At 66.3% G+C, this 56609-nt stretch carries 52 protein-coding genes and 1 tRNA gene; 33 read left to right on the forward strand and 20 right to left on the reverse strand.

Annotated elements, in window-relative coordinates; all coding sequences use genetic code 11:
• A partial coding sequence (locus MBTS_RS00870) for a hypothetical protein (protein WP_192214905.1) occupies positions 1 to 314 on the reverse strand: 314 nt, incomplete at its 3' end.
• A complete protein-coding gene (treZ, locus tag MBTS_RS00875; RefSeq protein WP_192214906.1) occupies positions 311 to 2116 on the reverse strand; it encodes a malto-oligosyltrehalose trehalohydrolase in 1806 nt (601 codons plus the stop codon). The genes MBTS_RS00870 and treZ, both read right to left, overlap by 4 nt.
• Before the next feature lie 286 nt (positions 2117 to 2402).
• Between treZ and MBTS_RS00880 the strand changes: the two genes are divergently transcribed.
• The gene (locus MBTS_RS00880) at positions 2403 to 2873 is read left to right on the forward strand and encodes a YidB family protein (protein ID WP_192214907.1); all 471 of its coding nucleotides are present in this window, start codon (positions 2403 to 2405) and stop codon (positions 2871 to 2873) included.
• Positions 2874 to 2921: 48 nt separating this feature from the next.
• Here MBTS_RS00880 and mgtE read toward each other — a convergent pair whose 3' ends face one another.
• On the reverse strand, positions 2922 to 4292 hold the full coding sequence (gene mgtE, locus MBTS_RS00885) for a magnesium transporter (protein ID WP_018042172.1): 1371 nt from the start codon (positions 4290 to 4292) through the stop codon (positions 2922 to 2924).
• A 528-nt stretch (positions 4293 to 4820) separates the two neighbouring features.
• Here mgtE and pqqA (MBTS_RS00890) point away from each other — a divergent pair.
• The 6 genes from pqqA (MBTS_RS00890) to MBTS_RS00915 all read left to right on the forward strand — a co-directional run bounded on the left by pqqA (MBTS_RS00890) (position 4821) and on the right by MBTS_RS00915 (position 6725).
• Positions 4821 to 4910 carry a pyrroloquinoline quinone precursor peptide PqqA gene (gene pqqA, locus MBTS_RS00890; protein ID WP_081612606.1) on the forward strand — a complete coding sequence of 30 codons (90 nt, stop codon included), beginning with the start codon at positions 4821 to 4823 and terminating at the stop codon, positions 4908 to 4910.
• Positions 4911 to 4973: 63 nt separating this feature from the next.
• Positions 4974 to 5063 carry a pyrroloquinoline quinone precursor peptide PqqA gene (pqqA, locus tag MBTS_RS00895; RefSeq protein WP_018042171.1) on the forward strand — a complete coding sequence of 30 codons (90 nt, stop codon included), beginning with the start codon at positions 4974 to 4976 and terminating at the stop codon, positions 5061 to 5063.
• A gap of 206 nt (positions 5064 to 5269) precedes the next feature.
• The gene (locus tag MBTS_RS00900; RefSeq protein ID WP_026175651.1) at positions 5270 to 5533 is read left to right on the forward strand and encodes a hypothetical protein; all 264 of its coding nucleotides are present in this window, start codon (positions 5270 to 5272) and stop codon (positions 5531 to 5533) included.
• A gap of 221 nt (positions 5534 to 5754) precedes the next feature.
• Positions 5755 to 6105: a hypothetical protein gene (locus MBTS_RS00905; protein WP_238254130.1), complete on the forward strand. Its 351-nt coding sequence runs from the start codon at positions 5755 to 5757 to the stop codon at positions 6103 to 6105.
• 7 nt (positions 6106 to 6112) lie between these two features.
• Positions 6113 to 6463 carry a 4-fold beta flower protein gene (locus MBTS_RS00910; RefSeq protein ID WP_056150079.1) on the forward strand — a complete coding sequence of 117 codons (351 nt, stop codon included), beginning with the start codon at positions 6113 to 6115 and terminating at the stop codon, positions 6461 to 6463.
• Between the two features lie 37 nt (positions 6464 to 6500).
• Positions 6501 to 6725: a hypothetical protein gene (locus MBTS_RS00915; protein ID WP_018042166.1), complete on the forward strand. Its 225-nt coding sequence runs from the start codon at positions 6501 to 6503 to the stop codon at positions 6723 to 6725.
• Positions 6726 to 7049: 324 nt separating this feature from the next.
• Here the strand turns inward: MBTS_RS00915 and ldtR are convergent, their stop codons facing one another.
• The 3 genes from ldtR to MBTS_RS00930 form a co-directional block, all read right to left on the reverse strand.
• A complete protein-coding gene (ldtR, locus tag MBTS_RS00920; protein ID WP_018042165.1) occupies positions 7050 to 7562 on the reverse strand; it encodes a transcriptional regulator LdtR in 513 nt (170 codons plus the stop codon).
• Positions 7563 to 7726: 164 nt separating this feature from the next.
• A complete protein-coding gene (locus MBTS_RS00925) occupies positions 7727 to 8194 on the reverse strand; it encodes a DUF6163 family protein (RefSeq protein ID WP_056150082.1) in 468 nt (155 codons plus the stop codon).
• Entirely contained in the window at positions 8191 to 9285 is a 1095-nt protein-coding gene (locus MBTS_RS00930; RefSeq protein ID WP_192214908.1) for an enoyl-CoA hydratase/isomerase family protein, read from the reverse strand. The genes MBTS_RS00925 and MBTS_RS00930 overlap by 4 nt, the downstream gene beginning before the upstream one ends.
• 235 nt (positions 9286 to 9520) lie before the next feature.
• Here MBTS_RS00930 and hemB point away from each other — a divergent pair, with 235 nt between their 5' ends.
• The 4 genes from hemB (at position 9521) to MBTS_RS00950 (ending at position 12784) form a co-directional block, all read left to right on the forward strand.
• Entirely contained in the window at positions 9521 to 10576 is a 1056-nt protein-coding gene (gene hemB / locus MBTS_RS00935) for a porphobilinogen synthase (RefSeq protein ID WP_056150087.1), read from the forward strand.
• A 1-nt stretch (position 10577) separates the two neighbouring features.
• Positions 10578 to 10952: a hypothetical protein gene (locus MBTS_RS00940; RefSeq protein ID WP_192214909.1), complete on the forward strand. Its 375-nt coding sequence runs from the start codon at positions 10578 to 10580 to the stop codon at positions 10950 to 10952.
• A 173-nt stretch (positions 10953 to 11125) separates the two neighbouring features.
• Positions 11126 to 12184, forward strand: coding sequence for a methyl-accepting chemotaxis protein (locus MBTS_RS00945; protein WP_280136347.1), 1059 nt, complete (start codon positions 11126 to 11128; stop codon positions 12182 to 12184).
• A gap of 102 nt (positions 12185 to 12286) precedes the next feature.
• A complete protein-coding gene (locus MBTS_RS00950; protein ID WP_048437773.1) occupies positions 12287 to 12784 on the forward strand; it encodes an RDD family protein in 498 nt (165 codons plus the stop codon).
• A 34-nt stretch (positions 12785 to 12818) separates the two neighbouring features.
• Here MBTS_RS00950 and MBTS_RS00955 read toward each other — a convergent pair whose 3' ends face one another.
• Both MBTS_RS00955 and MBTS_RS00960 read right to left on the reverse strand, forming a co-directional pair.
• Positions 12819 to 14048 carry a glycosyltransferase gene (locus MBTS_RS00955; protein ID WP_056252144.1) on the reverse strand — a complete coding sequence of 410 codons (1230 nt, stop codon included), beginning with the start codon at positions 14046 to 14048 and terminating at the stop codon, positions 12819 to 12821.
• Positions 14045 to 15640 carry a glycosyltransferase family 39 protein gene (locus MBTS_RS00960; protein WP_147829931.1) on the reverse strand — a complete coding sequence of 532 codons (1596 nt, stop codon included), beginning with the start codon at positions 15638 to 15640 and terminating at the stop codon, positions 14045 to 14047. Before MBTS_RS00960 ends, MBTS_RS00955 begins: the two co-directional genes overlap by 4 nt.
• Positions 15641 to 16041: 401 nt before the next feature.
• Between MBTS_RS00960 and MBTS_RS00965 the strand changes: the two genes are divergently transcribed.
• Positions 16042 to 16788, forward strand: coding sequence for an arginyltransferase (locus MBTS_RS00965; RefSeq protein ID WP_018042156.1), 747 nt, complete (start codon positions 16042 to 16044; stop codon positions 16786 to 16788).
• 48 nt (positions 16789 to 16836) lie between these two features.
• Here MBTS_RS00965 and MBTS_RS00970 read toward each other — a convergent pair whose 3' ends face one another.
• Positions 16837 to 18933: a TonB-dependent receptor gene (locus MBTS_RS00970; protein WP_373321316.1), complete on the reverse strand. Its 2097-nt coding sequence runs from the start codon at positions 18931 to 18933 to the stop codon at positions 16837 to 16839.
• Between the two features lie 432 nt (positions 18934 to 19365).
• On the opposite strand from MBTS_RS00970, the gene purB reads away from it, so the two are divergent.
• From purB to MBTS_RS00995, 5 genes are all read left to right on the forward strand, one after another.
• The gene (purB, locus tag MBTS_RS00975) at positions 19366 to 20673 is read left to right on the forward strand and encodes an adenylosuccinate lyase (RefSeq protein WP_192214911.1); all 1308 of its coding nucleotides are present in this window, start codon (positions 19366 to 19368) and stop codon (positions 20671 to 20673) included.
• A 102-nt stretch (positions 20674 to 20775) separates the two neighbouring features.
• Positions 20776 to 21621, forward strand: coding sequence for a D-amino-acid transaminase (locus tag MBTS_RS00980; protein ID WP_192214912.1), 846 nt, complete (start codon positions 20776 to 20778; stop codon positions 21619 to 21621).
• 90 nt (positions 21622 to 21711) lie between these two features.
• Entirely contained in the window at positions 21712 to 22050 is a 339-nt protein-coding gene (locus MBTS_RS00985; protein ID WP_018042152.1) for a hypothetical protein, read from the forward strand.
• Positions 22051 to 22187: 137 nt separating this feature from the next.
• The gene (locus MBTS_RS00990; protein ID WP_056150105.1) at positions 22188 to 23480 is read left to right on the forward strand and encodes an adenylosuccinate synthase; all 1293 of its coding nucleotides are present in this window, start codon (positions 22188 to 22190) and stop codon (positions 23478 to 23480) included.
• Between the two features lie 250 nt (positions 23481 to 23730).
• The gene (locus MBTS_RS00995; RefSeq protein WP_425324814.1) at positions 23731 to 25260 is read left to right on the forward strand and encodes a histidine kinase; all 1530 of its coding nucleotides are present in this window, start codon (positions 23731 to 23733) and stop codon (positions 25258 to 25260) included.
• Between the two features lie 189 nt (positions 25261 to 25449).
• Here the strand turns inward: MBTS_RS00995 and rpoH are convergent, their stop codons facing one another.
• Both rpoH and MBTS_RS01005 read right to left on the reverse strand, forming a co-directional pair.
• Positions 25450 to 26340 carry an RNA polymerase sigma factor RpoH gene (gene rpoH / locus MBTS_RS01000; protein ID WP_026175648.1) on the reverse strand — a complete coding sequence of 297 codons (891 nt, stop codon included), beginning with the start codon at positions 26338 to 26340 and terminating at the stop codon, positions 25450 to 25452.
• Between the two features lie 308 nt (positions 26341 to 26648).
• Positions 26649 to 27650, reverse strand: coding sequence for an RluA family pseudouridine synthase (locus MBTS_RS01005; RefSeq protein ID WP_192214913.1), 1002 nt, complete (start codon positions 27648 to 27650; stop codon positions 26649 to 26651).
• Between the two features lie 95 nt (positions 27651 to 27745).
• On the opposite strand from MBTS_RS01005, the gene MBTS_RS01010 reads away from it, so the two are divergent.
• Together MBTS_RS01010 and MBTS_RS01015 are read left to right on the forward strand one after the other, a co-directional pair.
• Positions 27746 to 27821, forward strand: a tRNA-Glu gene (locus MBTS_RS01010).
• A 902-nt stretch (positions 27822 to 28723) separates the two neighbouring features.
• Positions 28724 to 28885: a hypothetical protein gene (locus tag MBTS_RS01015; RefSeq protein ID WP_187273386.1), complete on the forward strand. Its 162-nt coding sequence runs from the start codon at positions 28724 to 28726 to the stop codon at positions 28883 to 28885.
• Positions 28886 to 28910: 25 nt separating this feature from the next.
• On the opposite strand, the gene MBTS_RS01020 is transcribed toward MBTS_RS01015, so the two are convergent.
• Positions 28911 to 29816 carry a metallophosphoesterase family protein gene (locus MBTS_RS01020; RefSeq protein WP_056150117.1) on the reverse strand — a complete coding sequence of 302 codons (906 nt, stop codon included), beginning with the start codon at positions 29814 to 29816 and terminating at the stop codon, positions 28911 to 28913.
• A gap of 591 nt (positions 29817 to 30407) precedes the next feature.
• Between MBTS_RS01020 and MBTS_RS01025 the strand changes: the two genes are divergently transcribed.
• Genes MBTS_RS01025 through lpxK form a run of 3 tightly spaced genes read left to right on the forward strand, consistent with a single transcriptional unit; the run spans position 30408 to position 33492 of the window.
• Positions 30408 to 31160 carry a lysophospholipid acyltransferase family protein gene (locus MBTS_RS01025; RefSeq protein WP_192214914.1) on the forward strand — a complete coding sequence of 251 codons (753 nt, stop codon included), beginning with the start codon at positions 30408 to 30410 and terminating at the stop codon, positions 31158 to 31160.
• Entirely contained in the window at positions 31157 to 32461 is a 1305-nt protein-coding gene (locus tag MBTS_RS01030) for a 3-deoxy-D-manno-octulosonic acid transferase (RefSeq protein WP_192214915.1), read from the forward strand. The genes MBTS_RS01025 and MBTS_RS01030 overlap by 4 nt, the downstream gene beginning before the upstream one ends.
• Positions 32461 to 33492: a tetraacyldisaccharide 4'-kinase gene (lpxK, locus tag MBTS_RS01035; protein WP_056150124.1), complete on the forward strand. Its 1032-nt coding sequence runs from the start codon at positions 32461 to 32463 to the stop codon at positions 33490 to 33492. The genes MBTS_RS01030 and lpxK overlap by 1 nt, the downstream gene beginning before the upstream one ends.
• On the opposite strand, the gene MBTS_RS01040 is transcribed toward lpxK, so the two are convergent.
• A complete protein-coding gene (locus MBTS_RS01040; RefSeq protein WP_018042140.1) occupies positions 33437 to 33661 on the reverse strand; it encodes a DUF2093 domain-containing protein in 225 nt (74 codons plus the stop codon). The two genes, lpxK and MBTS_RS01040, sit on opposite strands and share 56 nt — an antisense overlap.
• Before the next feature lie 189 nt (positions 33662 to 33850).
• Here MBTS_RS01040 and MBTS_RS01045 point away from each other — a divergent pair, with 189 nt between their 5' ends.
• From MBTS_RS01045 to MBTS_RS01065, 5 genes are all read left to right on the forward strand, one after another.
• A complete protein-coding gene (locus tag MBTS_RS01045; RefSeq protein WP_018042139.1) occupies positions 33851 to 34288 on the forward strand; it encodes a cytidine deaminase in 438 nt (145 codons plus the stop codon).
• Positions 34281 to 35090: a purine-nucleoside phosphorylase gene (locus MBTS_RS01050; protein WP_147831301.1), complete on the forward strand. Its 810-nt coding sequence runs from the start codon at positions 34281 to 34283 to the stop codon at positions 35088 to 35090. Before MBTS_RS01045 ends, MBTS_RS01050 begins: the two co-directional genes overlap by 8 nt.
• A 9-nt stretch (positions 35091 to 35099) precedes the next feature.
• Positions 35100 to 35846, forward strand: a complete 747-nt coding sequence (deoC, locus tag MBTS_RS01055) for a deoxyribose-phosphate aldolase (RefSeq protein WP_192214916.1) — start codon at positions 35100 to 35102, stop codon at positions 35844 to 35846.
• Positions 35843 to 37144, forward strand: a complete 1302-nt coding sequence (gene deoA, locus MBTS_RS01060) for a thymidine phosphorylase (RefSeq protein ID WP_147831305.1) — start codon at positions 35843 to 35845, stop codon at positions 37142 to 37144. The genes deoC and deoA overlap by 4 nt, the downstream gene beginning before the upstream one ends.
• A gap of 207 nt (positions 37145 to 37351) precedes the next feature.
• On the forward strand, positions 37352 to 37759 hold the full coding sequence (locus MBTS_RS01065; protein WP_187273387.1) for a hypothetical protein: 408 nt from the start codon (positions 37352 to 37354) through the stop codon (positions 37757 to 37759).
• 59 nt (positions 37760 to 37818) lie between these two features.
• Here the strand turns inward: MBTS_RS01065 and MBTS_RS01070 are convergent, their stop codons facing one another.
• The 3 genes from MBTS_RS01070 to dnaK form a co-directional block, all read right to left on the reverse strand.
• Positions 37819 to 38454, reverse strand: a complete 636-nt coding sequence (locus MBTS_RS01070; protein ID WP_192214917.1) for a class I SAM-dependent methyltransferase — start codon at positions 38452 to 38454, stop codon at positions 37819 to 37821.
• 184 nt (positions 38455 to 38638) lie between these two features.
• Positions 38639 to 39802: a molecular chaperone DnaJ gene (gene dnaJ, locus MBTS_RS01075; protein WP_018042133.1), complete on the reverse strand. Its 1164-nt coding sequence runs from the start codon at positions 39800 to 39802 to the stop codon at positions 38639 to 38641.
• A gap of 115 nt (positions 39803 to 39917) precedes the next feature.
• Positions 39918 to 41837, reverse strand: coding sequence for a molecular chaperone DnaK (dnaK, locus tag MBTS_RS01080; protein WP_147831309.1), 1920 nt, complete (start codon positions 41835 to 41837; stop codon positions 39918 to 39920).
• 509 nt (positions 41838 to 42346) lie between these two features.
• Here dnaK and MBTS_RS01085 point away from each other — a divergent pair.
• The gene (locus MBTS_RS01085) at positions 42347 to 43333 is read left to right on the forward strand and encodes a hypothetical protein (RefSeq protein WP_147831311.1); all 987 of its coding nucleotides are present in this window, start codon (positions 42347 to 42349) and stop codon (positions 43331 to 43333) included.
• 18 nt (positions 43334 to 43351) lie between these two features.
• Here the strand turns inward: MBTS_RS01085 and MBTS_RS01090 are convergent, their stop codons facing one another.
• Complete coding sequence (locus MBTS_RS01090) at positions 43352 to 43948, reverse strand: YqgE/AlgH family protein (protein WP_018042130.1); 597 nt, start codon at positions 43946 to 43948, stop codon at positions 43352 to 43354.
• 285 nt (positions 43949 to 44233) lie between these two features.
• On the opposite strand from MBTS_RS01090, the gene MBTS_RS01095 reads away from it, so the two are divergent.
• Positions 44234 to 44716, forward strand: coding sequence for a peroxiredoxin (locus MBTS_RS01095; protein WP_018042128.1), 483 nt, complete (start codon positions 44234 to 44236; stop codon positions 44714 to 44716).
• Positions 44717 to 44720: 4 nt separating this feature from the next.
• Here MBTS_RS01095 and MBTS_RS01100 read toward each other — a convergent pair whose 3' ends face one another.
• Both MBTS_RS01100 and ligA read right to left on the reverse strand, forming a co-directional pair.
• On the reverse strand, positions 44721 to 45572 hold the full coding sequence (locus tag MBTS_RS01100; RefSeq protein WP_147831313.1) for a 3'-5' exonuclease: 852 nt from the start codon (positions 45570 to 45572) through the stop codon (positions 44721 to 44723).
• Entirely contained in the window at positions 45569 to 47992 is a 2424-nt protein-coding gene (ligA, locus tag MBTS_RS01105; RefSeq protein WP_192214918.1) for an NAD-dependent DNA ligase LigA, read from the reverse strand. The genes MBTS_RS01100 and ligA overlap by 4 nt, the downstream gene beginning before the upstream one ends.
• A 226-nt stretch (positions 47993 to 48218) precedes the next feature.
• Between ligA and MBTS_RS01110 the strand changes: the two genes are divergently transcribed.
• The 3 genes from MBTS_RS01110 to MBTS_RS01120 all read left to right on the forward strand — a co-directional run bounded on the left by MBTS_RS01110 (position 48219) and on the right by MBTS_RS01120 (position 50629).
• Positions 48219 to 49112 carry a protein-methionine-sulfoxide reductase heme-binding subunit MsrQ gene (locus tag MBTS_RS01110; protein WP_192214919.1) on the forward strand — a complete coding sequence of 298 codons (894 nt, stop codon included), beginning with the start codon at positions 48219 to 48221 and terminating at the stop codon, positions 49110 to 49112.
• 84 nt (positions 49113 to 49196) lie between these two features.
• Positions 49197 to 49517, forward strand: a complete 321-nt coding sequence (locus MBTS_RS01115) for a hypothetical protein (protein WP_018042124.1) — start codon at positions 49197 to 49199, stop codon at positions 49515 to 49517.
• Positions 49518 to 49615: 98 nt separating this feature from the next.
• Positions 49616 to 50629, forward strand: a complete 1014-nt coding sequence (locus MBTS_RS01120) for an adenosine kinase (protein WP_192214920.1) — start codon at positions 49616 to 49618, stop codon at positions 50627 to 50629.
• A 111-nt stretch (positions 50630 to 50740) separates the two neighbouring features.
• On the opposite strand, the gene MBTS_RS01125 is transcribed toward MBTS_RS01120, so the two are convergent.
• Positions 50741 to 53599: a bifunctional [glutamine synthetase] adenylyltransferase/[glutamine synthetase]-adenylyl-L-tyrosine phosphorylase gene (locus MBTS_RS01125; RefSeq protein WP_238254138.1), complete on the reverse strand. Its 2859-nt coding sequence runs from the start codon at positions 53597 to 53599 to the stop codon at positions 50741 to 50743.
• Positions 53600 to 54120: 521 nt separating this feature from the next.
• On the opposite strand from MBTS_RS01125, the gene MBTS_RS01130 reads away from it, so the two are divergent.
• Complete coding sequence (locus tag MBTS_RS01130; protein ID WP_238254129.1) at positions 54121 to 56367, forward strand: calcium-binding protein; 2247 nt, start codon at positions 54121 to 54123, stop codon at positions 56365 to 56367.
• The last annotated feature ends 242 nt before the right edge of the window (positions 56368 to 56609 follow it).

Consider the following 56609-nt stretch of genomic DNA (forward strand, 5'->3'; position numbering starts at 1 on the left):
CTCCCCTCCCGCGCGAGGCCGCGCTCGTCGACGAGGCGCCACGACACGGCGCCATGCGCGTCCACGGCCTGAACGGGGATCGTCGAGGCGCGCCGCGCCTCCACGGGAATCAGCGACGGGACGAGCCCGAGCCGCACGGATTCCACCTCCGCGAGGCTGCTGGCGATCTCGTCGTCGTTGCCCGCCGGGAAACCCAGGGCGGCGACCATGCCGCGCCGGGTCTCGATGTCGGTCGCCACGGGCTGGCCGAACGCGTCGGTATAGCCGGATGCGATGCCGAGGAGATCGGCCAGCCGTTCGAGGTCGCGGCTCATCGGGCGGCTCCCGTCAGCACGATACCCGTCCAGGTGGGAAGCTCGATCTCGCTGCCCGTATGACCGTTCGACCAGATCACCTGACCTCCATGGGAATCGACGGCGAGGGGATCCTCGCCGAAATTGGCGACGAAGCGCAGGGTGCCGCCCGCATAGCGCCATGTCACGTCGAGGGAATCCGGGGACGGCCGGGTCACGTCGGCCCCGAGATAGCGGGTCTTCGTCAGGGGCACGACGGATTGGTGCCGGATCTGGAGCAGGTTGCGGGTGTCGGCCCAGACACCGCGATGGGGCTGCCGCTCCGGCTCCGCCCAGTCGAGCTTCGAATCGACGAAGGTCTGCTCGGCGGTCGGATCGGGGATGACCGAGGTGTCGTCGGCGAAAGCCGCGAAGCTCTTGAATTCACGCCGGCGCCCCTCGCGCACCGCTTTGTTCAACTCCTCGTCCGGCGCGAAATCGACGAAGAACAGGAACGGCGCAGTGGCCGACCATTCCTCGCCCATCCACAGCATCGGGATCTGCGGAGCAAGGAGCAGGCCGGCTCGCGCAAGGCTGAGCTTGTCCGGGTCGCTGAGCGCGCTCAGGCGCTCACCGAGGGCACGGTTTCCGACCTGATCGTGGTTCTGGAGGAAGGTGACGAAGGCCGAGGGCGGCAGATGGGCGGAGGGCTCGCCGCGCGGGTGGTTGTCGAGGCTCGGGAACGGCTCGCCCTGATAGGCGAAGCCTTCCGCGAGGCAGCGGGCGAGATGATCCACCGGCTTGTCGGCGAAGCTGACGTAATAGCCCGCGTCCTCGCCGGTCAGCAGCACGTGCCAGCAATGGTGGAGATCGTCGGCCCATTGCGCCGTGTGCTGGAGCGGCTGGGCCTGATCGTCGCGCTCGAGCCAGCGGGCCTGGTTGGCCTCGTTCTCGAGGACGAGGTGGATGTGCCGTCCGGGCAGGCGCGTGCGGATCGTCTCCGCGAGCTCGCCGATGAAGTGCTTGGGCGAATCGTCCAGGATGGCGTGGACCGCGTCGAAGCGGAGGCCGTCGAAATGGTATTCCTCGAGCCAGTAGAGCGCGTTCTCGATGAAATAGTCGCGCACGACCTTGCCGCTGGTCTCGCCGTCGAAGTTGATGCCGGCGCCCCAGGGCGTCTGGTGACGCTCGGTGAAGAAGGTCTTGGCATAGGCGTGGAGGTAATTCCCGGCCGGGCCGAAATGGTTGTAGACCGCGTCGAGGAACACCATCAGCCCGAGCGAATGGGCTGTGTCGATCAGATGCTTGAGCTCGTCCGGGCGTCCATAGGCGGCATCGGGCGCGTAGGGCAGCACGCCGTCATAGCCCCAGTTGCGGGTGCCCTTGAAGTCGGCGAGCGGCAGGAGCTCGATGGCGGTGACCCCGAGATGGGTCAGGTCTTCGAGCTTGGCCTCCAGGGCGGCATAGGTCCCCTCCGGCGTGGCGGTGCCCACATGCAGCTCGTAGAGGACGGCCTCTTCCCACGGGCGACCCGTCCATTCGCCGTCGCTCCAGTCGAATGCCTTCGGGTCGATGACCTCGCTGAGGCCCGACACGTCGTCGGGCTGGAAGCGCGAGGCGGGATCCGGCACGACGAGGTCGCCGTCGATGCGAAAACCGTAGCGGGCGCCGGGGCGAACATCCGGCACGGTGGTGCGGCGCCAGCCTTCGCCGGCCTCTGGGATGGGATGCTCGGCCCCGTCGACCACGAGGGCCACGTCCTTGGCCGTGGGTGCCCAGAGGGCGAAGCGCACGCCGTCCGCCGCGATCGCGGCACCGAAGTTCATGTCGTGTGTGCGCCGCATCAGACCGCCATCTCGCTCATTGGAAAACCTCGCGGCCGGGTCGCACCGGCCACGGGGGAGAAGGCCGTCCGCGAGGGTCTGGTTCCCTCGCCATACGGCTTCGCTTGCGACGTAATGCGCGGGTCACGGTCGACAACCGCCGGGCGGACAAGTTTTGTGTGCGGCGCGCCATGGCGCCTCGATCGTGGGCATTCCGGCGGCCCGATGCATCCCGCCGCGTCATAGGCACGTTGAGTGAGCGTCGCCTCGCCGATGAGCCGGCGGCGAACCTCAAGGGAGACAGCGCATGAGCCGCGGATATCCGTCCATGACCGCCTTGCTGGGTCTGCTCGCCGTGGCGGGCTACCAGAACAGGGACAAGATCGCCGAATTCCTGGGCGGTGCTACGAACAAGACGGCGGCTCCGGGAACGCCGGGAGCCGCGACCGACAACCAGGGCGGTCTCGGCGGCATCCTCGGCCAGCTGGGAGGCGCCCTCGGGGGTGCCGGGGCCGGCGGCCTCCTCGGCGGGGGCTTGAGCGAGCTCGTGGAGCGTTTCACCCAGAACGGCCACGGCGAGACGGCGTCCTCCTGGGTCAACCAGGGTCCGAACCAAGAGATCGCGCCGCAGAACCTCGAAAAGGCGATCGGCCCGGAGATCCTGGCGACCCTCGCGCAGCAGACGGGACTGACCCGCGAGGAATTGCTGTCCCGCCTGTCGCGGGAATTGCCGCAGGCCATCGACCGCTACACGCCCGACGGCCGCGTGCCGGCGTAAGCCGTCGTCTCCTCCCGGGCTCACTCCGCCCGGGAGGATCGATAAGGGTCAGAGCAGCGTGCCGCGCAGGATCAGCATCGCCACCGAGAAGTAGATGACGAGGCCGGTCACATCGACGAGGGTGGCCACGAAGGGCGCCGAGGCCGTCGCCGGATCGAAGCCGAGGCGCTGGAGCACGAAGGGCAGCATCGATCCCGTCAGCGAGCCGAAGGTGACGATGCCGACCAGGGCGGCCCCCACCGTCGCCGCCACCAGCATCCAGTGCTCGCCGTAATCGTAGAGCCCCGCCTTCTGCCAGACCACGATGCGGACGATGCCGATCGTCCCCAGGATCGCGCCCAGCAGCAACCCGGTGGGCACCTCGCGCAGGGCCACGCGCCACCAGTCGCGCAGGCGGACCTCGTGGAGCGCGAGCGCGCGGATGAGGAGCGAGGTCGCCTGACTGCCCGAATTGCCACCCGAACTCATGATGAGCGGGATGAACAGGGTGAGGACGATGGCCTTCTCCAGCTGCCCCTCGAACCCCTGCATCGCCGTGGCGGTCATCATCTCGCCGAGGAACAGGGCGCAGAGCCAGCCGGCGCGCTTCCGGATCATCGTGCCGAAGCCGATATCCATATAGGGCTCGGGCAGGGCCTCCATGCCGCCGAAGCGCTGCACGTCCTGCGTCTGCTTCTCCACCATGGCGTCGATCATGTCGTCCACCGTGACGATGCCGATGAGGTGGCCCACCGCATCCACCACCGGCAGGGCCAGCAGATCGTATTTCGAGATCAGCCGCGCCGCCTCCTCGCGGCTGGCGGTGGGCGAGACGGCGAGCGGCCGCCGGCCGGCGGCGACGCTGAGGACGTTGTCGTCGGGATTGCCGGAGATCAGCCGGCGCAGGGGCACGGCCTTCGTCAGCGCCTGGGTGCGCGGGTCGAGGACGAAGATCGCGTAGATCGTCTCGCGGGTCTTCTCGACGGTGCGGACATGGTCGAGGGTCTGCTGCACCGTCCAGTTGCCCGGCACCGTGACGAATTCCGTGGTCATCAGCGAGCCCACGCTCTCCTCGCCATAGGCGCTGAGCCGGTCGATCGTGCCGCGCGTCTCCGCATCGAGCCGCGCCCTCAGATCGGAGCGGCCCGGCTCCTCGATCTCGCGGAACACGTCCGTCACCCGGTCCGCCGACATGCCCGACAGGTAGGACGCCACCCGGTCGCGCGGCAGCATCTCGATGATGTCGGCGGCGAGGTCGAGCTCGGGCTGGTCGAGCACCTCCACCGCCCGGTCGTGGGGCAGCCCCAGCAGAATCGCGGCGGCGACCTCGGGCGCCTCCTCGTTCAGCGCCTCGACGATGTCGGGCGCGCGTTCGTCCGACAACCGGGCGGCCAGCACGGAGGGATCGATCTTGGTCGGGAAGGGGGCGATCTGGTTCATGGGCTCACCTCGGGGGAGGAGTGCGATCGGGCCGTGTTCGGCCGGATCGCGGTGAGCCGCGCGTGAACCCGTCAGGGCCTCAGGCGGTCAGAACGATAGCGGCCGGGCGGGCTGGATCGACGGGACTGTCGCTGGGCATGGATGGGGAATTCGGGCTCCAAGGCGTCCACCTGCGATCCGCACATGCGGATCGCCGAGGGGAAGCCGTCGGCGGCGCCCCCATGCGCTCCGCCACGGGGCGCGTCAAGATGAATTTCCTCCTGTCTTTCGGACCTGCCGGCGGGACGCGCGGGACGGCCGTGGGAGCCGCCGCTTCCGCCTTCGGAACGGGCAGCGACGCGACCGGGATCGCGCGCCGACGGAGCACAATCCTGCAACATATTTCTCTATGGGAGGAAGATCGTCCGCTTATCGGGGAAAATCCGGCCACGACGAGCCATCATATGAAAAATATAAGTCTCGCGCCCGCTTGTATTGCGCCCAATGTATCGCCTATCTTGAGGGCGTCGGACACGAAGGAGTTTCGCCATGAGTTGGTCTGCCCCCGTTGTTCAAGAAGTTTGCGTCGGCATGGAAGTCACCAGCTACGAGTCGGCGGAAATCGATCCCTTCAACTGAGGGATCGGCGCCCTCACGGGCCCGTGTCACCAAGCCCCATCATCACCAGCCAGGAGAAACGTCATGACGTGGTCTGCCCCCATCGTTCAGGAAGTGTGCGTCGGCATGGAAGTCACCAGCTACGAGTCGGCTGAGATCGACACCTTCAACTAAGTCGATCGCTTTTAAGAGCGGTATGAAAGGGCGGCGTTCCAGCAGGGATGCCGCCTTTTTCGTGCTCGCCTGGGCTCGATGCCCGGCCGTTTCAAAGTTTTCGGAACCGTTCCGGCAAGAACTCTGCTAGAACTGGCACTTCGGCTCATGAGATAGGGACACGTTCGGGTCCCTGCGGTGAACTCGTCATTCGAGAGAAACACCCCATGACCCAAGAGATGCCAACTATGGAATTCTCGGACCTGACCGGACGGGCGACCCAGAACGGCATCACGGTGACGGTGAACGTCTATCGCTTCGCCGGCACGCAGGATCCGTGGACGCTCGAAGTCATCGATCAGACCGGCTGGTCCACCGTCTGGGATACGACCTTCGCCTCCGACGAAGACGCCCTCGACGCCTTCATGGAGGCCATCGAGGACGGTGACGGCATGCGCGCGTTCCTCGAACCGCCGCCGACCTTGCACTGACACGATCCGGATCGGCCCTCCGCCGCCCCACGCAGCAAGCGATGTGGTGGATGGCGGTGGTGTCGTCCCCCTCTCGCCGGCCTCAGAGGGCGAACACGCCGACGATGGCCCGGCCCATACCCGACACCGCTCCGGTCGCCGCATGGAACATCGCAGGTCGATGCGCCCTGTCTATGCGAGTGGCCCGCGCCCCATCACATCCACCAGAAAGCAGATCCTTCATGAACAAGCCCGACATGCTCGCCGAGAACGTCTCGATCGCGGATCTCGCCGGACGGAAAGCGGACCGCCTCGAATATCTGAAGGGCGTCTATCTCAACATGGTCCCCGACCAGACCCGCAATCCGACCCTGCGCGTTCGCCTGAGCCGGCTCGGATCGGGCACCCAGCCGGCCTACCGGATCGAGGCCGAGGATACCGACGGCCAGACCGTCATCATGGGGTTCTATCAGGGCGACAAGCACAAGCCGCTCGCAAAGCGCCTGCACGATTCCGACGGACCGACCTGGAGCAGCGAGACCATGAGCTATGTCGAGCTCCGCACGCTGCACAACAGCCAGATCGGGGCTTGAATCGTCCATGATCGAGTTCTTCGACAGACAGGGCGGCGAGGCGGCGTACTGCCACGACGGGCACTCCCTCTACCTCTGGAACGGCCGAGCCGCGGCCTTCATCCATGACGACAAGGTCTACGCCTATGACGGCCGCTTCATCGGCTGGGCGGACCGAGGCTGGATCTCGGACGAGCACGGAGCCTGCCTCCTCTTCGAACACGACGCCGTGGGCGGCCCTCACAAGCCCGCGCGGCAGGCGAAGACGACGCCCGGCCCGAGGCGCACGAAGCCCGCGCGCGCCGAACCGGGGCAAGCCCCGCCCCGCCCCGCCGCCTCCACGGCCTGGTCCGATCGCGTCTTTTCCGACCTGATCTGATCCCTAACCGAACCCGTTCGCACGAGAGGGAAACCGCATGACACCGACGAAGAAGCTGGCTCGCGTCCTCACCGACGAGACGGACGGAGGCTATCGCCTGACCATCGAAACCGTGGACGGCGAGATCTTCCGCATCCTCGCCACGGAAGATCAGGTGAACGACCTCATCGACGAACTCGATGAGCTGGTCGGAGACGATGCCGACGAAAAGCCCCCTCTCACGGAGGAGGAAGAACATGTCGGCGAGGAGCAGCCCTCATAGGGCTGGGTCGATACGAGGAATGGCCCGAGACGGATCCGGGACGTTCCGGGACGTCGATGACGAGCGGGTTGGCGGTGCGCGCTCGTCTCGGAGCGGTTCTCAAAACCCGCTCGATGAGATTTCTCAGCGGATGCTCGCGCCAGCGCCGAACAGCTGCCAAAGTCGATCGTCCAAACCAACCACCTCATCCTGAGGTGCCGGAGCGTAGCGGAGGCCTCGAGGGAGCCCTCCAGTCGTCGCGCGATCCCTGGAAGCCTCCTTCGAGGCCGCTCCGCGGCATCTCAGGATGAGGTGAAACCTTGGACGAACCGCTCGAACAGGTACTTAGAGCCGGTAGCGGATCTGGTCGGTCCAGAAGCGCTCGAGGCGGCCGAGGGCGACGTTGAGGCGCCCGAAATCGTCGTCGGAGATGCCGCCGATCGGCTGGATGGTGCGGGCGTGCTTGTCGTAGAGGCCCTGGATGATGTCGTGGATCGTGCGGCCCTTGTCGGTGAGGCTGATGCGCACCGAGCGGCGGTCGGTCTTCGACCGGGCGTGGTGGAGGTAGCCGGCCTCCACGAGCTTCTTGACGTTGTAGGAGACGTTGGAGCCGAGATAATAGCCCTTCGTCCGCAGCTCGCTGGCCGTCAGTTCCTTGTCGCCGATGTTGTAGAGCAGCAGCGCCTGGACGCTGTTGACGTCCTCGCGGCCGCGACGCTCGAACTCGTCCTTGATCACGTCGAGCAGGCGGCGGTGAAGACGCTCCACGAGGTGCAGCGCTTCGAGGTAGGAACCGTGCGCCGGGCTGGTCTCGGCGGAGGTGTTGCTCTCGATCACCTTGGCGGACTGGGACTTCATCGGGGTGCCTCGTCAGGGTTCTTGGGTCGGGCGCCGTTGTGTTCGGCACCGCTTATGAAGCCAATCTACGAGTCACGGGTGAAAGACGGTTTAAGCGATACGATGAATTTGCAATTTACCTCTGTCGGTAAATGCAAAATGAAAGTAATCCAGTAAGGTGTTGTTTACCTGACCTCGCGCGCCGCAGCCCAAGACAAAGCGAAATAGATCACAACAATAGCACCCAGGCTTCCGAGGACCGGGATCGACATCGGCAGCAGATGCGGCGTGAGGATCGCCAGGGTGACGGCACTCGTGGCGGCCAGCAACCAGACCACACCGCCCCAGGCGCTGGTGAGCCACATCCCGATCGCCGCCATGAAGTCGATCACGGCGAAGTAGACGATGACCGTCTGGCGGCCGAGCGATTCGGCTTCGAACGGGCGCGCCCCCGGAAAGATGTCGAGGATCGTCGCCCAGGTCGAGACGCCTTTCGCCAGCCACAACACGGCCGTGACGCGCATGAACCAGACCAGGACCACGTCCCACCCCGTCTGCGGCGCACGCGGCGACCGCTCGATGCGGTCACCGGCCACGTCGTTGGCGCGCCCGCGCCCGTCCCGCGTTGCGCCGACCTTGGTCAGTCCCCTCATGACGGCATCCTTTCCGATCCATCGAATGTCGCCGATCCATCGAATCTCGGCGCGTCGCCGTCCGGCAGGTCGGTGAAGGCCTCGGCGATCCCGGCCGGGTCCACGTCGGCCAGGGCGGCGGGCCGCCAGTCCGGGCGGTTGTCCTTGTCCACCAGCACGGCGCGGACCCCTTCGTGGAAGTCGTGCCAATGCATGGCCCGCATGGCGAGGCGATACTCCGCCTGCATCGCCTCGGCGAAGTCCATGCCGATGCCCCGCCTCATCTGCTCGTGTGCGATGCACAGGGAGTGGGGAGAGCGCGTGCGCATCAGCGCGGCGGTCTCGGTGGCGAAGGGCGACCCGTCCGCGTCGAGTCTCGCGAGGATCCCGGCGACGCTGTCGGCGGAGAAACAAGCCTCGATCGTGGCGCCATGCGCCGTGATCGGACCGACCTCGGGAAAGGCCGTCGCGTGGCGGTCGAAAGCCCGTTCGATGGCGCCACCGCCGGCCAGCTCGTCCGTGATGGCGTCGAAATTCTCCGCCGCCGCATGGTGGGTGGCGAGCCCCAGAGCGCGGGCATCGCCGGCACCGATCCGGGCGCCGGTCAGGGCCAGATAGACCCCTGCGCGACCGGCCAGGCGCGGAAGCGAATGGGTCATTCCCACATCGGGAAAAAACCCAATTCCCACTTCCGGCATCGCCAGGGTGTAGCGCTCCGAGGACACCCGGTGGCTCCCGTGCAGGGACAAACCCACCCCGCCGCCCATGACGATCCCCTCGATCAGGGCGATGTAGGGTTTCGTATAGCGCTGCACATAGGCGTTGAGGTGGTACTCCGCGAGCCAGAACCGCCTCACCTCGTCGTCCAGCCCCCGGCGGGCGAGGTCGTGGATCTGGCGGATGTCACCGCCGGCGCAGAACGCCCTCCCGCCCCGGCCGCGGACGACTACGCGGGTGATCGTGTCGTCGCGCTCCCATTCCGACAGGGCGCGATACATCGCCGTCGTCATGGAGACCGTGAGCGCGTTCAAGGCTTTAGGCCGGTTCAGGGTGATCAGGCCGGCGTGCCCGCGCCGCTCGAACAGGATCTCCGGTTCGTCTGCGCCTGTCATCCATCGTCTCCGATTGGCCTCCGGTCGGCGGCTGCCTCACCCTCGGGGGCTCGCGGGATTCCGCGCGTCGCGCGGTGCGGGGTTGAGGAAACGCCGCGTTCACCGTGTCGCTTAGACGAACTCTGTCGTGACCCGTCAATCGGGGGGCGGCGATCGGCCCGGGTTTCGAAGAGTTTTGGGGATGTGTTAGGCCGGCCCCGACGCGCCCGCGACGGGCCTTCGAGACGTAGAGACCATGACCGAAGCGACCCCGACCCCGCGTCCCCTCGCCATCGAGAGCGCCAAGGCGAGTTCCGCCGCGTCGCTGAGCATCACCCAGCGCCCCCGGCGCAACCGCAAGGCGGAGTGGTCGCGCCGCCTCGTGCGCGAAAATACCCTGACGGTGGATGACCTTATCTGGCCGCTCTTCGTCATCGAGGGGACCGGACGGCGCGAGCCCATCGCCTCGATGCCCGGCGTGGAGCGCCTCAGCGTGGACGAGATCGTCCGCGAGGCGGAACGCGCGGCGCGGCTCGGCATCCCGGCCATCTCCTTCTTTCCCTATACCGAAGCGTCCCTGCGCGACCCGACCGGATCGGAAGCCCTCAATTCCAACAACCTCGTCTGCCGCGCCGTGCGTGCCGTGAAGAAGGCGGTGCCGGAAATCGGCGTGATGACCGACGTCGCCCTCGATCCCTATACCAGCCACGGCCATGACGGCCTGATCGAGGACGGGGCCATCCTCAACGACGAGACGGTGGCGCTCCTCGTGGAGCAGAGCCTGATCCAGGCCGAGGCGGGCACGGACATCATCGCCCCCTCCGACATGATGGACGGCCGCGTCGGCGCGATCCGCACCGGCCTCGACAAGGCCGGTTTTCGCGACGTCCAGATCATGGCCTACGCGGCGAAGTACGCCAGCGCCTTCTACGGCCCGTTCCGCGACGCCATCGGCACCTCGGCCGCCCTGGTGGGCGACAAGCGCACCTACCAGATGGATCCGGGCAATTCGGACGAAGCCCTCCGGGAAGTCGCCCTCGATCTCGAGGAGGGCGCGGATTCCGTGATGGTCAAACCGGGCCTGCCCTATCTCGACATCATCCGCCGGGTGAAGGACGAATTCGGCGTTCCGACCTTCGCCTATCAGGTCTCGGGCGAGTACGCGATGATCGAGGCCGCCGCCCTCAACGGCTGGCTCGACGGCACTCGCGCCATGACGGAGAGCCTCCTCGCCTTCAAGCGCGCCGGCGCCGACGGCATCCTGACCTATTACGCGCCCCGCGTGGCCGAACGCCTGCGCGACGGCATCTGAGATGCGCCCGCGGGCGGCTTGGCCCGCCGGCGCGCTCCTGCCGATCGCGGTCGTCGCATTCCTGACGGCCTGCGACAGCTCCGTCGACCGGCTGCGGATCACCACCTGCCGGCGGACGCTTCCCGCGCTGGTGGCAGCCGACCTCTCGCCCCGTCTGCTCCATGTCGGCCGTGGATCGGCGCCCGACAGCGTGCGCGTCGATTACGCTTTGGGCCAACGCCAGCACCGCATCGACTGCCTGTTCGACGGCGGCGCGGGTCTCATCGGCATCCGCATGGACCACAAGGCGGTGTCGGGCGGGGCGCTTTTCATGCTTAAGAAATACTATCTCGAAACATTAGATTCCGAAGCAAACGACCCCGCGCCGGCGCGCTAGGCATTCGCGCGGCCCTGGCATTCTTATTGCTTCGGTTTGCTTGGGGAGGCGGCAGGATTGTCTCTGACCGGCAGACCTCGAAACGTTCGCAGTCGCCTGCCGGCCAATCTCAGTCTTGAATACATATACGAAATACCAAGCGCTGAGCTTGGGCGGTCCATTTTGAGGATGCGATGTCGACAAAACTGAACGAGATAGATCACCCGGCCGACAGTCTCTCGATGCTCGTCGAGACATCGACCCAGCAGCTGAAGTCTCTCACCCATCGTAGCGTCGGCTCGATCAAGTCCATCACACGGCGCATGAATCTGCTGGCCCTGAACGCCCTCATCGAAGCGGCGCATGCGGGCGAGCGCGGCGCCGGCTTCTCCGTCGTCGCCAATGAGGTTCGCAGCGTCGCGGGCGAAATCGAGGGTCTGGTCTCGGGCCTCGGCAGCGCTCTCGGCGACGGCGTCGACAGCCTGACCCAAGCCGTGGAGCACTTGGCCAGCGAGAGCCGTTCCGCGCGCTGCATCGATCTCGCCCTCAACGCCGTGGAGATCATCGACCGCAATCTCTACGAGCGGACCTGCGACGTGAGGTGGTGGGCGACCGATGCCGCGGTGGTCGCATGCGCGGTCTCTCCGACCGAAGCGGTCAGAAACCACGCCTCCCACCGGCTCGGAGTCATCCTCTCCGCCTACACGGTCTATCTCGATCTCTGGCTGTGCAGCCTCGACGGCAAAGTCATCGCCAATGGCCGGCCCGACCGGTTCAATGTCGTCGGCCAGGATGTGAGCCAGGAGCCGTGGTTCGCCCGCGCCAAGCCGCTGGCCTCCGGCGATGAGTTCGCGGTGGCCAACGTGGCACGGGTCGCCGCGCTCAACGGCGCACAGAGCGCCACCTATGTCGCCTCGGTGCGGGAAGGCGGCGAGGCGAACGGCAAGCCCATCGGCTTTCTCGCGATCCATTTCGATTGGGAACCGCAGGCACGCACCATCGTCGAGGGCGTCCGCCTCGCGCCGGCGGAGCGGGCCCATAGCCGTGTCATGCTGCTCGATGCCGAGAACCGCGTCATCGCCTGTTCCAAGGGCAATGGCCTCCTCACCGAGCGCTATCCCCTCCGCACGGACGGACGGAGCCAGGGAAGCTACATCGATGCAGCGGGGCGCCTCGTCGCCTTCCACGAGACCCCGGGCTACGAGACGTATCGCGGACTGGGATGGCGCGGCGTGATCGAGCAATCCGCCTGACCTCGAACCCGACAAAGCCCGTGCGACCTTGAGCGAAGGCATGGGTCCTCCCATGTCTTCTTCATGAGGGAGAATCGTCTCCCCTCTCGAAGGCTATCGGCCATGCTCAATACGCCCCCAGGCTACGACCCCGCCGGCTATGCCGAGCGCTACGGGACCGGGTTCCCGAACGCCCTCCCGGTCCCCTTCGTCAGGGCGAGCCTCGGGGCGCGCTTCGTCGCCTATCTCCTCGACATCCTCTTCATCCTGGGCTTCACCGCGCTCCTCACCCTGGCGATCACGGTGCTCGGAGTGCTGACCTTCGGCCTCGGCTGGACCCTGTTTGCGATCCTTCCCGCCAGCGGCATCCTCTACAGCGCGGTGACGGTGGGCGGCGCCGCCCAGAGCACCTGGGGCATGCGGATGATGGGTTTGCGCGTGGTGACTCCGGCCAGCGGCCTGCGGGTGGATTTCCTCACCGCCGCCATCCACGCCCTGCTGTTCTACGTCGCCATCTCGACGTTCCTGCTGTGGTTCGTCGATATCCTGTTCGGGCTCATGAGGTCGGACCGGCGCCTGGGCCACGACGTGCTCGTCGGTCTGGCGGTGGTGCGGGTCTGAGCCTACCGGGCGAAATCCAGCTGGGACTTCGCCACTACCGCGACAGGGAGGGAGGCTGGGGAATGCCGAGGTCTCCGCCGCCCTTCGCCAGAGCGGCATCGCTCTGGTGGACCTGCTTCTCCCGGTCCGGCTGCTTTTCGAAGCGCCGCCATACGGTGAGGGCCGACAGCACGTAATTGCAGGCTGCGCCCACCAGAATGCCCGCTCCCGTGGCCAGCCACCAGATGCCGGTCCCGGTGTAGATGAGGTGGGCAACGAGAATATTGTTGAACGCGCCGCAGGAGCAGGACAGGCAGAAGACCGCGAGCCCGCGCAGGAGGTCGGCGCCGACGATCCGCTGGTCCCGATACGTCAGGATGTTGTTCAGGAAGAAGTTGGCCGTCATCGCGCCGAGCGTGGCGATGGTCTGGGACATCAGAAAATTGTCGTTCAGGGCGAAGAGCATGAGCCCCAGCAGCGACAGGTGGACGAGGACGCCGAGGCCGCCGACGAGGGCGAAGGAGACGAACCGGGTCGGGAGCACGCCGAAGGCCGATTTCGCGATGAGAAGGACCGCGAAATCGAAGAGAACCCTTTCGTCGAGCTTGCTCTGTCCGGTCAGTCGAGGGCCGAAGACATAGGGGACTTCCCCGATCTTCAGCGACCGGCCGCCCTGGGCCAGGATATCCGCCAGGAGCTTGAAGCCGTCGCGGCTCAGGCGTGGCGCGGCCTTCACCAGAATGCTCCGGCGCATGAGGAAGAAGCCGCTCATGGGATCGCTGGTCTGGACCCGGAGAAAGGCGCGCACCAGCCGGTTTCCGGCATTGCTCAGGGCCTTGCGGACCGACGAGAAGGCCGCCACGTCGGGATCGTCGAGGTAGCGGCTGGCGATGACCACGTCGCAATCGGTGGACATCATCAGATCGAGCATCGGCGTCAGCGTCGCCGGTTCGTGCTGCAGGTCCGCATCCATCACGGCGACGAGGTCGGAACGGGCCGCCAGCATCCCCTCGATACAGGCTCCCGCGAGCCCCCGCCGGCCGGTCCGGGTGATGATCCTGATCCGCGGATCGCTCCTCGCCAGTTCTTCGACGACGGCGGATGTGCCATCGGGCGAATTGTCGTCGACGACGATCACCTCGAAACGGTGCGGCGCGAGCGCGGTGGCGATCCGGCCGCAGATGACGGCGATGTTGTCCCGCTCGTTGAAGGTGGGGATGACGATCGTGAGGAGGGGCCGATCCGCCTGCGAAGCGGACGATGTCTGGGTAGAGGGAAGCGTCACTGGCGGCCTTTCGCGCCGATCCTGGGCTTTGGCCAGGTCCCATCGAAATGGGTCGCCCGGACGATCCTGAGATCATGCATCTTACGCCCGTGGAAATTCAGGCGGATGGGCACATCTTCCGAGAACGTCTCGAAATGCCCGTCGAGATTATATCTGACCGCATCGAGATTGGCATACCTGTCTACGATGACGGCATCCATGCCGCGGAATTTCTCGGCATCGGCGAGATACGTGAAGTGGATGTTGTCGCCCGCGAGGCACAGACTGCGGAATCTGTCCCCGACGGCATAGAAGGCCTTGGCGCAATCCTCCCAACGGGTCGCGGCGATGAAGGTGCGCGAGGGATCGAACCCGCGCGCCGTCAGCGCGACGGGAAGATCGTCCCAATCGTAGAGTTCCAGCAGGATCGGGTCCTGCGACCGGAAAGCCTTGGCCGGGGCGACCCGCTCGGCCCAGCCGGTGAAGACATGGGTCATGAGAAGACCGATCACCAGGATCGTCGTCGCGGCCAGGGTGGCGAGCCAGCGCCGTGCGGCGTCCGGCCGATCGGCGGCGAGGCCACCCGCCCAGGCGCCGACGAGGGGCAGCAATGGAAGATAGCCCATGGAGGCCCAGTGATAGCCGCGCAGCGGGTGGCTGCTCCACACCATGACGCCGAAGATGAACAGGAGGACCGGCGCGGACATGCAGGCCAGAAGCCACGGCCCCTCCTGCCTCGGCCCGTTTCGAAGGCCGCGATACAGCATGTACAGTGCCGGGCCGAACACGAGAGGATGGACGATCAAGACCTGTGTCAGGGTCCAGCGGAATGCCCGCGCCATGTTGATGCTGCCGTCCCCACCGGCGCGGGCACCTTGATACAGGAAGGAGACCCAGCCGTGCTCGGCGTTCCAGACGATGACCGGGAGAAGCGGCACCAGCAGGACAACGAGGCCGAGATAGGTGGCGGGCCGCAGGAGCCAGCGCCTCCCCTCCGCCCGGCTCGCCACGGCGACGAGCAGTCCGGGGACCAGGAGGATCGCGAGATACTTGGACGCGAGGGCGCATCCGAACAGGAATGCGCAGGTGTACCAGATCCCGTTGTCGCGGATGCGCGACGCGGCGAAGTCGATGTGAAGAAACGTCAGCAGGGCCGCGAGAATGAAGACGGTCATCGGCCCGTTCGTCTGGGCGAGACTCCCATCCGAAAGTCCGAGAAGCGGCGACAGCAGATAGGCGCAGACCGCGTAGAATCCCGCACGGGAATCGAAGAGACGCGTCGTGATCCGATAGATCAGCCAGCCCGAGATCACCGACATGACGAGGAACGGCAGGCGCACGATCAAGGCATCGTCGGAGCCGAACAGGCGCATGGCGCCCGCGATCGTCCACCATGTCAGCGGCGGCTGGTCGAAGAACGAGAGCGACGGCTGCCTCGCGACGACCGCACCGTAGGTTTCCATAAAGGTGAGGTCGAGGAACCGCACCACCACGAGACGGGCGAGGAAAGAGGCGATCAGGACAGCGACGACACGACGGGTGTAATCCGCAGGTCCGGCTTCCTCACGCGAGGGACCGGCCGAGGCTTCACGCGAACGGTCGGAACGCGGCATCGATGTTGCGAGAGCGTTGATGAGACGATTTCCCTATCCGGTCTTGAAAGATCGGGTCACGCTCGGCAGCGGCGGGGACCGGCGATCCCGTGAAGCCGCCTCACGTGTTCCGGCCCACCCCCGGAAGGCGGCGGGCACCATGCGCGCGCGAACTTTGCCACCGTGTTTCCGCCCGTCACCGATGGCCACCCCGCGACAACGGGTGCATTCATCCCGAATTGGGTCGGAAACGCGACCGGTCTACCTATGGCGCCATTGATAGGGGCAGCAGCCCTGCCATGCCAGCCACCCTTCGCGAAAATGGGGCGCTGCGACGCTCACCCACTTGAGCCCCGCCACGGGGCGGGTACACTCGTCTCGTGCGGGGAACGCTCCCGCCGGCCCCGAGGTCAGCTGCAAGCGTGACGAGCCATCCCCGCGACACACCGCAATTCTATCTGACGGCGCCTTCGCCCTGCCCTTACCTGCCGGGGCAAGAGGAACGGAAGGTGTTCACCCATCTCGTGGGGCGGCGCGCCCGCGACCTCAACGAGATCCTCACCCAGGGCGGCTTCCGGCGCTCGCAGACCATCGCCTATCGGCCGGCCTGCGAGACCTGCCGGGCCTGTATCTCGGTGCGGGTGGTGGTGGCCGATTTCCTGCCTTCGGCGAGTCATCGCCGCATCCTTCAGCGAAACGCCGATCTCATTGGCAATCCCGAGCCCAACCGCCCGGCCTCGGAGCAATATGCCCTGTTTCGCCGCTATCTCGATGCGCGCCATGGCGATGGCGGCATGGTCGACATGACCGTGCTCGACTACGCCATGATGATCGAGGACAGCCATGTGGACACCCATCTCGTGGCCTATCGTCGGCGCGGTCCCGATACGGCGATCAACGGAAGGGGCACCGGGCCGACCGTGGCCCTGTGCCTGACGGACGTACTCTCCGACGGATTGTCGATGGTCTACTCGTTCTACGATCCGGCGGAGGCCCAGCGTTCGCTCGGGACCTTCATGATCCTCGACCATATCCGCCGCGCCGCCTCCCTCGGCCTGCCGTATCTCTATCTCGGCTATTGGGTCGATGGCTCGCGCAAGATGGACTACAAGGCCCGCTTCCGGCCTCAGGAACGCTTGATGGGACCGGGCTGGCAGCGGGTGGAATAGGCCGCCGCCCCGATCATTCGCCGGAACGGCGTCGACGCGAACCACGGGTCAGAATTTGGCGATGACCTGAGCGCGAACGATCCTCGGCGCGCCCGGGCTGATGTTGTTGTTCCCGTCCGCCGTGGCGATGTAGCCCCGGTCGAAGACGTTCTCGATGTTGATCTGCGCCCGCACCAGATCCGTGACCTGATAGAAGAGGCCGAGGTCGAAGCGGGTGTAGCCGGGGAGCCTGACCGTGTTGTCGGCCGCCGCGAACGTATGGGTCTGGTGGATCGCGCCGACGCCGAACGAGAAGGACGGCGTGACCGCAAACTTGTTCCACACGGTGACCGCGTTGAACGGCACCAACCCCACATGGTTGCCCGGAACGATGGCCGCGGAACTGAACCCGCTGACGATGCGCGCATCGGTGAAGGCATAGCCGCCCGCGACCTGCCACCAATCGGTGACGTAGCCGTTGGCGCCGATCTCGACGCCTTTCGCGTTGGTCTGGCCGCTCAGCAGGAAGAAGCCGGGGCGGTTCGGATCGGCGAGGCGCTGGTTGAACCGGTCGAGGTCGTAGAGCGCGCCCGTCAGCTGGAGCGTCGACGAGACGTCCCATTTCACGCCGACCTCGCGGTTCTCGAACCGCTCCGGCTCGGCGATGGCGAGCCCTTCGGACAAGGCGGTGAACTGGTCGCCCGCGGACGGCAGGTACGAAACGCTGTAGTTGCCGTAGAAGGCGAGGGTGTCCACCGGCTTGAACACCAGCCCGACCCTCGGCGACAGCAGGTCATCGATGCGGGAATTGGTGACGTTGGTGCGCCGGTCCGTCGAGGAGAAATCGAAGTGATCGTAGCGCAGGCCGCCGATCACCTGGACATGCGGACCGATCTCGACCTGATCCTGGACGTAGACCGCAGCCAATCCGAGGTCGTAGCGGCTGTTGGAGGCCGAGGCCAGGTTGCGGAAGGTGACGGGGACTCGCGAGACCGGCGAGAGCGGATTGACGGTCAGCGTCTGCGTTCCGGTCGTCGCGAAGAAGCCGTCCTCCCGGTAGGTGATGCCGTCCTGCTTGCCGAGTTCGAAACCTGCGAGCAGCGTATGGGCCAGCGGCCCCGTGGCGAATTTGTAGGTGAAATCGTTCTGGTTGAAGAAGTTCGTCCTCGGCGTGTCGTTGTTGAACGCGCTGAGATCGACGGCCGTCCCGGCGGCGTTCACCGCGCCGCCGGAGCGGATGCTCGGATACACGACCTGATAGGCCTTGGCGTAATCGGCGTAGCGGAACTGGCTCCGCATCTCGACGCCCGAGGCGAAGCGGTGATCGAGAACCGCCGTCGCGATATGCGCATCGACACGGGAGTAGCTGAGGTCGGGATTGCCGAAGAACGTTCTGATGTTGTCGCGATAGCGATAGGGACGTCCGAGTTGGGACGGGATGCCGCGATCCGCCGTCCGGTCGTCGTGGAAATACTCGTAGGACAGTTTCAGCGTGGTCTCGGGCCCGAGCAGGATCGTCGCCGTCGGATTGATGCCCCAGCGCCGCAGGTCGACGTAGTCACGATAGGTGCCGCTGTCCTCGAACATGCCGTTGAGGCGGAAGAACACGCTGTCCGAGACCCGGTCGCCGACATCCACGGCCACCCGCTTGTTGAAATACTGGCCACCCTGAAGGATGACTTCCCGGACCGGGGTTCCGGTGGCGTCCTTGAGCACGCGGTTGACGACGCCCCCGCCGCCGCCGCGACCGAAGATCATCGCGTTCGGCCCCTTGAGCACTTCGATCCGTTCGACGTTGTAGAGATCGCGGTAATACATCGCGTCGTCGCGCATGCCGTTCACGTAGAAATCGGCGCTGGATTGCTGCCCGCGGATCACGACCTCGTCCCGGTTGGCGGCGCCCTGGTGCAGGAACACGCCGGGCACGTAGCGCAATGCTTCGGTGACGCCCTGAAACCCCTGATCCTGGACCTGCTCGCGCGTCACGACCGTCACCGCCTGCGGGGTGTCGATCAGTTGGGTGTCCGTCTTCGTCGCGCTCCGGCTGCGGTTGGCGCGGTAGCCAACGGTAGGGCCCCCCACCCCGTCCACACTGAGCTGGTCGAGAGTCACTTCAGTGTGGTTGCCGGGATCGGCGGCAACGGCCTGTGCTTCCGCGACCCGCATGTCCGATAGGAAAGGCACGGCCGAGAGAACCGTGATCAGACGTATACGGGCGAAAGGATGCATCGGCGCGTCTCAATTCTATTGGTACTATTCTGCATAAGCGGAGAAATATTACGCTTATCTGCAGATCACATTCGTCTAATAGACACGCATAGTTGATCGGCAACCTGTCATAATCGGATTGACAACGCTGTAATTTTGCAGGTCATTTAATAAGCGTTCTAAGATACCGACTAAGCGACGGAACGCGCGGCGGAAAACGCCTCGCCCGCAAAGCAGCGCCGAGAGTCGAGCACATCTGGTTTCACCGAGGCGATGCAGAAATGTATCACTTCGCACAGAGCGCCCCCTGGGGCCGCGCGTTGAGCGCAGGCCCCGCTCATGCTAGGCGCCAGCCTCCTTGTCCCGATCCGTCCGACCCGAGGCGCCCGTATGATTGCCCGCTATAGCCGCCCCGAGATGACGGCGATCTGGTCTCCCGAGAGCCGCTTCCGCATCTGGTTCGAGATCGAGGCTCACGCCACCACGGCGCTGGCCGAGATCGGCGTGGTGCCCAAGGAGGCCGCCGCCACGATCTGGGAGAAGGGCCGCGACGCTGTGTTCGACGTCGCCCGCATCGACGCCATCGAGGCGGTCACCAAGCACGACGTCATCGCCTTCCTGACGCATCTCGCCGAGATCGTCGGCCCCGATGCGCGGTTCGTGCACCAGGGCATGACCTCGTCGGACGTCCTCGACACCTGTTTCAACGTGCAGCTCGTCCGGGCCGCCGACATCCTGATCAAGGATGTCGATGCACTTCTTTCCGCGATCAAGCGCCGGGCCTTCGAGCACAAGCTGACCCCGACCATCGGTCGCTCGCACGGCATCCATGCCGAGCCCGTGACCTTCGGCCTGAAGCTCGCCCAGGCCTATGCCGAGTTCGAGCGCGCCCGCGCCCGCCTCGTCGCCGCCCGCGAGGAAGTCGCCACCTGCGCGATCTCGGGCGCCGTCGGCACCTTCGCCAATATCGACCCGCGCGTGGAGGAGTATGTCGCCAAGGCGATGGGCCTCACGCCCGAGCCGGTCTCGACGCAGGTCATCCCCCGCGACCGCCACGCCATGTTCTTCGCCACCCTGGGCGTGGTCGCGAGCTCGGTGGAGCGTCTCTCCATCGAGGTGCGCCACCTGCAACGCACGGAAGTCCTGGAAGCGGAGGAGTTCTTCTCCGAGGGGCAGAAGGGCTCGTCGGCCATGCCGCACAAGCGCAACCCCGTCCTCACCGAGAACCTCACCGGCCTCGCCCGCATGGTGCGCTCCTTCGCGCTGCCCGCCATGGAGAACGTGGCGCTCTGGCACGAACGCGACATCTCGCATTCCTCGGTGGAGCGCATGATCGGCCCCGACGCGACGGTGACCCTCGACTTCGCCCTGGCGCGTCTCACCAGCGTGATCGACAAGCTGCTGATCTACCCCGAGCAGATGCAGCGCAACCTCGACAAGCTCGGCGGCCTCGTCCACTCGCAGCGGGTGCTTCTGGCCCTGACGCAGGCGGGCGTGTCCCGCGAGGACGCGTATCGCCTGGTCCAGCGCAACGCCATGCCGGTCTGGCGCGGCGAAGGCGATTTCCTCACCCTGCTGAAGGCCGATGCGGACGTCACCGCGTCGCTGAGCCCGGAGCAGATCGAGGAGTGCTTCGACCTCGGCTACCATTTCAAGCACGTGGACACGATTTTCTCGCGCGTCTTCGGTACGGCCTGAGCCAGGACCGTCCCCGACTCGGCGATCCGCGGAGCACGCTTCATGCTTCGCGGATCGCGTAGCGGCGAGGCCGCCGTTTCTATCCGGAGAAGAGGAAGTTCGATGTCGCGCATCGTCTACGTCAACGGCGAGTTCGTGCCCTTCGAGGCCGCCACCGTGTCGATCATGGACCGGGGCTTCCTGTTCGCGGACGGCATCTACGAGGTGTCCGCCGTCCTCGGCGGCCGTCTCGTGGACAACGAGGCGCATCTGGCCCGGCTCGACCGGTCGCTGGGCGAGATCGGCATCCGCAATCCCTACCCGACCGAAGAGTGGATCCGGCTCGAGACCGAACTGGTCCGTCGCAACGGCGTCGACGAGGGCCTCGTCTACATGCAGGTGACGCGGGGCGCCTTCGAGCGGGATTTCGCTTTCCCGCCGGCCGAGACCGAACCCACCGTGGTGATGTTCACGCAGGCCAAGACCGTGGCCAGGAACCCGCTGGCGGAGCGGGGCGCCAAGGTCATCACCGTCCCCGACATCCGCTGGAAGCGGCGCGACATCAAGTCGGTGGCGCTCCTCGCCCAGGTTCTGGCCAAGCAGGAGGCGGCCAAGGCGGGCGTCGCGGAAGCCTGGATGGTGGAGGACGGTTTCGTCACCGAGGGCTCCTCGTCGACCGCCTTCATCATCACCGGCGGAAAGGTGGTCACCCGCCCGCTCTCCACCGCCCTGCTGCCCGGCATCACGCGCCTTGCCGTCATGCGCCTTGCCGAGGAAGCAGGCCTGACGATCGAGGAGCGGCTGTTCTCCGTGGAGGAGGCGTTCGCGGCGCAGGAGGCCTTCTACACCAGCGCTTCGGCTTTCGTGATGCCCGTCATCGACATCGACGGGCACGAACTGGGCGACGGCAAGCCGGGCGCGCTGACGAAGCGCCTGCGCGCACTTTATCTGGAGATGGCCGGGGCATGAGGGCAGCCGGTCTCATCCGTCATCCGGCGCCGCCATAGGAACTGCATCGCCGCCGGAGCGGTTTGTCTCCCGACTTCCTGGGGGACATCGATGCCGACACCGTTTCGTCACGCCGCACTGCTCGCTTTCGCCCTCACGGCGTCGGGCGCCTATGCCCAGTCGCCCGATGCACCGCTGAAAGGGCGCGACACCTCCCCGAACATCCCGCCCTCCACGGAGACGGTGCCGGAGAAGGTTCGTCCGTCCGAGGAGGGGACCGGCGGCTCGACCTTGAGCGACAAGCTCGAGAAGAACGACGGCGTCATCACGCCACCCGGTAATTCCGCCCCGGGCCTGGTGGTCAAGCCTCCCGAGACCGGGAACAGCGGCATGCCGGTGATCAAGCCGGGCCAGTTGCCGGGCAGCGAACCGGGGACGGAAGCGCGCTAGGAATTGGGCGCACCCCAAGCGTTCGGGCGCGGTTTGCTTGATTTCCTGCGAGGGATCGCGGAAAGACCCCGGAGATGCGTGTCGGCCCGCCCTCGCGGCGGGGCGTTTCCACGCGGGCACCGGACAGGTTGAAGTGAATGGCGAACGTCGTCGTCGTGGGCGCCCAGTGGGGCGACGAAGGCAAGGGTAAGATCGTCGACTGGCTCTCCGAGCAGGCCGACGTGGTGGTCCGCTTCCAGGGCGGCCACAATGCCGGGCACACGCTCGTCATCGACGGCGTGACCTACAAGCTCGCCCTGCTCCCGTCCGGCGTCGTCCGGGGCGGAAAGCTGTCGGTGATCGGCAACGGCGTCGTCGTCGATCCGTGGCACCTCGTGGACGAGATTGCCCGGCTCCAGGCGCAGGGCGTCGAGATCTCGCCCAAGACCCTGCGCATCGCCGACAACGCGACACTGATCCTGCCGCTGCACCGCGAGCTCGACCACTTTCGCGAGACCTCGAATGCCGGCCTGAAGATCGGCACGACCAAGCGCGGCATCGGCCCTGCCTACGAGGACAAGGTCGGCCGCCGCGCCATCCGCGTGGTGGATCTGGCCGACGAGAGCACGCTGGAATCGAAGATCGAGCGGGTCCTCACCCACCACAACGCCCTGCGACGGGGCCTCGGGATCGACGAGGTCGATGCCGGCGCGCTCCTCGCCGAACTGAAGGCGATCGCGCCGACGATCCTCCCCTACGCCACCACCGTATGGAAGCTCCTCGACGACGAGCGCCGGGCGGGCAAGCGCATCCTGTTCGAGGGCGCGCAGGGTGCCCTTCTCGACGTCGATCACGGCACTTACCCGTTCGTCACCTCCTCGAACATCGTCGCCGCCCAGGCCGCCACCGGCTCCGGCATGGGGCCGTCGGCGATCGGCTACGTGCTCGGCATCGCCAAGGCCTATACGACCCGCGTCGGCGAGGGGCCGTTCCCCACCGAGCTCTTCGACGAGATCGGCGAGACGATCGGCGCCAAGGGCCGCGAGTTCGGCGTCAATACCGGGCGCAAGCGCCGCTGCGGCTGGTTCGACGCCGTGCTGGTGCGCCAGACCGTGCGGACCTCCGGCATCGACGGGATCGCCCTGACCAAGCTCGACATCCTCGACGGGTTCGACGAGATCAAGGTCTGCACCGGCTACCGCCTCGACGGACAGGTGCTCGACCACCTCCCCGCCAACCAGGCCGCGCAGGCGAAGGTCGAGCCGATCTACGAGACCATCGAGGGCTGGTCCGGCACCACCGCCGGAGCACGCTCCTGGGCCGACCTCCCCGCTCAGGCGATCAAGTACGTGCGCCGGATCGAGGAACTGATCGGAGCGCCGGTGGCACTGCTCTCCACGTCACCGGAGCGCAACGACACCATCCTGATGCACAATCCCTTCGAGGATTGAACGTCCGGCCGAGGCGAGGCCCACCGGTTCCTCCAGGGCAACCGGTGGACGAATGACAGGGGATGAAGCGCCGTGCGGGTGGATGAAGCCTCGTCCGAAGGGCGGACATCGCGGATGATGCCGACGTGCCTCGCCCAAGGGTGTTCCATCCCTGCAGTGAGAAGAGGGCGGCCTGCCGGCCGGCCCGTATAGGGCGGACCGAGGTTCGATGGCCGACTATTACCCCTTGCTGGCACGAGCGCTCCAAGCGATGCCGGATCGTTCTCCGGCCTTGCGCAAGGCGGTCTACGACCGGGCACGCGGCGCCCTGATCGGGCAACTCCGCTCGCTCGAACCGCCCCTGTCCGAAGCCGATATCGACCTCGAGAGCAAGGCCCTCGAAACCGCGATCAGCCGGGTCGAGAGCGAGCATGGTGGGCCGCCCGCCACCGTCGCCAACGATGTCGCGCCACCGGTCTTCGCCGTACCGGAGGAGCGCGACGTGCTGCCGGAAGCGGCGGCGCCCGAGCGATCCGCCGACACCGAGAGAGGCCGCATCACCGAGCCGGGCCTGCCACCGGCCCCTGAGCCGAATCTCGGGATCCGCCCTTCCCGGCCGGATCGCCAGCCGGGCGCGCAGCCCGATGCGCCGGCGCCCGCGCCGCTGCCGCCGGTGGGGGATGGACCAGCTCCGGTCTCCCAGGAGCCCGCGACGGTCCTGCCGATCAAGCCCCGCAAGGCGAAATCAGTGGACAGGGTTGCCGAGAGGAAGGCCGCCCGGGAAGCCGCGCGGAAGGCATCGAACGATGAGACCGCGAGCGAAGGGATCCAGCCGGAACCGGCCGGCGAGCCGACGCCCGAGCCGCCGGTCGCCGAAGGCGCAACGATGCCCGCAGCGGCGGATGGCGGCCATGCGCGCAATCGCCCACGCATCGACGTCGTCGCCCCGCGCAAGGGCCGCCCTCGTCTGATCCGCAACGTCTTCGTGGGAAGCGTCCTGCTCATCGTCGTCGGGCTGATCGCGGTGGCAGCCTTCATGCTGCGCGACAAGCCCTCGGACCTGCAGCCCGGCACTACCGAGGCTCAGGAAGAGACTTCCGAGTCCGGTGCCGCGAAGTATGCCGACCGGATCGGGGGGGATGCTCCCGCCTCCACGGAACGACGCGACCCCTCCGCCCGCCAGACGCTCGCCCGGCCGCCAGCCACGACGCCGGCCGATCCGACCAAACCGCCGGCCCAGCCCGACGTGGCCGTCGCGCAGCGCGCCGTTCTCTTCGAGGAAAACACGGCGGGCGGAAACGCCCAGCCAATCACCTTCCAGGGCATGGTCGTATGGCGCCTGGAGGCGATGAACGGTGAGCAGGGCCAGCCGCTGGAAACCGTCATCCGGGGGCGTGTGACCTTCGCCGAGGCCGGCCTGTCTCTGGTCATGACCATCCGGCGGAACCTCGACGCCACCTTCCCCGCCTCCCACACCATCGAACTGGCCTTCACCACGACGAGTCCGGCCGGGGATACGCATTCCGTCCAGGATGTCGGCCTGCTGAGTGCGAAGGAAGAAGAGAGCGGCCGGGGCTCGCCGGTCTCGGGCCTGCCGGTGCGCGTGAAGGAGAACCTGTTCCTCATCGGCCTGTCGTCGCTGCAGGCCGACGTGGACCGCAACACCGACCTTCTGGAGCACCGCAACTGGTTCGACCTGCCGATGAAGTTCGCCGCCGGGCCTCGCGGCGTGCTGACCTTCGAGAAGGGTTCATCGGGCAATCAGGTCATCCGCTCCGCCTTCGAGCAGTGGCGTCGATAGGGGCGACACAAAGAAAGCTGGTCCCGCAGCGGCGGAACCGGCTTGTCCGTCATCGCCCCCCGATGCGGCGTCTCGTCCACCTTTCACGACCCTGAAACACAGGTCCGTATCCATGAGGTCCGGCGGACGACCGCCGCCGCGCAGTCGCGCAGACAGGCCTCGCTGAGTCAGGCTCACCGAGGCCTGATATCAGGCGTGGGCGGCGGCCCGTGGCGCCTCGCGAGTGGCGAGGTTGCGCTTGACCGCTTCCTGAATCTTCTCGAACGCCCGGACCTCGATCTGGCGGACGCGCTCGCGTGACACCCCAAATTCACCCGACAGGTCTTCGAGGGTGATCGGGTCATCGGCGAGACGGCGCGCCTCGAAGATGCGGCGCTCGCGCGGATTGAGGACCGACAATGCGTCGCGCAGGGCGGTCAGACGGTTCTGGCCCTCCTCTTCGCGGGCGAGCACGGTCTCCTGGCTCGGGCTGTTGTCCACCAGCCAATCCTGCCACTCGCCCTCCCCTTCCTCACGCAACGGAGCGTTGAGGGAGGTGTCGCCCGAGAGGCGGCGGTTCATGTCGATCACGTCCTGCTCGGGCACGCCGAGCTTGACGGCGATCTGAGCCACCTGATCCGGCTTGAGATCACCCTCGTCCAGGGCGGAAATCTTGCCCTTGGCCTTCCGGAGATTGAAGAACAGCTTCTTCTGGTTCGCCGTGGTGCCCATCTTCACCAGCGACCACGAGCGCAGGATGTATTCCTGGATCGCGGCCTTGATCCACCACATGGCGTAGGTGGCGAGGCGGAAGCCCTTGTCCGGCTCGAAGCGCTTGACGGCCTGCATCAGGCCCACATTGCCCTCGGACACGACCTCGCCGATCGGCAGGCCATAGCCACGGTAGCCCATGGCGATCTTCGCCACGAGCCGAAGATGCGAGGTGACGAGGCGGTGCGCCGCATCGCGGTCGCCCTGTTCACGCCAGCTCTTGGCCAGCGTGAACTCCTCGTTCGGCTCGAGCATCGGAAACTTGCGGATTTCATCGAGGTAGCGCGAAAGGCCACCCTCGGTGGCGAGCACGGGTAGTGCGCCTGCCATAGTCATCTCTCCTTGCAAGGTCCCCCGAACGGGCAGACCAGAAACGAACCGCCGCTCTTCGAGCCGACCGTCCCACTCCCCAAGACTACTCGGAAAGGAAACGGTGCGGTAGCGGTCCGTGACTCGACCATCGCCATCAACGCGCCAGCGAGCCGATCGCCCGAAGGTGACACGAAAGGCCGCGCCCCGGGGTGCGCCGGCACACCTGTTTGCCGGCGACCCTTGACAGCGACACCTCTGCAACAGGACCGGTGGTCGAGGGTTCCCCTAGCCGGCCACAGGCTCGCACCCGGGCGCCACCCACTTCCTCAAGATCGGTCGTTCGCCCTCAGCGCGGAGATGAGGGCGGCCATGTCCGGCGGGATCGGGCTCTCGAAGCGCAGGACCTCGCCGGTGCGAGGATGCTCGAACCCCAGAATGGCGGCATGGAGGGCCTGCCGGCCCAAGGCTTCCAGCGAGGCCCGCGCTGACGCCCCGAGCCGCGCGGCCTTGGTCTTGAAGGCGTTGCCATAGACCGCATCGCCGAGAAGCGGATGGCCGCGATGGCTCAGATGGACGCGGATCTGGTGGGTTCGCCCGGTCTCGAGCCGGCACCGGACAAGGGCGACTTCGGTTCCCGCATCCAGGATCTCCTCGACGACGTAATGCGTGATCGCCGTGCGCCCCTCGCCCGGGCGCATGATGGCGATCTTCTCGCGGTTGCGCTGGCTGCGTCCGAGTTCGACGTCGATGGTGCCCAGCCGGGGCTCCGGCGCTCCCCAGGTCAGGGCGAGATAGGCGCGCTCCAGGGGTCCGTTGCGGCCATGGTCGGCGAACTGCGCCGTGAGCCCCTTGTGGGCGAGATCGTTCTTGGCGACGACGAGGAGACCGCTCGTGTCCTTGTCGAGCCGATGCACGATCCCGGGTCTGCGCACGCCGCCGATGCCCGACAGGCTTTCCCCGCAATGGGCGATGAGGCCGTTCACCAGGGTTCCGGCATCGTGGCCGGGGGCCGGGTGGACCACCAGCCCCGCCGGCTTGTCGATGACGATCAGGTCGTCGTCCTCGTGCACGATGACGAGATCGAGGGTCTCCGCCACCGGCGTCGCGTCCACCGGCGCGGGAATGGTCACGTCGAGGACGGCGCCCGCGCCGACCTTCAGCGACAGGTCGAGGACGACGATCCCGTCCTTGCTCACCTGGCCGGTGCGGATCAGGTCCTGCAGCCGCGAGCGCGACACGTCCGGCAGCGCGCGGGCGAGCGCCCTGTCGATGCGCTCCGCCTGCGCGTCCAGGTCGAGGACGACGCGGCGATCCTGCGGTTCTTGCACGATGTGATCTCTTTCGATGCCGATGACATTTAAGCGCGCGGCAGCTCTTGCTCCCCCGCCCGACCGTCGCTATACGATCGCCAACCGGCCGGAAAGCTCCCATCGTCTAGCGGTCTAGGACGTCGCCCTCTCACGGCGAAAACAGGGGTTCGATTCCCCTTGGGAGCGCCAGCGGTTCTTGTAAGTCAGTCGTCCTGACGACACGGCCTCGCCCCTCCCCCGGATCGGCTCGAGGCCAGCGATACACAGAACCCTGCTCTCTACACTCTTCGGTCTCGCCCTTTCTGCGCTGCAAAACAGGTGATCGCGTTGTCCGGCGCTTCCGGCACGTCAGCCGATGCCGCAGGAGGCAAGGCCTCGAGCGCTGGCGGTGCCCGAACTGCGCGAGCGTAGCGCTCCGCGCGGCTCAGCGGACAGGATCTCAGCGGACAGGATCTCAGCGCGCACCGCCTCGTCTTCGTGGGGGATCCCATGACACAAGGGTGGGATGCCGGCGTCTAGGGCATGTTCTGGGGGGGTGTGGAAGACGACGACGAGGATTGCGGCGATCCCGCGCAAGGCGTCGAGTTCGAGGAGCCTCCCCGGTCGCTCGGGCGATCGTTCGTGGCCCGCCCTCGGGGTCCGCCCCGGTCGCTCCGGTCACGCCATGAACGCCGTCCTCGGCTCTCCGTCGCAGACCCCATATTTCGGCAGGATGGCGTGACGAGGCGCTTCTACGTCCTGAAAGTCGCCGATCCTTCGACGGACACTCGGGGTGCCCTCCCCGTCGACATCGGAGCTGCGCGTCCCGGCATGGCTCCTCATCCGAAAGAGCCCCGCCGACCCGCCCGAGGCTGATCGCGACGACAACGCTCGCGGATCGTTGTGCGCTGCACTCGCCCGTCGGTTACCCGTTGAACACGTGCGGGTTTCACGCCGCAGGCCGCCCGGCGCCCCACATCGTCAAAGTGCGGCGCAATGACGAATATCGCCGGGATAGGCGGCCGCCGGCCTTGCGACTCATGAACGCCCGATTAACACTGCCTACTCCGAAAGAACGAATCGACCGATTCGTTGAGGCCGGGAGACACGCCATGTCCCAGACGATTCACGTCAAACCGACCCATGACGGCACCTATACGGTCTATCGCGGGCCGACGGCCCTCGTGAGCGGCCTCACCCGGCTCCAGGCCGAGCTGTATCAAGCCAGCATCACCCGTCAGGCGCAACGCCCCCTCGTGGCATTGACGGCCTGATCCGGCGCGGCCGGCGGATGAGCGATCATCGCCGCGTCAGCTTCAACACCCGGAGGTCGGCGATCGTCCCGGCCTCCGTCAGGCCGCGTTCCTTGGCCTCAATGACATAGCGGTCGTCCGCTCTGGTCACCGCATAGACATGATAGCTCGCCCGACGGTGCAACGCGCCGCCATGCGACACCGCCGAGGCTGAGGGAGCGCCGACCACGGGGACGCCGGTGCCGTCCGGCCCGCGGACGAAACCGATGCTTCCAACATGGTTGTGCCCGTGCAGGATCAGGTCCGCGCCGGCACGTCCGATCATCGCGGTGAACGTCTCCGCATCCTTCAATTCGCGCCCCGGCGAGGCGCCCCCGGGCTGGGGCGGATGATGGATCATGACCACACGAAACGGCGGTTCGGGCTCGCGGCCCAAGCGTGTCAAAATGGCCTCGACGGTCTCGATCTGAGGGGGGCCGAGCCGGCCGCTCGCGACGAAGGGCTTCGTCGGAATGGCCGACGACACTCCGATGAGGGCGAGCGGACCGCGCCGCCTGAGATACGGAAACACCCCGTCGGTGCCGTCGTCGCCCGAGGTCCAGGCACCGCAGGCCTTCAACAGCCCCTCAAGCGAGCCACGCACATAGGCGTCGTGATTGCCCGGAACGAAACTCACCGTGTCCGGGGTGCCGAGCGCTTGGAGAAAGTCCCTGGCCGTCGCCCACTCGCTCGGCAGGCCGATGTTGCACAGGTCCCCCGTGCAGGCGACGTGATCGTGGGGCTGCGTCCGCAGATCGGCCACCAGCGCGGCGAGAATCTCCATGTCGTGGTGGCGGCTGCGCCCGCGCCGCCAGTTCACGTAGCCGGTGGCCCGCTTGCTCAGAAGCTGGCGCAGGCGCGGACGGGCGATGGGGCCGACATGCGGATCGGTGAGGTGAGCGAGGCGGAACATCGGTCTCCGTTTCGAAACAGGCGCCCGCCTTCGTCACTCCCGGCTACCGCGTCAAGCCTCGCCCCTTTTCGGCCGGCGCTTCGATTTCGGGCCGACGCCATCTGATCCGGGGGAACGATCATACAGGTTTCGACACCCACAGCGTCGTTCCCCAGATAGTCACGCATCTCGCGGAATGCGCCGCCCTGCCCTCCTGCCCAGCGGATCTCGGGCCTGCCCGAGATCCGTCGAGCTTGTGGGGAGGAGTTGGAGGTGGGGGTGGTCGGGCGACCCTCGACGTGCGGAGGCTGGCCAAACCACCCGCACTCCTGACCTCCGCCCATAAGGGGGAGAGGGACGCGCTCGGCTTGAAGCGGCGTCGCTCCCGCCGCGACGCTCTCACGCATGTGAAGATCGAGCGGCGGGGAAGGACGGGGTGAAGCGGTCCCGGCATGGTTGCGCGGGCAATTCGAACGGCGTTAGACCCTGCGGGACCGGTATGGCTCCCGAGCGGGCGACGTTCGACGGATGCGCCGGCGGCGCAACCGGGCGTGGACGTCTCGGGCACCGACTGGACGGATGGCCGATCCGGCGGCCCGTGGAACCGAGTGAATGAGCCTTCTCAAACGCATCGGCCGGTCTCCACCGGTTCAGAAAAGCCTCGGCTTTGCCGCCTATCACTACCTGCGCCTCGTGCGCGCCACGAACCGCTTCACGGTGGAGCCGACCGAGCCACACCGGTGGCTCGACGGGCTGTCGCCGTTCATCGCCGGGATGTGGCACGGCCAGCATACGATGATTTCGTTCATGCGCCGGCCGCAGGACCGGATCGCCACGATCATTTCGCGCTCGGCGGACGGCAACATCAACACCATCGCCCTCACCCGGATGGGGGTTCGCGTCATCCGGGCCTCCGGAGCCCGTGGCCGCGCCGTGCGGGACATTCGGGCGAAGGGTGGGGCGGAAGGCCTGCGCGCCATGATCCGCGCCCTGAAGGACGGCGAGAGCGTCGCCTTCAGCGCCGATGTGCCCAAGGTGTCGCGCCGATGCGACGTCGGCATCCTCACCCTGGCACGCTTCTCCGGCCGGCCGATCATTCCCGTCGCGGTGGTGACGAGCCGGCACCTGCGCTTCGACAGCTGGGACAAGGCCTGTTTCGGGCTGCCCTTCGGCAGGGGCGCCATGGTCTTCGGGGAGCCGGTCCTCGTCCCGCGCGACGTCGAACCGGAGGAACTGGAGCGTTTGCGCCAGCGGCTGGAGAACGAAATGAACCGGGTCCACGACCGGGCCTACACCCTCGTCGGTCGCCTCGACCGGGTCGTCGATCCGGTGGCCGGTTCCCTCGCCCTCGGGCCGTTTGCGTGAAGACGCCTCCCCTCACCATCGCCCTCCAGGCTTATCGCTACGGGCTCTATGTGGGTGAGCCGGCGGTGGCCGGCCTGCTGGCCTGGCGCTCGCGCAAGGGCAAGGAAGACCCCGGCCGCCTGTCCGAGCGACGTGGCCTTCCCGGACGAGCCCGCCCCGTCGGGCCCCTGGCCTGGATGCACGGCGCCAGCGTCGGCGAGGTGCTCTCCCTCGTCGGATTGATCGACGGCATGATCGCCCGGGGTTTCAGCGTCCTCGTCACCACGGGAACCCGCAGTGCCGCCGAACTGATCGGCCGGCGCCTGCCGGCGGGCGCGGTGCATCAATACATGCCCCTCGACGCGCCGCGCTGGATCGAGCGCTTCATCGAGCATTGGCAGCCGGATCTGGCGCTGGTGGCGGAATCCGAGATCTGGCCGAACACGGTCATCGCCCTGCACCAGCGCGGCATCCCCCTCCTCCTCGTCAACGGCCGGATGTCGGAACGCTCGTTCAAGGGCTGGGCGCGCTCGCCGCGCACGGCGGAAGCCCTGCTCTCGCGCATCGCCATCTGCCTCGCACAGACCAAGGACGATGCCGAGCGCTTCGAAAGGCTCGGCGCGCCCCGCGTGAGCGTCGCCGGAAACCTGAAATACGATTCGGCCGTGCCCCCGGCGGACGAGCAGCAGCTCGCCTATCTGCGCGACATCGTCGGCGACCGGCCGGTCTGGGTCGCGGCCAGCACCCATCCGGGCGAGGATGCCATGGTGGCCGAGGCCCACGCGACCCTCAGGACACGACTGCCGAACCTCCTGACCATCGTCGTGCCGCGCCATCCCCACCGTGGCGGGGAGGTCGCGGAATGCGCCGCCGCCGTCGGCCTGCGGAGCGCCCTGCGCTCGCGTGGCGGCCGCCCCCATGGCGGCGTCGATCTCTACGTCGCCGATACGCTCGGGGAACTGGGCCTGTTCTATCGCCTCGCACCTCTGGTGTTCCTCGGTGGCTCGATGACGCGGCGTGGCGGCCAGAACCCGATCGAGCCGACCCGCCTCCACGCGGCGATCCTGCACGGGCCGAACGTCCAGAACTTCGCCCAGGTCTATCGCGCCCTCGACGAGGCCGGTGGGGCGATGATGGTGGCGGATGCCGGGGAGCTGGCAGCCGCCGTGGGCGACCTCCTCCACGACACGCCCCGATCCCGCGCCATGGCGGAGGCCGGCAACGCCGCCCTGCGGCCGTTCGAAGGGGCGGTGGAGCGAACCCTCGCGATTCTCGATCCCTTCATCGCCCAGATGAAGCTCGCGGCCATGGCCGGCTCCTGATGCGGCCCCCGGCCTTCTGGGATGCCCCCGGTCATCCCCTCGGCCGGTTCCTGGCACCCCTTGGGCATTTCTATGGCTCGCGCGTCGCCGCCCGCATGGACCGCGCTGGCGAGCGGGCGGCATGCCCCGTCATCTGCATCGGCAACTTCACCCTGGGCGGGGCGGGCAAGACCCCCACGGCTCTCGCCGTGGCGGCATTGCTGAGGAAAATCGGGGCGGAGCCCGCCTTCCTGACCCGTGGCTATGGCGGGCGCCTGGCCGGCCCGGTGGCGGTGGATCCGACCCGGCACACCTCTCTGGACGTGGGAGACGAGCCGCTTCTCCTCGCCCGTGGTGCCCGCACGATCCTCGCCCGTGACCGGCCCGAAGGGGCGAGGCTCTGCCGGGCTCTCGGTGCCGATGTGGTGGTGATGGATGACGGGCTCCAGAATCCGAGCCTCACCAAGGACCTGTCCCTCGCGGTGGTCGATGCGGGTAGCGGCATCGGCAACGGCCTGGCCTTCCCGGCCGGCCCTTTGCGGGCACCGCTCGCGCGGCAATGGCGCCATGTCCACGGCCTCGTCGTCATCGGCGAGGGCGCCCAGGGCGAGGCATTGGCGGTGGAGGCGGCGTCGCGGGGGCTGCCGGTCCATCGGGGCAAGCTGGTTCCGACAGCGCCGACAGCCGTCGCGGGAAAGCCCGTGCTCGCTTTCGCCGGGATCGGTCGACCGCGAAAATTCTTCGAAACCCTGGCCGAGGCCGGAGCGAGCGTCATAGAGACCCGGACCTTTCCGGATCACCATCCCTATCGTGCCGCGGACCTCGCCGCGCTCGCGGCATGGGCCGACGCCCTGGGGGCGATGCTGGTGACGACGGAGAAGGACATGGTGCGCCTGCCGGCGGATTTCGCCGCGAGGGTGACGGCACTGGGCGTCACCCTTCGGTTCGACGACGAGGGGAGCGTCCTCGCCCAGCTGCGCCGCGCGGGCGAGGCGTTCAGCCCGGCGACCGTCCCAGCTCGGCCAGACGCTTCATCACCGCCTCGGGCGTGATGTAGGCCTCCTGCAGTTCGGCGCTCCAGTAGCGAAGGCTGTCGAGGGCGATCGGCTCGCCGGTCACCGCGCAGCGCACGAAACTGCCTGGCTTCACGATGCGCATGGTGCCGTCGCCATACTCCACCGTCGCCTCGCCGGAGGCCTTGCGTTCGAACCGACCCAGCATGTCTCGCCCGCTTCCCAACTGAGACCATCGAAGGAGCGTTCTAGGATCGTGGCGGCGCCATGTCGATGATGTTCGATGGCGCGCGAAAAGGCGTCCGATGGCGCTCGAACAGGGGGTCCGATGGCGCTCGACAGGGGGGTGGCGTTCCTGTTCTAACGGGACGTGAACCCTCCCACCGGATCCGATGCGATGACGGACACGATCGGCGCGGACCTCGCGGCTCTGTTCGAGGCGGCCGCGGCTGCTAAGTCCCTGGCCTACGCGCCTTATTCCGACTTCCCCGTCGGCGCCGCCCTGAGGGACGAGCACGGCCGCCTGCATGCCGGCTGCAACGTCGAGAACGCCGCCTACCCCGTCGGCACCTGCGCCGAAGCAGGCGCCATCGCGGCCATGATCGCCGGCGGCGGACGCGCCATAACCGCCATTCTCATCATCGGAAACGGCCCGAATCTGGTGACGCCATGCGGCGCCTGCCGCCAGCGGATCAGGGAGTTCGCCGCACCCGGAACGCCGATCCACATCGCCGGTCCGGAGGGCATCCGCCAGAGCTTCACCCTGGAGGCGCTGCTGCCGGATTCCTTCGGCCCAGACAATCTGCACCGCAAGAATATGCTCGCCGATGCCTGACGCAGCCATCTCGCTCGCAGCCGACACCGTCCTGAGCCACGGTTTCGGCGGGCCCTACGATGCCGCCATCGTCACCGGCACGGCCCTCGGACTCGTCGCCGGAAAGCTCGAAGACCGCCTCTCCCTCGCCTATTCGGAGATTCCAGGCTTTCCCTCTCCCGGCGTGACGGGTCACGGCGGCACCCTCCATGCTGGGCGCCTCTCCGGGCGCCGCGTGCTGGTCTTCGAAGGGCGGAGCCATGCCTACGAGACCGGCGACGCCGCCGTCATGAAGGTGCCGCTGGGCGTCGCCAAGGCGCTCGGAGTCCCGCTCCTTCTCCTCACCAACGCGGCCGGATCGCTGGTGGCGCAGGCGGGGCCAGGCAGCCTCGTGGCCCTCAGCGACCACATCAATCTGTCTGGCCTCAATCCTCTGATCGGCGAGACGGGCGATGACCGCTTCATCCCCATGGTCGGCGCCTACGATGCAGCGGCCCGCAAGACCCTCCACGAAGCGGCGCAGGATTGCGGGATCCCATTGCACGAGGGTGTCTATGCATGGTTCTCGGGCCCCAGCTTCGAGACCCCGGCCGAGATCCGCATGGCGGGGCGCCTCGGCGCCGACCTCGTGGGCATGTCGACAGTGCCGGAGGCGATCCTCGCCCGGTTCTTCGGTTTGAAGGTCGCGGCGATCTCCGTCGTCACGAACTTCGCCGCCGGAATCGGAGACGGCGATCCGCATCACGACGAGACCAAGCGCGCGGCGGCCGCCGCTGCTTTCGATCTCGCCCGTCTCATCGACGGGTTCGTCGCACGGCTGTAGGAAAGGAGCATGATCGTCGATCCCCATCATTTGGACTCCGCCATTGCCCGGCGCGCCCTTCCTCTCCTCGATCTCACCGATCTCGGCGATTCCTGCTCTGATCAGGCTATTGCGACGCTCTGCGGAAAGGCCCGAGCGAGCTGCGTCGCCGCGGTTTGCGTCTGGCCCCAGCATATCGGGCGCTGCGTCGCGTTGCTGGCCGGTACGCCCGTCCGCATCGCCACGGTGATCAACTTTCCCGCAGGCGGCACGGATATCGAGCGCGCTGCGGAAGATACCGCCGAGGCGCTGCATGACGGAGCGCATGAAATCGACATCGTCCTACCCTATCGGGCGTTCCTTGCTGGCGACGCGCGGACGCCAACTGACATGATCGCCGCCGTGCGCGAGGTCTCCGGTCGCGCGATCCTCAAGGTGATCCTCGAATCCGGAGCGATGCCGGACGTCATGCAGATCACCGAAGCAAGCCAACTCGCCATCGCTGCGGGAGCGGATTTCCTCAAGACCTCAACGGGCAAAAGCGCCGTCTCGGCAACGCCGCAAGCCGCCGAAGCGATGCTCGCTGCCATCCGGGACAGCGGGCGACCTGTCGGATTCAAGGTCTCGGGCGGATTACGGACCGTGGCCGATGCCGCCCTGTATCTTGCCATAGCCGACAGGATCATGGGACCGGACTGGGTGGAACCGAAGACCTTCCGCATCGGGGCGAGCAGCCTGCACGATACGCTGACCCAAAGACTCGGGGAGCGCGCCTGATGCTGCCGCAGGAGTTGATCCGGGCCAAGCGGGACGGACGCGTACTCACGGATGCTGAAATTACCGACTTCATCTCAGGGCTCACTGACGGGCGGGTGACAGAAGGACAGGCCGCCGCCTTCGCGATGGCGGTGTTCTTCCGCGGCCTGTCGCTGCCCGAACGCGTGGCCCTGACGCGGGCGATGACCCATTCGGGCACGGTGCTCGATTGGGACTTGCCAGGCCCTGTCCTTGACAAGCACTCGACCGGGGGCGTCGGCGATACGGTGAGTCTCGCTCTCGCCCCGATGGTCGCCGCCTGCGGTGGCTACGTGCCGATGATCTCCGGCCGGGGCCTCGGGCATACCGGCGGCACCCTCGACAAGCTCGCGAGCATTCCCGGCTACGACGCCACGCCCGGTCTCGACCGTTTCCGCAGCGTCACCCGCTCCATCGGTTGCGCCATCATCGGACAGACGTCCGATCTCGCCCCGGCCGACCGGCGACTCTACGCCATCCGCGATGTGACCGGCACGGTGGAATCCCTCGACCTGATCACGGCGTCTATCCTCTCGAAGAAGCTCGCGGCCGGTCTCGGCGGCCTCGTGATGGATGTGAAGACCGGCTCCGGCGCCTTCATGGCGGGAACCGATGAAGCACGGGCTCTCGCCGAAAGTATCGTCGCCGTCGCCAACGGTGCCGGCCTGAAGACCGTTGCGCTTATCACCGATATGGACGCGCCCCTTGCCTCCACCGCGGGCAACGCCCTCGAAGTGGCCTATGCCGTGGATTACCTCACCGGTCGCTCCGGCGAACCAGCGTTCCATGCCGTCACCGTGGCGCTCTGCGCCGAGATGCTGCTGCTCGGCGGTCTGGCCACGGACATCGCCGAGGCGTCCCGAAAGGTCGAAGACGCCCGCGATTCCGGACGGGCCGCCGAGATCTTCGGGCGCATGGTTTCCGCGTTGGGTGGCCCTGCCGATTTCATCGAAAAGTCCGACCGGTATTGCCCCGTCGCACCGGTGGTCCGCGCGGTGAGATCTCTCACGACGGGCGTCGTCTCGCAAATCGAGACCCGCGAGATCGGGCTTGCCGTCATCGCACTGGGCGGCGGGCGCACTAGGCCTCAGGACGGCATCGACCCGGCGGTAGGTCTTTCGTCTCTGGCCCGTCCCGGAGATGCCGCCGACCTTCTCGGCATTGTCCATGCCCGCAACGAAACCCAAGCCGATGCCGCCGAAAGAGCTTTGCGGGCTGCTTACCGGATCACACCCAACGCCCCTTTACCGCGACTGGCCATCATCGAGCGGATAGCCTGAAGAGCTCGGCAGCCGGCACGCGCTGTGAAACGACGCCGCGCGCGTCCATTCCAGAGATCGACTGGCTTTGCCGACCGATTGCGAAGGTGGAAAGCCGATGTGAGATCGATCCCTCGAACCATCCGCCATCCGACCGGCCGCGATGGGAGAACAAAGAGCGAGGCCCCGGCGGATGAACCCGCCGGGGCCTTTCTACTAGAAGCGGTAATGTCCGCCGTGGCGATGCCCATGATGCCCATGATGGTGGTGGTGACCCCAGCCATGGTGACGCGGACGCCATCCGTGATGGCCATGACCGCCCCAGCCGTACCCCCGGTGACCGCCCCAGCCATGGCGGTGATGTCCACCCCAGCCATGGTGTCTGCGATGGTGGTGGTGGTGACCGCCCCAGCCATACTGGACTGGGACAATGCCCGTCTGCGCCGGCTCGGCCAAGGCAACGGCCGGAGCAAGCGGTGCCGCCTGAACGATACCCGGCGCGATGCCGATGACGCCGAGGGCGAGGGCTGCGGCTGCGAGCCAACCCCTCGTCCGCTGTGCGAATGCGCGAAACGCCATGTCAGTCTCCATCGATTGCGACGCCGGGGCGATCCCGGCGCAGTGATCGAACGGTAGGAGCGATGGGCTGAACCGCGGATGAGCCACGTCTTCAGGCGACGTTCTGCGGCGGTCCCTCAGGGACGGCGGTAGACCCAGACTCGCGCTGGCGGCAGGTTGAGCCAAACCCGGCTGGACCGGCTGGCCGTGTAGCTACCCGTATCGCAACGCTCGGGGATCGGCGGCACCACCGCATAGGTGAACTGCACGAAAGGCGAGCCCGCATGCATGAGCGTATGTGTGGCGTTCAGAAGATCGAGACGCTGTTCCAAAGGCTTGGTGAACAGAGGCAGGCTGGAAACGGTAGCCGCAGCCTTCTCGGTGAGAAGGTCGCCGATGGTCTCGCGAATGTTGTAGGCGTCACCGCGCAGGATGGTGGCGCGTGGAAAGCGCTTCTGCAGCAGCTTGCAGAAATCCGGATTGTACTCGACCAGGACGAGCCGCTCCTGCTCGATGCCACGACGTATCAGGGCCTCGGTGACGGGACCGGTACCGGGACCGAGCTCGATGACGGGGCCGGGCACGCGGGGGTCGACGTAGGACGCCATCATGCGGGCAAGCATCTTACCCGACGGCGTTACCGAGCCGGTGACAAGCGGCCGCTCGAACCAAGATCGCAGGAAACGCGCCTCATCTTCCAGCGGCTCCCGCCGTTCACGGACCGATCCGGTGGCGGCATAGGCTTTAGCACTGGGTCGATGGAGCGGAGGCAAGATCCAATGTCCTCAGATCACGCATGGGGAGTTAAGGCTAGACGACGAAAGCCAGTGCCCGTCAAGGTCGAAGCTCAGCATAGGGCGGGAGCAACGCGTTGTGCTACTGGCGACGATGCAGCGCTGCCACAGCCACAACGGGAGCCAGGCCGTTTCGATCCGCCGCCTGTGAGATCGCGGAGCGTCACGACCGCGCAACGCCGCTCAACCCATCGAAGAAATCGCGGACCTTGGAGAAAAACCCCGCACTTTCAGGGTGGTTCTCGTCCGATGCCGTGCTGGTGAACTCCTGAAGCAGTTCACGCTGACGCTTCGACAGGTTCTGAGGCGTCTCGACGAACACCTGAATATAAAGATCGCCGACATCGCGGGACCGAAGAACCGGCATGCCCTTGCCCTTGATCCGGAACTGCTTGGCTGTCTGCGTGCCTGCCGGGATGCGGACTTCGGTCTGCGATCCGTCGATTACGGGCACGGTGATCTCCCCAGACAGGGCAGCAGTGACCATCGAGATCGGGACGCGGCAAAACAAGTCGGCACCATCCCGCTGAAAGAACGTGTGCGGCTTGATCGAGAGAAAGACGTAGAGGTCGCCGGCAGGGCCACCGCGCAGGCCGGTCTCGCCCTCGCCGGCCAGACGGATCCGCAGGCCGTCATCGACGCCGGCCGGTACGTTGATGGAAAGCGTGCGCTCCCGAGTGACACGGCCTGCGCCGGAACAATTGCCGCACGGGTTGTCGATGATCTCACCGCGTCCGTGACAGGCCGGGCACGTACGCTCGATGGCGAAAAACCCTTGCGCCGCGCGCACGCGACCGTAGCCGCCGCAAGTCTGACACGGCTTGGGCTTGGAGCCGGCTTTCGCACCGCTGCCGGAGCAGACCTCACAGGTGACGGCGGTGGCCATCGTGATCGTCTCGGTCTTACCGGCGAACGCATCCTCAAGGGAGATCTCGAGATTGTAGCGCAAATCCGCACCACGTTCGCGTGTCGAGCCACCACGACCACCGCGCGCACCGCCAGCGCCGCCCGCACCACGGCCGTCGCCGAAGAAATTGTCGAAAATGTCCGACATGAAGTCGCCGAACTCGTTCCCGAATCCCGGGCCGCCGGCTCCGCCCTGCTGGAATGCGGCATGGCCGAAACGGTCATAGGCCGCACGCTTCTGCCCGTCGGTGAGCGTCTGGTAGGCTTCGTTGACTTCCTTGAACTTGAGTTCGGCCTCGGCGTTCCCGGGGTTGCGATCCGGGTGGTAGGCCATGGCGAGCTTGCGGAAGGCGACCTTCATCTCGCCGTCTGTCGCAGTCTTGGAGACGCCCAGAACCTCGTAATAGTCCCGCTTCGACATACCCGCCCTCAACGTCCCCCGGCGCGCCCGCCTCTACGGAGGGCCACACCGTCATCCCACCAGACATGACGAGGGACCGGATCGCTCCGGTCCCCCTCCTTCTCTAAGACGAGCGTTATGCCCGCTTCTTCTGGTCTTTGTCATCGACTTCCTGGAAGTCGGCATCGATGACGTCGTCCTTCTTCGCCTCGTGACCCTCGCTACCCTCAGCCCCGCCTTCGGGCGCCTGGCTGCTCGCAGCGTACATAGCCTCGCCCAGCTTCATCGATGACTGCATCAAATCCGTAGTGCGGGACTTGATGACCTCGACGTCGTCACCCTCGAGAGCCGTACGAAGAGCAGTCATGGCGGTCTCGATCGCAGCCTTGTCATCGGCCGAGACCTTGTCGCCATACTCCTTCACCGACTTCTCGGTGGCGTGGATCAGGCTTTCGCCCTGGTTCTTCACCTCGACCAACTCGCGACGCTTCTTGTCCGCCTCGGCATTGGCCTCGGCGTCCTTCACCATCCGATCGATGTCGGCATCCGACAGACCGCCTGAAGCCTGAATACGGATCTGGTGCTCCTTGTTCGTCGCCTTGTCCTTGGCCGTCACGTTGACGATGCCGTTGGCGTCGATGTCGAAGGTCACCTCGATCTGCGGCATGCCGCGCGGGGCCGGCGGGATGCCCATCAGATCGAACTGGCCGAGCATCTTATTGTCAGCCGCCATCTCACGCTCACCCTGGAAGACGCGGATGGTGACAGCGTTCTGGTTGTCTTCGGCCGTAGAGAAGGTCTGCGACTTCTTCGTCGGGATCGTGGTGTTGCGGTCGATCAAACGGGTGAAGACGCCGCCCAGCGTTTCGATGCCGAGCGACAACGGGGTCACGTCGAGAAGCAACACGTCCTTGACGTCGCCCTGGAGCACACCGGCCTGGACCGCAGCGCCGATGGCCACGACCTCATCCGGATTGACGCCCTTGTGGGGCTCCTTGCCGAAGAAGGACTTCACCACTTCCTGGATCTTCGGCATGCGGATCATGCCGCCGACCAGAACCACCTCGTCGATCTCGGAGGCCGAGACGCCGGCATCCTTGAGCGCCTTGCGGCAGGGCTCGATTGTGCGCTGGACGAGGTCGTCCACGAGGCTCTCGAACTTGGCGCGAGAGAGCTTCAGCGCCAAATGCTTCGGCCCCGTCGCATCGGCCGTGATGTAGGGCAGGTTGATCTCGGTCTGCGTCGCCGAGGACAGCTCGATCTTCGCCTTCTCGGCGGCCTCCTTGAGGCGCTGGAGGGCGAGCTTATCCTTCGTCAGGTCGATACCCTGTTCCTTCTTGAACTCGGAGGTCAGGTACTCGACGACGCGGTTGTCGAAGTCCTCGCCACCAAGGAAGGTGTCGCCATTGGTGGACTTCACCTCGAACACACCGTCACCGATTTCCAGGATCGACACGTCGAAGGTGCCGCCGCCCAGATCGTAGACCGCGATCGTACCGGTCTTCTTCTTGTCGAGGCCGTAGGCTAGAGCAGCCGCCGTCGGCTCGTTGATGATGCGCAGCACTTCGAGGCCGGCGATCTTACCAGCGTCCTTGGTGGCCTGACGCTGGGCGTCATTGAAGTAGGCGGGAACCGTGATGACGGCCTGCGTCACCGGCTGGCCGAGATGCGCCTCGGCGGTCTCCTTCATCTTCTGAAGCGTGAAGGCCGAAATCTGCGAGGGGGAATACTTCTTGCCGTCGGCCTCGACCCAGGCATCGCCGTTGTCGCCGCGAACGATCTTATAGGGCACGAGACCCTTGTCCTTTTGCGTCATCGGATCGTCGTAGGTGCGGCCCACGAGACGCTTGATGGCGAAGAACGTGTGTTCGGGATTGGTGACCGCCTGGCGCTTGGCCGGCTGGCCGACGAGACGCTCGCCGTCGTCGAGGAAAGCGACGATGGACGGCGTGGTGCGCGCGCCTTCCGCGTTTTCGATGACCTTGGGCTGCGTGCCTTCCATGACGGCCACGCAGGAATTAGTGGTGCCCAGATCGATGCCGATTACTTTACCCATGGCGGGATCCCTCTCATGTCATTTGGTCAAGCAGACCGCCGAGCCCCGAAGCGGCCCGGCCCATGGCGGTGAAGAACGAAAGATTGTGAGAGCGGAATTCGAACCAGCCGAAGCGCCTGAAACGCGCTCATCCAGGTCTTAATCCCGCGTCCCGCCGGATATAAGAAGGGTGATGCGGAGCCGCAAGGCGAAGCACCGCGAACGGCCACGCCGATCCTATCTCCCTCGCCGACCAAGACCTTTGCGTCTGGAATGGCCGGTATCCGGCGCCTTGGACCTCAAAAATGTTGCAGGGACGCCACGTCAGCGCCATCGATCACATGCTAGGTTCGAGGATGGCAGACCAGCTTTCGGACCGTCAACGCGGATCGAAGGCAGGCTCGCCTTACGAAGCCTCAGCCCCAGATATGATACCCGCTTTCGAAGTAGCTGATGCGAGAACGAGAGCCCGCTGCACGTTCACTGTTCACCGGTCCGGTGCTGCGAGTTCCAGAGGCATGAAAGACCTGATGCGTCCGTCCCGAGGCCTGCGCCTGCTCCCCGCCCTTCTCGTCCTGCCCCTCGTCGCCCTCCCGGCGAACGAAGCAAACGCGCAGAATTTTTTCGAGGAGCTGTTCGGCATCGGCAAGGCGGCCAAGCCTCCGGTGCCACCTCGCGGTGTGCCTCCGACCGGATCGCCTCAGCCTGGGACGCTGCTGCCGCCGGGCGCGCCGGGAGAACCTGCGCCGGAGGCTCCGAAGGCTGCTCCGGCTCCCCTGCGACCCGTCGTTCTTAAGACGCCGAGCGATGACAACATTCTCGGCCAGGAACTCATGCTGAACGGCCTGACTGGCAGCCTCAAGATCGACAGAGCCGGCGGCGCGGCAACGGCACGGATCACGCTGCCCGGCACCAAGGTTTCGCAGCCAAACGAGACCTGCAAGGTTCCGCTCTCGGGCGGATCGCCGATCTCCCTTTCCTCAGAGGGTCGTCCTCAGGGCGTGGCGCGCTACGAGATCGCGGGCGGTGAATGCCCGCTCCGGTTCGAGATCCTGGAAGGCAGCGTGCTGGTTACGCCGCTGGGCAGCAACCGGGTCTGCAGTTTCACGGCCGCCGATTGTGCCACCACGCCGGTCGGCCTGTGGGGGCCTGCTGCCGCGACGCTGATTCCCCGCTCCGCGGAATTCGATTCCGGACGAGGCGTCGCCGACAAGGCGGTTCGGGACAATTACAAGGTCATGACCCAGCGCGCCCGCGGGCAGGACGTCCGCACCATCGTCACCGAACAGGCGGCTTTCTCCTCAGACCGGGAGCAGACCTGCCGGACCTATGCCCGCGAGGGCGCCCATGGTTTCTGCAACGTGCGTTTCACCGAAGCCCGCGCCCTTTCCCTTGCCGCGCGTCTCGGTGCCAGCACGGCAACACCGACCGCGAGCACGACGCTTCGGCCGCGCAAGCCGAAGCCGGCGGTCGAAGGGATGAACCCGGACAGCGACGGCTCGCCAATCGGGGAATGACCCCCTCAAGCCGGTCCGTCAGGCCCGGCCTGCGCTGAAGGATAACATCGCTGGATCGATGCCATTGCTTCGCAAGGTACGCTCGTACTTGGTGTCGAGCGCAGAATTGAAGATCATGGCCGGATCGGCCGGACAGTTGAGCCAGCCATTTGCGAGGATCTCGTTCTCGAGCTGCCCGGCTTGCCATCCGGCATAGCCGAGGGCGAGCACCGCGCTCGCGGGTCCGGCACCGTTTGCGATGGCACGCAGGATTTCCACCGTGGCGGTGAGGCAGATCCCGTCGTCGATGATGAGTGTCGATTGGTCTATGTGAAAATCGTCGGTGTGGAGCACGAAACCGCGCTTGGCATCCACCGGACCGCCCATAAGCACGGGAATATGGCCGACCCTCTCGCGCAAGCGGATCGCATCGTCCTCGCTGGCGATATCGAGCTGAATCAGGAGATCCGGCATGTTCAGATCGTTGGCCGGCTTGTTGAGGATGATTCCCATCGCGCCGTCCGCTGAATGAGCACAGAGATAGATCACCGATCTTGCGAAGCGCTCGTCCGTAAGGCCGGGCATCGCCACCAGGAACTGGCCGTCGAGATAGGCGGAATCCGGATCTTGTCGCATTGCATCATGCTACCTAGGTGGGCTGGCTTGTCCAGCGCGGACTCGCTGAGGCTGAGGGTGGCCACCTCTCCATTCTGCTTTGATCGGGTCGCGACCCGCAGAAGGAATGTGGACGGCGCCCGCTTCTACGAGGCGCTCCTCGACACACCCATGGGCTCGGGGTAGACCCTTCTCGCCCACCGGGGGCCATCATGGCGCCGTTGGTCCATGGGGCCACGCGCGGTAAGGAGAACCGGTCCTCAAGACCGGGCATGGGCTCCAGGCGATCTGAGGAGACGACGACGGATGACGATCCAGGTTGGCGACCACCTTCCCCAGGTGACCTTTCGCGTGAGCGGCGCCGGGGGGCCTGAGGCGAAGACCACCGACGACATCTTCAAGGGGCGCCGCATCGTCCTGATCGGCGTGCCCGGCGCATTCACGCCGAGCTGCCACCGTAATCATCTGCCCGGCTTCGTCGAGAAGCAGGAAGAGATCAAGGCACGCGGCGTCGATGCCGTCGCCGTCACTTCGGTCAACGACGTGTTCGTGCTCGAAGCCTGGCAGAAAGCCAGCAACGCCGAGGGAATCGAGTTCCTCGCCGACGGCAATGCCGAGTTCGCCAAGGCCATTGGCCTCGACATGGACGGTGCGGGGTTCGGGCTCGGCCCGCGCTCGAAGCGCTATTCTATGCTGGTGGATGATGGCGTGGTGCGCGTCCTGAACGTCGAGGAATCCCCGGCCAAGACCGAGATTTCCGGCGTCGACGCCCTGCTCAAGGTCATCTGAACGGTCACATGTCGCGGGGCCGCGGCATTGCAGTCTCGTCGAACATCCGGCTGAGAGCGACCACGTCCGCGTGGTTGCCAGATACGAGATCGGTGATGTCGCCAACGAGTAGCGCTTTGGTATGGCGGCAGGCGACGCCGTAGCGTCCAGCCATGCAAGTGCAGCGCAGACGCGGGCCGCTTGGGCGGTCCTCCAGTGTCACCGCGTAGAGTGCGCCACGACTTCCCCGCACGGAAAACCGCATCGCCGCGATCTGCGGGCCGGGCGCGCCGAACGATCGCGTTTCCCGCTCGACATAGCCGGCCGGCAGTTGCGTGATCGGGAGATGGATCGCCCTCGCTAAGGCGGTGATATCGGGCGCGCCATGCTCCCTTGCCGCCGCCAGGGCGATCTCCGCGCAGGCATAGGCGTCCTCGCCCGCATCGTGGTGCTCGAAGCGGATACCGAGCCGGGCGGCCACCTTGCCGAGGCCGCAACCTTCCGATGCGGGAAACACTCTTCGCGCGATCTGAAGGGTGCAGAGCGAAGCGAAGGCCGGAACTGCCATGCCATAGGTGTGGAGCGAGGCGCGTAGCACGCCCAAGTCGAACCCGGCGTTATGGGCGAGGACCAGCCCGGACGAGAGGTCGGGTAGGAACTCCGCCATCACGTCCGGGAATTCCGGTTTCTGCCGGACATCCGCTGGCAAAATACCGTGGACCCGGATGTTGCCCGGAGAAAACCGCATCTCGCGCGGGCGGATCAGGCGTGATTCACGTCGCACCACCGCGCCGCCCTCGATCCAGGCGAGGCCAACCGCGCAGGCGCTGTCGCGCCTCTCATTGGCCGTCTCGAAGTCGATGGCGAGCGTGGTCACGCCGTCTCCACCATGGCGAGCCAATCTTCTTCGCTCACGACCTTGACCCCATGCTTCTCGGCGTCCTTCAGCTTGTAGCCCGCCCCCGGCCCAGCGACGACGAGATCGGTCTTGGCCGAGACGGAGCCCGAAACCTTGGCACCGAGACGCTCGGCCGTCGCCTTGGCCTCGCTTCGAGTCATGCGCTCCAGGGAGCCGGTGAAGACCACGGTCTTGCCTGCGAAGGCCGTTGCGGTTGCCGCCGCCGCCATCGGCTCGGTCTTCACCTCTTGGATCAGGGCATGGACCGCATCGGCATTGTGCGGTTCGGCAAAGAACGCGATGAGGGAATCCGTGGCGACGGGACCGATCTCGCCATCGTCGGCGAAGAGACGATAGGCATCGCCGGGTCGCTGCTCGCGGGCGCGGCTCACAGCCGCTTCCACGGCGGCCTCGTCGCCGTAATGGGCGATCAGGTTCGCACGCTGCGCCGTAGTCGGACGCCGACCCGTCGCGACCTCGCCGCCTTCCACCTCGCCCGAGAAGCCGAATTCGAGCAACCGGTCCCGCGTCGTCGGGCCGACCCTCGGTACCGCCGAGAGTTCGAGCCAGTCCGGTCCGGCCTGAGCGGCGGCAGCGGCGGCAAGGGCCTGCATCAGGCTCGGCATATCCGGAAAGCGTTTGGCCAAGGCCTTGGCGGTGGACTCACCAATGTGGCGAATCCCGAGGGCGAACAGGAACCGGTTGAGGGCCAGGCTGCGGCGCTCGTCGATGGAGGCCAGCAGGTTCTTGATCGCCTTGTCCTCGTCGTCACCCTTCTTCTTCGCCTTCTTCGGCGGTGGCTCGCCCTCGGCGCGGCGTTCGGCCGAGAGCGCTTCGCGACGGGCGACGATGGCCTCCTTCAACGGCGCGAATTCCAGGCGGAACAGGTCGGCGGGCTGCTTGATCAGCCCGGCCTCGAACAGCACCTCGATATAGGTCTGGCCGAAGCCTTCGAGATCGAAGGCGTTGCGCGAGACGAAATGCTTCAGGCGCTCGAGTCCCTGCGCCGGGCAGATGAGTCCACCAGTGCAGCGGCGTACCGCGTCGCGCTGTCCGGTGCGCGGATTGACCTCGCGGACGGCGCGGCTGCCACAAGCGGGACAGGTCTCCGGAAAGACATAGGGCGTCGCATCCGGCGGTCGCCGCGCAAGATCGACATCCATCACCTTCGGGATCACGTCGCCGGCGCGCTGGACGACAACTGTATCGCCGACGCGGATGTCTCGCCCGTCACGGATCGGCTCACCGTCGCCGCCGACGCCCTGAACGTACCCTTCGTTATGGAGGGTTGCATTCGAGACAACGACGCCGCCAACTGTCACCGGTTTCAACCGCGCTAGCGGATTGAGCGACCCGGTCCGGCCGACATTGATCTCGATGGCCTCCAGGATCGTGAAGGCCTTCTGCGCCGCGAACTTATGCGCCAGCGCCCAACGCGGGCTACGCGAGACGAAGCCGAGCCGGCGCTGCAACGCGAGATCGTCGACCTTGTAGACGATGCCGTCGATGTCGTAGCCGAGACTGGCGCGATCCTCCTCGATGGCGCGGTAATGCGCCAGCATGGCATCCGCGTCGGCGCAGAGAACCGTGCGGTCGTTCACCGCGAATCCCCATGAGGCGAAGGCGGCGATCATCCCATGCTGCGTCGTCTCCGGCATCTCCGATATCTCGCCCCAGGCGTAGGCGAAGAATTTCAACGGCCGCGAGGCGGTGATCCGGGAATCGAGTTGGCGAAGGGACCCGGCCGCCGCATTGCGCGGATTGGCGAAAAGCGACTTTCCCGCCTCTTCCTGGCGGGCGTTGATGGCGGCGAAATCTGCGTGCGAGAGATACACCTCGCCGCGCACCTCGCAGATCTCCGGCCAGCCCGTCCCCTCCAGCGTCTCAGGAATACCGGAGACGGTTCGCGCATTGGCGGTCACATCCTCTCCGACCTCGCCGTCGCCGCGCGTGGCCGCCGTGATAAGCCTGCCTTCGACGTAGCGCAGAGAAAGGGACAAGCCGTCGATCTTCGGCTCGGCGGTGAAGGCGAGCGGCTCATCGGGCAGGTTGAGGAAGCGACGGACGCGGCCCACGAAATCGTGGACTTCCTCGTCCGCAAAGGCATTGCCCAGCGACAACATCGGCACCGCGTGCCGGACCTTGGCGAATTTTTCCGAGGCCTTTGCGCCGACGGAGGCGCTTGCCTGTCCGGTGCCGGCGAGATCGGGGAAGCGGGTCTCGAACGTCTCGAGGCGGCGCCGGAGGGCGTCGTATTCCGCATCCGTGATCTCGGGCGCATCCTCTCCATGATAGAGCCGGTCGGCCTCCGCGATCTGCTCCGACAGGGCAGCGTGCTCGGCGCGAGCCTCCTCGGCACTCATGGCATCGATCGGGGCGGGCAAGGCAGAAGCTGGCATGAACGCGTTTCACGGCTTTGGCTGGGGCGCCGCGGGCTTTACCACATCCGGGCGGGGCGACGGGAGGCCCCGGAGATGCGCCGCGACGGTACGGCGGATAGGTAACCTTCAGCGGTAGTCATACGAATGGAAAAGGCGGTCTCGCGCGAACGTGTGGCCGGGCCACCCCATTTCGTCCCCTCGCTCGCCTACCTGAGGGCGAAGACTTACTCGCTGACGGACCCTGATGCCTGCCAAACCCGCTTTCTCCGCTCCCTGGCATGACCGCGCCGGCCGCGTTTCGGGCCTGAAACTCGCGACATTCCTGTTCGCGCTGGCGCCGGGGATCTGGCTCGCCGCCGCCTATGGGTTCGACGCCCTCGGGCCGAAGCCGATCACGGCCCTCATCCACAGCACAGGAGAGTGGGCGGTGCGCTTCCTGCTGCTGTCGCTGGCGGTGACGCCGCTGAGGCGGATCGCGAACTATCCGAAGCTCATCCTGGTCCGGCGCATGCTCGGGCTGACCGTCCTTGCCTATGGCATCGTCCATCTCGGCCTCTACATCGTCGATCAGAATTTCATCCTGTCGAAGGTCGTGAGCGAGATCGTCTCGCGGTTCTACCTCACCATCGGCTTCGTGGCTCTGCTGGGCCTTGCCGTCTTGGGGATCACCTCCACGGACGGGATGATCCGCCGTCTCGGTAAGGCTTGGCCGCGCTTGCATAAATCCGTCTACGTCATCGCGGTGCTCGGCCTGTTCCACTATTTCCTTCAGGCCAAGATCGACGTGTCGGCGCCGGTCTACTGGACGGGCCTGTTTCTTCTGCTCATGGGGTGGCGGGAAATGCAGCGCTTCCGCCTGCCGATGAACGCGATCACCCTGCTCGGCCTAGCCATCGCGGCCTCCCTCGTCACCGCCCTGGTGGAGGCGGCGTGGTATGGGTTCAAGAGCGGCGTTCCCGCCAGCGCGGTGCTCGGAGCCAACCTCGAATTCTACGATGGCCTGCGCCCGGCCTGGTGGGTGCTCATCAGCGGCATCGCTCTGCCGCTGCTCAACCTCATGCGGCCCGCCATGAGTGGGGGCGGCAAGGGCAGGCCTGTCTCCCACCAGTCCGGGCGGGAAGCGGTCCAGGCGCGCTGAGTGCTTGCGACAGGCGAATCCCTCGCGCACAAGCTCAGCACCGTCTCGGTGAGTGGGCGTTTCGAACGTGAGGGAATTCCAGCGATGCGTGTCAGGCTTCTTGGAGCGGCTCTCGTCCTGACAGCCCTTCTGCCGTCCTTCGCCATGGCGGAATGCACGAAGGCCGTGCCGCCGGACCCGGCGACACGCCCGACGAAGCCGACCGCGCCCGCGAAGCCCGCCTGCCTCGACGCCAAAGGCGGATGCCCCGGCTGGGAGGCCTACACGTTCAACGACACGGTGAAGGCCTACAACCTGCAAATCGCGGCCTATCGTCCCCTGGCCGAGGCCTATGTGAAGGCGCTGAACGCCTATGTGAAAGCGAGCAGCGACTACGCGCAGTGCGAGGTGAAGGCGCTGCAATAGGGGGCGTCTTCGCGGACCCGTGACGCCCTCCCTCGCTTGACCCTCTCCGGGTGCGATGCCACAGCCTGCGGCATCGCCAGCGCCAGACAGGATGTCCGATGTCCGCTCCCCTCGACCTTCTCGTTCTCGGCAACGCCATCGTCGACCTGATCGCGCGGACGGATGAGAAATTTCTCGAACAGCAGGGCGTCCCCAAGGGCGCCATGCATCTCATCGACGAGGACCGGGCGGAGAGCCTGTTCTCGGTGATGGGACCGGCCACCATCGTTTCCGGCGGCTCTGGCGCGAACACCGCGGTGGGCGCGGCTCTCCTCGGCGCGAAGACCGGCTTCATCGGCAAGGTCCGCGACGACGAGCTCGGCGGTCTTTTCGCCCATGATCTCAAGGCGACGGGCGTCTCCTTCGCGGTGCCGGCCGCGTCGGAAGGCCCCGCCACCGCCCGCTGCTTCATCCTGGTGACGCCGGACGGCGAGCGCACCATGAACACCTATCTCGGTGCCTGCCAGGGCCTGTCGCCGGCCGATGTGGACGAGGCCACCGTGGCGAGTGCCCGCACCGTCTATCTCGAAGGTTATCTCTGGGACCCGCCGGCGGCCAAGGAGGCGTTCCGCAAGGCCGCCAAGATCGCCCACAATGCCGGCAACGCCGTCGCACTGACTTTGTCCGATGCGTTCTGCGTCGGCCGCTACCGTGAGGAGTTCCTGGGCCTCATCCGTGACGGAAGCATCGATATCCTGTTCGCCAATATTGGCGAGTTGAAGAGCCTCTACGAGACGGACGACGAAGAAGCGGCCCTCAAAGCTTTGCGTGACGAGCGCAACCAGCGCGGCATGCATCTCCTCGGTCTCGTCACCCGCTCCGCCGAGGGCGCGATGGTGGTGAAGGGCGGCGAGATCCGCTCCATCGAGGCCTCACCGGTGCATGAGGTGGTGGATACGACCGGCGCCGGGGACCTGTTCGCGGCGGGTTTCCTCGCCGGCCACGCCCGCGGCCTCGACAACGTGTCGAGCGCCCGGCTCGGAGCGCTGGCGGCGGCGGAGGTGATCCAGCATATCGGCGCCCGGCCGCAGCACGACCTCGTGGCCCTGGCCAAGGCGCGCGGACTCCTCTGAAACCACCGCCATCGGCCCCCCCTTTCGACCGCCATCGGACGCGATTTCCCACGAAGCAGCGAATGGGTCCGATTCCGGTGCAAAAGACCCGCGAAAGCGGGCCTGCGAGGCTCAGCCGAGCAGCCGCTCGAACAGCGATCTGACCTCGGCGCGGCGTTCATCGAGTTCCGCCGCCAGGGTCGCGGCATCGGGCAGGCCCATGGCGATGGCGAGCCGCGTCAGCGCCACCGAGGCGCCCGCCTTCGAGTCCGCCTCGCCCATGAGACGCTGCCAATGGAGCGCATCGTCGAAGAGGCGATAGGCCTCGCCGAGCGGTCGCGCCTCGTTCACCGGCAGAAGGCCCCGATTACCAGTCTCGGCGAAGACGGAGGATGCATCGAGGCCGATGAGACCGGGATGGCATTCGGCATGGGCCAGGGTGAGGGCCTGGGCCATGAAGTCGAGATCGAGCAATCCGCCGGGCGCCAGCTTGAGATCGAGCGGCCCCGAAAACCCTTTCTCGCTGGCCACGACCCGGCGCATGTCGCGCACCGCGCGATGGACCTCCGCCGCCTCGCGCTTCAGCCCGACGATGGTCCGGATCTGCCCCATCACCTCGTCGCCGAGACTCCGATCCCCGGCGACGACCCGGGCCCGGGTGAGCGCCATGTGCTCCCACAGATCGGCCTCCCCCTGCTGATAGGGGAGGAAACTCCGCACCTGCACCGCCACGGGCCCCTGCCCGCCGCCGGGACGCAGGCGAAGGTCGACCTCGTAGAGGCCGCCGCGCCGGGTCAGCGCCGTCAGCGCCGCGACGAGGCGTTGCGTCAGCCGGTTGTAGGCCATGACCGCATCGATGGCCTTCGGGCCGAGACTCGTCCGGTGCTCCGCATCGAAATCGTAGAGCACGACGAGGTCGATGTCGGATTCCGCCGTCATCTGGTTGGCGCCGAGCCGCCCGAGGCCGAGGACGACACAGCGCCCTCCGGGCACCTCCCCATGCTCGACGGCGAACTGGCGCGAGACCGCCTCGAGGCTCGCCTCCACCACGGCGTCGGCGATGCCGGCATAGGCCCGCCCCGCCGCCTGCGGCGACAGGATGCCCGTGAGCAGCCGCGCCCCGGTCACGAAGCGCAACTGCCGCGCCGCGTCCCGGCTGCGGTCGAGGAAATCCTCGTAGGCCGCCGGTTTGCCGACCAGCCCGCGATACTGCGCCGCGATGTCCTCGGCATCCACTTTCGGCACGACGAAGGCCGGGTCGATGACCGTGTCGAGAACATGGGGACTGAAGGCGACGGTCTCTGCCAGGCGCGGCGCGCTCCCCAGCAGGTCGGCGAAGAGCAGGCGCAGACGGTCGTTCGAGCGCAGGATGGTGAGGAGTTCCACCGCCGCCGGCATGCGCGCGAAGGCGCGGTCGAGGGTATCCAGGGCCACATCGGGGTTCGGCGTGCCGCCGAGCGCCTGCATCAAGGCCGGGACGAGTTCGGTGAGCACCTCGCGGGCACGCGCGGTGCGGACGGCGGGGCGACGACCGAAATGCCAGCCGCGCACCGTCTCGGCCACGCGCTCGGGATCGGAAAAGCCCAGGGTCCGGAGGGTGGCGAGGGTCGCGGGATCGTCGTCCGTCCCGCTGAAGACGAGATTCCCCACCGATGAGGACAGGTCCGGTTCCGCCTCGAACAGCAGCGCGTAATGCGCCTGCACCCGCCGGGCGTGGTGCATGAGTTCCGCCTCGAACGCCTCCGCATCGGCGAAACCGGCAAAGCGCGCGAACGCCTCGACCCCGGCGGCATCCATCGGCAGACGCTGAGTCTGCTCGTCGTTCACCATCTGCAGGCGATGCTCGATGGTGCGCAGGAAATCGTAGGCTTGGCCCAGTTCGTCGCGCGCGGTGCCGTCGATCCAGCCTTCCTCGGTGAGCGCCGCCAGCATCGCGATGGTGCGGCGGCCGCGCAGGTCCGGCCGTCTCCCGCCGAAGACGAGTTGCTGGGTCTGGACGAAGAACTCGATCTCGCGGATGCCGCCGCGCCCGAGCTTGATGTCGTGTCCGGCGACCGCGATCGTATCGTGCCCGCGCACGGCATGGATCTGGCGCTTCATGGCATGGACATCGGCGATGGAGGCGAAGTCGAAATACTTGCGCCAGACGAAGGGCCGCAGGCCGGCCAGGAAGTGTTCGCCCGCATCGATGTCACCGGCGATCGCGCGCGCCTTGATATAGGCGGCACGCTCCCAGTTCTGGCCGAGATTCTCGTAGTAGAGATAGGCGGAGTTTAGCGAGATGGCCGTCGGCGTCGATCCGGGATCGGGGCGCAGGCGATAATCGACGCGGTGAACGTAGCCATCGGCGGTACGCTCCTGCAGCAGCTTGGCGATTCCCTGCGCGAGTTTGGAGAAGAACGGCGTCGGAGCCAGTCCTTCCTTCAACCGCGCGATATCGGGATCGAAGAACACGACGAGGTCGATATCGCTGGAATAGTTGAGCTCGCCGGCCCCGAGCTTGCCGAGGCCAAGGATGACGAGGCCGGATTTGAGCTGCGGGCTCGCGACGTCATGGGGGTGAAACCGCCCGGCCTCGGCTGCCTGCAACAAGAGAGCTTCGGCTGCCGCATGAACGGAGGCATCGGCGAAATCGGAGAGCGCCTCGGTCACCGTCGCCAGGGGCCAGAGCCCGCCGATATCGGCCAGGGCCACGAGAAGAGCATGGTCACCGCGGTTGCGTCGAAGCTCGGCGGCGACGGCATCGAGATCGCGGACCTCTCCGCTCTCACCGCGAGCGGCGGATCGCTGCCGGGCGATGAGGTCGGCCACCACGCGTTCGGGCGGCCTCTCCAGCATCGCGGCAACGCGCCCGGGGTCCCGCACCACACGCTGCCAGAGAAAGGGAGAATGGTCGGCGAGGCCGAGAAGCAAAGCTCGTCCCGCCTCGTCGAGATGGCCGAACGAGGCATCGACCTCTCTGAGCCGTGCCGCCGCACGCTCGGCATCCATCAGCACGGGCGCCCTCGTCAGGCGCTGGGTCAACGGCGCTTCCTCGGTCACGTGCTGTCCTTTCCCGGCTCAGCGGGTTCAGCAAAAGCGGGCACTGGTTCTACGTCAGAAAACGCGCGAGACTTCACAAGCCCAAGCTCGTGGTGGAAATCTGACGGATGGCAACCGCCTTGAGCGTCCGTGCCGTCCTGGGAAGCGGACGTTCGTGGGTTGGGCGTTATGTAACATCGCGGTTCGCACAATCGCATTTATGGTTCGGGAAGGCCGGGAATAGTCTTCCCGCCTCCGACAAGAAATAAGTAGTCAGTTTAATCCCTAACTCGCTGCAAATTTATGTAGTAATTTAGTGACAGTCCAATTAGCAACAGTCTATATTACGACACTAACTAAGGTTACTATAAATATTTATTCAATATTATTATCGCGAACTGAAACCTCTATGGCTAACCATGCGTATCAGCGTCGCCGCAAACCTGTGAGCCGCACGTGCATCTCAGGCTGCGAGTAAGGGAGACGACGCAATGGCTACGATCAATGGCGATAACGGCGATAATTTCCTGACCGGCACCGAAGACGAAGACACCATCAATGGCCTCGGCGGCAACGATACGATCGACTCTGTCGATCGTCCCGCCAATATTTTCGCCGGATCCATCGATCCTGTGCGTGATATCGTTCGCGCCGGTTCTGGCGACGACAACGTCACTGGCGGAAAGCTCGATCGGTTGGTCGGCGGCCAGGGTAATGATTTCCTGTCGGTCAATTTCAATTTCAATGGACCGGTTGTCGGCTCGGCAACCCCAATTACGTTGACGCTCGACGAGAACGGTACGGGCAGGGCGTCCGACGGCACCGTCATTTATGGTTTTGAGTCGGTGAACTTCAACCTGTCCGACACGGGCGATAACGTCGTCGATACCGGCAATGTCCGGGCGCAGCTGACGGGTGGAAACGGAAACGACACGCTCACCACGGGCTCGGCAGACGATGTCGTCTATGGCGGCGGCGGTAACAACGTCATCTCGACGGGCGGCGGCAACGATACGATCGGCGGCGGTTCCGGAATCGACACCGTCTTCGGCGGCGACGGCGACGACACGTTCGGCGTCAACGTCTCCACCGATGGCAGTGACCAGGTGAATCTCGGCGACGGCAACGACACCGTCCGGTTCGATCGCGCCGATGGTGGTGCCGGCAACGTGCGCCTGACCTTCACCTCGGCCGAGGTGGGCAACGGCAATACCAACGATGCCGGCAGCCTGACCAACCAGGATGGCGGGCTTGCAGTTCGCGTACAGGCAGAAGATGCCGACGGTAATCTGACCGGTCCCATCTCTCGCTACGACGATGAGGGCATCACCTTCGTGGCCGGAACGCAGGGCATCACCTTCGACGTTCGCGACCTCGTCTCGGGCACTCAGCGTGGCAATACGTTCGAGGGCGTGGTGCTCGGGACCAACGGTGACGATGCGCTGACGTTCTTCCCGCCCTTCCGCGCCGGGCAGGATTTCTACTACAATGCGGGCCAGGGCGACGACACGATCACCGCCGGAACCGGTAACGACTTCCTCGTCGGCGGTGCCGGCAACGACACCATGATCGGTGGCCTCGGCAACGACAGCTACGTCGTCGATTCCCTCGGCGATACGGTGGTCGAAGGCGCCGACGCAGGCACCGACACCGTTCTGTCCTCCATCAGCTACACCCTGTCCGACACCGTCGAAAACCTCACCCTCACGGGTACCGGCGCCATCGACGGAACCGGCAACGCCCTCGACAACAGCATCACCGGCAATATCGCCGATAACCGGCTGGACGGCGGAGCCGGAAACGATCGTCTCACCGGTGGCGGCGGAAGCGATGTCCTTCAAGGAGGCATCGGCGACGATGTCATGCAGGGTGGTGCGGGCGACGACGTCTACGCCGTGGATGGAGCAGGAGATCAGGTTATCGAGTTGGCAGGCGAGGGCAACGATACCGTTCGCTCGTCCGTGAGCTACACCTTGTCGGACAACGTCGAGAACCTCGTCCTCAGGGAAGACGGCGATCTGAACGGTGCCGGCAATGACCTCGACAATCGCATCACCGGCAACGACGGCGACAATCGTCTGAGCGGCGGCGCAGGAGACGATTCACTCGTGGGTCGCGACGGCGACGACACGTTGCTGGGTGGCACGGGAGCCGACGCTATGATCGGCGGCACTGGGAGCGACACCTACGTCATCGACAACGCTGGCGATCGTGTCATCGAACAACCAGGCGAAGGCTTCGACACCATTCGATCCACCGTCAACCACACGATGGAAGCCAACACCGAAAAGCTCGTGCTCTCCGGTACCGATGATCTGACTGCCAACGGCAATGAGATCCGGAACCAGATCTACGGCAATGACGGCGACAACACGATCTACGGCGACGACGGCCGTGATCTCCTTTTCGGCCGTGATGGTGCCGACACCTTCGTGTTCAAGGCCGTCACCGACAGTGACGTCGCGGTGTCCGGACGCGACATCATCAAGGACTTCGACTTCGCCGAGGGCGATCGCATCGACCTCAGTGGGATCGATGCGAACCTCGGACAGGCCGGAGACCAGGGCTTCCAGTTCATCGGAACGGACGGCTTCTCGGGTCAGGCAGGCGAACTGCGGACGAAGTTCGGTGGTGGCAACACCCTTCTCCAGGGTGACACGAACGGAGATGGAGCGGCTGACTTCGCCGTTCTCCTCCAGGGCCAGCAGACCTTGGATAACGGGTCGTTCGTCGTCTGACGTCCAATCACATATTGAGAGGGGCTGCCTGACGGCAGCCCTTTTTTATGTCCGCAAATTAAGCGAAAGCCTGACAGGTTGGCTTGGTGTCGTGCGGTTAGCCTGCCCAAGGCCGCTCGCGCCTGAAAACTGTGTGCGGTTCTCAAAGGTCAAGAATACGTCTGTGACGGGACGTCCCTACTTCACATCGTGAGAGACCGTCGCGAACCTGCTTCGTATCTCTCACAACGCCTCCGCTGCAC

It is taken from the genome of Methylobacterium bullatum (assembly GCF_014845095.1).
GTDB classification, from domain to species: Bacteria; Pseudomonadota; Alphaproteobacteria; order Rhizobiales; family Beijerinckiaceae; genus Methylobacterium; species Methylobacterium bullatum.

Coding starts and splice junctions, on each gene's coding strand:
- treZ (WP_192214906.1), bottom strand. CDS start 2,116: ATGCGGCGCACACACGACATGAACTTCGGTGCCGCGATCGCGGCGGAC.
- MBTS_RS00880 (WP_192214907.1), top strand. CDS start 2,403: ATGAGCCGCGGATATCCGTCCATGACCGCCTTGCTGGGTCTGCTCGCC.
- mgtE (WP_018042172.1), bottom strand. CDS start 4,292: ATGAACCAGATCGCCCCCTTCCCGACCAAGATCGATCCCTCCGTGCTG.
- pqqA (WP_081612606.1), top strand. CDS start 4,821: ATGAGTTGGTCTGCCCCCGTTGTTCAAGAAGTTTGCGTCGGCATGGAA.
- pqqA (WP_018042171.1), top strand. CDS start 4,974: ATGACGTGGTCTGCCCCCATCGTTCAGGAAGTGTGCGTCGGCATGGAA.
- MBTS_RS00900 (WP_026175651.1), top strand. CDS start 5,270: ATGACCCAAGAGATGCCAACTATGGAATTCTCGGACCTGACCGGACGG.
- MBTS_RS00905 (WP_238254130.1), top strand. CDS start 5,755: ATGAACAAGCCCGACATGCTCGCCGAGAACGTCTCGATCGCGGATCTC.
- MBTS_RS00910 (WP_056150079.1), top strand. CDS start 6,113: ATGATCGAGTTCTTCGACAGACAGGGCGGCGAGGCGGCGTACTGCCAC.
- MBTS_RS00915 (WP_018042166.1), top strand. CDS start 6,501: ATGACACCGACGAAGAAGCTGGCTCGCGTCCTCACCGACGAGACGGAC.
- ldtR (WP_018042165.1), bottom strand. CDS start 7,562: ATGAAGTCCCAGTCCGCCAAGGTGATCGAGAGCAACACCTCCGCCGAG.
- MBTS_RS00925 (WP_056150082.1), bottom strand. CDS start 8,194: ATGAGGGGACTGACCAAGGTCGGCGCAACGCGGGACGGGCGCGGGCGC.
- MBTS_RS00930 (WP_192214908.1), bottom strand. CDS start 9,285: ATGACAGGCGCAGACGAACCGGAGATCCTGTTCGAGCGGCGCGGGCAC.
- hemB (WP_056150087.1), top strand. CDS start 9,521: ATGACCGAAGCGACCCCGACCCCGCGTCCCCTCGCCATCGAGAGCGCC.
- MBTS_RS00940 (WP_192214909.1), top strand. CDS start 10,578: ATGCGCCCGCGGGCGGCTTGGCCCGCCGGCGCGCTCCTGCCGATCGCG.
- MBTS_RS00945 (WP_280136347.1), top strand. CDS start 11,126: ATGTCGACAAAACTGAACGAGATAGATCACCCGGCCGACAGTCTCTCG.
- MBTS_RS00950 (WP_048437773.1), top strand. CDS start 12,287: ATGCTCAATACGCCCCCAGGCTACGACCCCGCCGGCTATGCCGAGCGC.
- MBTS_RS00960 (WP_147829931.1), bottom strand. CDS start 15,640: ATGCCGCGTTCCGACCGTTCGCGTGAAGCCTCGGCCGGTCCCTCGCGT.
- MBTS_RS00970 (WP_373321316.1), bottom strand. CDS start 18,933: ATGCGGGTCGCGGAAGCACAGGCCGTTGCCGCCGATCCCGGCAACCAC.
- purB (WP_192214911.1), top strand. CDS start 19,366: ATGATTGCCCGCTATAGCCGCCCCGAGATGACGGCGATCTGGTCTCCC.
- MBTS_RS00980 (WP_192214912.1), top strand. CDS start 20,776: ATGTCGCGCATCGTCTACGTCAACGGCGAGTTCGTGCCCTTCGAGGCC.
- MBTS_RS00985 (WP_018042152.1), top strand. CDS start 21,712: ATGCCGACACCGTTTCGTCACGCCGCACTGCTCGCTTTCGCCCTCACG.
- MBTS_RS00990 (WP_056150105.1), top strand. CDS start 22,188: ATGGCGAACGTCGTCGTCGTGGGCGCCCAGTGGGGCGACGAAGGCAAG.
- MBTS_RS00995 (WP_425324814.1), top strand. CDS start 23,731: ATGCCGGATCGTTCTCCGGCCTTGCGCAAGGCGGTCTACGACCGGGCA.
- rpoH (WP_026175648.1), bottom strand. CDS start 26,340: ATGGCAGGCGCACTACCCGTGCTCGCCACCGAGGGTGGCCTTTCGCGC.
- MBTS_RS01015 (WP_187273386.1), top strand. CDS start 28,724: ATGTCCCAGACGATTCACGTCAAACCGACCCATGACGGCACCTATACG.
- MBTS_RS01020 (WP_056150117.1), bottom strand. CDS start 29,816: ATGTTCCGCCTCGCTCACCTCACCGATCCGCATGTCGGCCCCATCGCC.
- MBTS_RS01025 (WP_192214914.1), top strand. CDS start 30,408: ATGAGCCTTCTCAAACGCATCGGCCGGTCTCCACCGGTTCAGAAAAGC.
- lpxK (WP_056150124.1), top strand. CDS start 32,461: ATGCGGCCCCCGGCCTTCTGGGATGCCCCCGGTCATCCCCTCGGCCGG.
- MBTS_RS01040 (WP_018042140.1), bottom strand. CDS start 33,661: ATGCTGGGTCGGTTCGAACGCAAGGCCTCCGGCGAGGCGACGGTGGAG.
- MBTS_RS01045 (WP_018042139.1), top strand. CDS start 33,851: ATGACGGACACGATCGGCGCGGACCTCGCGGCTCTGTTCGAGGCGGCC.
- MBTS_RS01050 (WP_147831301.1), top strand. CDS start 34,281: ATGCCTGACGCAGCCATCTCGCTCGCAGCCGACACCGTCCTGAGCCAC.
- deoC (WP_192214916.1), top strand. CDS start 35,100: ATGATCGTCGATCCCCATCATTTGGACTCCGCCATTGCCCGGCGCGCC.
- MBTS_RS01065 (WP_187273387.1), top strand. CDS start 37,352: ATGTCCGCCGTGGCGATGCCCATGATGCCCATGATGGTGGTGGTGACC.
- dnaJ (WP_018042133.1), bottom strand. CDS start 39,802: ATGTCGAAGCGGGACTATTACGAGGTTCTGGGCGTCTCCAAGACTGCG.
- dnaK (WP_147831309.1), bottom strand. CDS start 41,837: ATGGGTAAAGTAATCGGCATCGATCTGGGCACCACTAATTCCTGCGTG.
- MBTS_RS01085 (WP_147831311.1), top strand. CDS start 42,347: ATGCGTCCGTCCCGAGGCCTGCGCCTGCTCCCCGCCCTTCTCGTCCTG.
- MBTS_RS01090 (WP_018042130.1), bottom strand. CDS start 43,948: ATGCGACAAGATCCGGATTCCGCCTATCTCGACGGCCAGTTCCTGGTG.
- MBTS_RS01095 (WP_018042128.1), top strand. CDS start 44,234: ATGACGATCCAGGTTGGCGACCACCTTCCCCAGGTGACCTTTCGCGTG.
- ligA (WP_192214918.1), bottom strand. CDS start 47,992: ATGCCAGCTTCTGCCTTGCCCGCCCCGATCGATGCCATGAGTGCCGAG.
- MBTS_RS01110 (WP_192214919.1), top strand. CDS start 48,219: ATGCCTGCCAAACCCGCTTTCTCCGCTCCCTGGCATGACCGCGCCGGC.
- MBTS_RS01115 (WP_018042124.1), top strand. CDS start 49,197: ATGCGTGTCAGGCTTCTTGGAGCGGCTCTCGTCCTGACAGCCCTTCTG.
- MBTS_RS01120 (WP_192214920.1), top strand. CDS start 49,616: ATGTCCGCTCCCCTCGACCTTCTCGTTCTCGGCAACGCCATCGTCGAC.
- MBTS_RS01125 (WP_238254138.1), bottom strand. CDS start 53,599: ATGGATGCCGAGCGTGCGGCGGCACGGCTCAGAGAGGTCGATGCCTCG.
- MBTS_RS01130 (WP_238254129.1), top strand. CDS start 54,121: ATGGCTACGATCAATGGCGATAACGGCGATAATTTCCTGACCGGCACC.